At 70.1% G+C, this 57,096-nt stretch carries 51 protein-coding genes (2 of these 51 cut by a window edge); 23 read left to right on the top strand and 28 right to left on the bottom strand.

What is annotated here, in order from left to right; all coding sequences use genetic code 11:
• The 5 genes from J4H92_RS06080 to J4H92_RS06060 all read right to left on the bottom strand — a co-directional run.
• On the bottom strand, positions 1 to 1,775 hold the 5' portion of the coding sequence (locus J4H92_RS06080; RefSeq protein ID WP_208097163.1) for an ATP-binding cassette domain-containing protein. 727 nt of this gene lie to the left of the window's left edge; 1,775 of the gene's 2,502 nt are visible here — the first part of the coding sequence; its start codon is at positions 1,773 to 1,775; its stop codon lies beyond the left edge, outside the window.
• Between the two features lie 83 nt (positions 1,776 to 1,858).
• Positions 1,859 to 2,965, bottom strand: coding sequence for a substrate-binding domain-containing protein (locus tag J4H92_RS06075; protein ID WP_208097161.1), 1,107 nt, complete (start codon positions 2,963 to 2,965; stop codon positions 1,859 to 1,861).
• Positions 2,966 to 3,021: 56 nt separating this feature from the next.
• Positions 3,022 to 4,044 (bottom strand): ABC transporter permease, encoded by a 1,023-nt coding sequence (locus J4H92_RS06070; RefSeq protein WP_208097159.1) that lies wholly within the window; start codon positions 4,042 to 4,044, stop codon positions 3,022 to 3,024.
• 265 nt (positions 4,045 to 4,309) lie between these two features.
• Positions 4,310 to 5,374 (bottom strand): 2,3-butanediol dehydrogenase, encoded by a 1,065-nt coding sequence (locus J4H92_RS06065; protein ID WP_208097157.1) that lies wholly within the window; start codon positions 5,372 to 5,374, stop codon positions 4,310 to 4,312.
• An 81-nt stretch (positions 5,375 to 5,455) separates the two neighbouring features.
• Complete coding sequence (locus tag J4H92_RS06060) at positions 5,456 to 6,235, bottom strand: SDR family NAD(P)-dependent oxidoreductase (protein WP_208097155.1); 780 nt, start codon at positions 6,233 to 6,235, stop codon at positions 5,456 to 5,458.
• 225 nt (positions 6,236 to 6,460) lie between these two features.
• Between J4H92_RS06060 and J4H92_RS06055 the strand changes: the two genes are divergently transcribed.
• On the top strand, positions 6,461 to 6,907 hold the full coding sequence (locus J4H92_RS06055; RefSeq protein WP_208097153.1) for a VOC family protein: 447 nt from the start codon (positions 6,461 to 6,463) through the stop codon (positions 6,905 to 6,907).
• Positions 6,908 to 6,934: 27 nt separating this feature from the next.
• Here J4H92_RS06055 and J4H92_RS06050 read toward each other — a convergent pair whose 3' ends face one another.
• Positions 6,935 to 8,059, bottom strand: a complete 1,125-nt coding sequence (locus J4H92_RS06050) for a zinc-dependent alcohol dehydrogenase (protein WP_208097151.1) — start codon at positions 8,057 to 8,059, stop codon at positions 6,935 to 6,937.
• Positions 8,060 to 8,491: 432 nt separating this feature from the next.
• Here J4H92_RS06050 and J4H92_RS06045 point away from each other — a divergent pair, with 432 nt between their 5' ends.
• From J4H92_RS06045 to dcd, 6 genes are all read left to right on the top strand, one after another.
• On the top strand, positions 8,492 to 9,214 hold the full coding sequence (locus tag J4H92_RS06045; protein WP_208097149.1) for an SDR family NAD(P)-dependent oxidoreductase: 723 nt from the start codon (positions 8,492 to 8,494) through the stop codon (positions 9,212 to 9,214).
• A 78-nt stretch (positions 9,215 to 9,292) separates the two neighbouring features.
• A complete protein-coding gene (locus J4H92_RS06040; RefSeq protein ID WP_208097146.1) occupies positions 9,293 to 10,375 on the top strand; it encodes a 2-dehydropantoate 2-reductase in 1,083 nt (360 codons plus the stop codon).
• Positions 10,372 to 10,683: a Dabb family protein gene (locus tag J4H92_RS06035; protein WP_208097144.1), complete on the top strand. Its 312-nt coding sequence runs from the start codon at positions 10,372 to 10,374 to the stop codon at positions 10,681 to 10,683. The genes J4H92_RS06040 and J4H92_RS06035 overlap by 4 nt, the downstream gene beginning before the upstream one ends.
• Positions 10,680 to 11,738: a ketopantoate reductase family protein gene (locus J4H92_RS06030; RefSeq protein WP_208097142.1), complete on the top strand. Its 1,059-nt coding sequence runs from the start codon at positions 10,680 to 10,682 to the stop codon at positions 11,736 to 11,738. Before J4H92_RS06035 ends, J4H92_RS06030 begins: the two co-directional genes overlap by 4 nt.
• A gap of 45 nt (positions 11,739 to 11,783) precedes the next feature.
• Entirely contained in the window at positions 11,784 to 12,485 is a 702-nt protein-coding gene (locus tag J4H92_RS06025; protein ID WP_279550072.1) for a helix-turn-helix domain-containing protein, read from the top strand.
• An 86-nt stretch (positions 12,486 to 12,571) separates the two neighbouring features.
• Positions 12,572 to 13,177, top strand: coding sequence for a dCTP deaminase (dcd, locus tag J4H92_RS06020; RefSeq protein ID WP_208097139.1), 606 nt, complete (start codon positions 12,572 to 12,574; stop codon positions 13,175 to 13,177).
• Positions 13,178 to 13,220: 43 nt separating this feature from the next.
• Here the strand turns inward: dcd and J4H92_RS06015 are convergent, their stop codons facing one another.
• The 3 genes from J4H92_RS06015 to J4H92_RS06005 all read right to left on the bottom strand — a co-directional run bounded on the left by J4H92_RS06015 (position 13,221) and on the right by J4H92_RS06005 (position 17,691).
• Complete coding sequence (locus J4H92_RS06015) at positions 13,221 to 14,084, bottom strand: NAD(P)-dependent oxidoreductase (protein WP_208097137.1); 864 nt, start codon at positions 14,082 to 14,084, stop codon at positions 13,221 to 13,223.
• A gap of 113 nt (positions 14,085 to 14,197) precedes the next feature.
• The gene (locus J4H92_RS06010; RefSeq protein WP_208097135.1) at positions 14,198 to 15,502 is read right to left on the bottom strand and encodes a dihydrolipoamide acetyltransferase family protein; all 1,305 of its coding nucleotides are present in this window, start codon (positions 15,500 to 15,502) and stop codon (positions 14,198 to 14,200) included.
• Complete coding sequence (locus J4H92_RS06005; protein ID WP_208097133.1) at positions 15,502 to 17,691, bottom strand: alpha-ketoacid dehydrogenase subunit alpha/beta; 2,190 nt, start codon at positions 17,689 to 17,691, stop codon at positions 15,502 to 15,504. The genes J4H92_RS06010 and J4H92_RS06005 overlap by 1 nt, the downstream gene beginning before the upstream one ends.
• 246 nt (positions 17,692 to 17,937) lie before the next feature.
• On the opposite strand from J4H92_RS06005, the gene J4H92_RS06000 reads away from it, so the two are divergent.
• Together J4H92_RS06000 and J4H92_RS05995 are read left to right on the top strand one after the other, a co-directional pair.
• Positions 17,938 to 18,474, top strand: a complete 537-nt coding sequence (locus J4H92_RS06000; RefSeq protein WP_208097131.1) for a VOC family protein — start codon at positions 17,938 to 17,940, stop codon at positions 18,472 to 18,474.
• 29 nt (positions 18,475 to 18,503) lie between these two features.
• The gene (locus J4H92_RS05995) at positions 18,504 to 19,157 is read left to right on the top strand and encodes a GntR family transcriptional regulator (protein ID WP_341783013.1); all 654 of its coding nucleotides are present in this window, start codon (positions 18,504 to 18,506) and stop codon (positions 19,155 to 19,157) included.
• Between the two features lie 16 nt (positions 19,158 to 19,173).
• Here J4H92_RS05995 and J4H92_RS05990 read toward each other — a convergent pair whose 3' ends face one another.
• From J4H92_RS05990 to J4H92_RS05980, 3 genes are read right to left on the bottom strand one after another with little or no spacing between them, the layout of a single operon-like run.
• Positions 19,174 to 20,103: a 3-hydroxyacyl-CoA dehydrogenase gene (locus J4H92_RS05990; protein ID WP_208097128.1), complete on the bottom strand. Its 930-nt coding sequence runs from the start codon at positions 20,101 to 20,103 to the stop codon at positions 19,174 to 19,176.
• A gap of 2 nt (positions 20,104 to 20,105) precedes the next feature.
• On the bottom strand, positions 20,106 to 21,356 hold the full coding sequence (locus tag J4H92_RS05985; protein ID WP_208097126.1) for an iron-containing alcohol dehydrogenase: 1,251 nt from the start codon (positions 21,354 to 21,356) through the stop codon (positions 20,106 to 20,108).
• On the bottom strand, positions 21,353 to 22,831 hold the full coding sequence (locus J4H92_RS05980) for an NAD-dependent succinate-semialdehyde dehydrogenase (protein ID WP_208097124.1): 1,479 nt from the start codon (positions 22,829 to 22,831) through the stop codon (positions 21,353 to 21,355). Before J4H92_RS05980 ends, J4H92_RS05985 begins: the two co-directional genes overlap by 4 nt.
• A 170-nt stretch (positions 22,832 to 23,001) precedes the next feature.
• Here J4H92_RS05980 and J4H92_RS05975 point away from each other — a divergent pair, with 170 nt between their 5' ends.
• A complete protein-coding gene (locus tag J4H92_RS05975; RefSeq protein ID WP_208097122.1) occupies positions 23,002 to 24,753 on the top strand; it encodes a sigma-54-dependent Fis family transcriptional regulator in 1,752 nt (583 codons plus the stop codon).
• 77 nt (positions 24,754 to 24,830) lie between these two features.
• Here the strand turns inward: J4H92_RS05975 and J4H92_RS05970 are convergent, their stop codons facing one another.
• The 4 genes from J4H92_RS05970 to J4H92_RS05955 all read right to left on the bottom strand — a co-directional run bounded on the left by J4H92_RS05970 (position 24,831) and on the right by J4H92_RS05955 (position 30,360).
• Positions 24,831 to 25,841 (bottom strand): ABC transporter permease, encoded by a 1,011-nt coding sequence (locus J4H92_RS05970; protein ID WP_208097120.1) that lies wholly within the window; start codon positions 25,839 to 25,841, stop codon positions 24,831 to 24,833.
• Positions 25,838 to 28,393, bottom strand: coding sequence for an ATP-binding cassette domain-containing protein (locus J4H92_RS05965; RefSeq protein ID WP_208097119.1), 2,556 nt, complete (start codon positions 28,391 to 28,393; stop codon positions 25,838 to 25,840). The genes J4H92_RS05970 and J4H92_RS05965 overlap by 4 nt, the downstream gene beginning before the upstream one ends.
• Before the next feature lie 19 nt (positions 28,394 to 28,412).
• Positions 28,413 to 29,135 (bottom strand): SDR family NAD(P)-dependent oxidoreductase, encoded by a 723-nt coding sequence (locus J4H92_RS05960; protein ID WP_208097110.1) that lies wholly within the window; start codon positions 29,133 to 29,135, stop codon positions 28,413 to 28,415.
• 91 nt (positions 29,136 to 29,226) lie between these two features.
• Complete coding sequence (locus tag J4H92_RS05955) at positions 29,227 to 30,360, bottom strand: substrate-binding domain-containing protein (protein ID WP_208097108.1); 1,134 nt, start codon at positions 30,358 to 30,360, stop codon at positions 29,227 to 29,229.
• Between the two features lie 418 nt (positions 30,361 to 30,778).
• Between J4H92_RS05955 and J4H92_RS05950 the strand changes: the two genes are divergently transcribed.
• From J4H92_RS05950 to J4H92_RS05935, 4 genes are all read left to right on the top strand, one after another.
• Positions 30,779 to 31,684, top strand: coding sequence for an alpha/beta hydrolase (locus J4H92_RS05950; RefSeq protein ID WP_208097106.1), 906 nt, complete (start codon positions 30,779 to 30,781; stop codon positions 31,682 to 31,684).
• Between the two features lie 40 nt (positions 31,685 to 31,724).
• The gene (locus tag J4H92_RS05945) at positions 31,725 to 33,356 is read left to right on the top strand and encodes a flavin-containing monooxygenase (RefSeq protein ID WP_208097105.1); all 1,632 of its coding nucleotides are present in this window, start codon (positions 31,725 to 31,727) and stop codon (positions 33,354 to 33,356) included.
• A 39-nt stretch (positions 33,357 to 33,395) separates the two neighbouring features.
• Positions 33,396 to 34,166: an SDR family NAD(P)-dependent oxidoreductase gene (locus tag J4H92_RS05940; protein WP_208097103.1), complete on the top strand. Its 771-nt coding sequence runs from the start codon at positions 33,396 to 33,398 to the stop codon at positions 34,164 to 34,166.
• Between the two features lie 138 nt (positions 34,167 to 34,304).
• Positions 34,305 to 35,021, top strand: coding sequence for a GntR family transcriptional regulator (locus tag J4H92_RS05935; protein WP_208097101.1), 717 nt, complete (start codon positions 34,305 to 34,307; stop codon positions 35,019 to 35,021).
• 107 nt (positions 35,022 to 35,128) lie between these two features.
• Here J4H92_RS05935 and J4H92_RS05930 read toward each other — a convergent pair whose 3' ends face one another.
• The 6 genes from J4H92_RS05930 to J4H92_RS05905 form a co-directional block, all read right to left on the bottom strand.
• Positions 35,129 to 37,183 (bottom strand): cytochrome c oxidase assembly protein, encoded by a 2,055-nt coding sequence (locus tag J4H92_RS05930; RefSeq protein ID WP_208097100.1) that lies wholly within the window; start codon positions 37,181 to 37,183, stop codon positions 35,129 to 35,131.
• Between the two features lie 121 nt (positions 37,184 to 37,304).
• Positions 37,305 to 37,583 (bottom strand): HU family DNA-binding protein, encoded by a 279-nt coding sequence (locus tag J4H92_RS05925; RefSeq protein WP_208097098.1) that lies wholly within the window; start codon positions 37,581 to 37,583, stop codon positions 37,305 to 37,307.
• A gap of 393 nt (positions 37,584 to 37,976) precedes the next feature.
• A complete protein-coding gene (rpsN, locus tag J4H92_RS05920) occupies positions 37,977 to 38,282 on the bottom strand; it encodes a 30S ribosomal protein S14 (RefSeq protein WP_208097096.1) in 306 nt (101 codons plus the stop codon).
• 2 nt (positions 38,283 to 38,284) lie between these two features.
• On the bottom strand, positions 38,285 to 38,452 hold the full coding sequence (rpmG, locus tag J4H92_RS05915) for a 50S ribosomal protein L33 (RefSeq protein ID WP_208097094.1): 168 nt from the start codon (positions 38,450 to 38,452) through the stop codon (positions 38,285 to 38,287).
• Positions 38,452 to 38,688, bottom strand: coding sequence for a 50S ribosomal protein L28 (gene rpmB / locus J4H92_RS05910; RefSeq protein ID WP_208097092.1), 237 nt, complete (start codon positions 38,686 to 38,688; stop codon positions 38,452 to 38,454). Before rpmB ends, rpmG begins: the two co-directional genes overlap by 1 nt.
• A 193-nt stretch (positions 38,689 to 38,881) precedes the next feature.
• Entirely contained in the window at positions 38,882 to 41,011 is a 2,130-nt protein-coding gene (locus tag J4H92_RS05905) for a reprolysin-like metallopeptidase (protein ID WP_208097090.1), read from the bottom strand.
• 90 nt (positions 41,012 to 41,101) lie between these two features.
• Here J4H92_RS05905 and J4H92_RS05900 point away from each other — a divergent pair, with 90 nt between their 5' ends.
• Positions 41,102 to 41,881: an SGNH/GDSL hydrolase family protein gene (locus tag J4H92_RS05900; protein WP_341783012.1), complete on the top strand. Its 780-nt coding sequence runs from the start codon at positions 41,102 to 41,104 to the stop codon at positions 41,879 to 41,881.
• 41 nt (positions 41,882 to 41,922) lie between these two features.
• Here J4H92_RS05900 and J4H92_RS05895 read toward each other — a convergent pair whose 3' ends face one another.
• From J4H92_RS05895 to J4H92_RS05875, 5 genes are all read right to left on the bottom strand, one after another.
• Positions 41,923 to 42,330 carry a Fur family transcriptional regulator gene (locus tag J4H92_RS05895; protein WP_208097088.1) on the bottom strand — a complete coding sequence of 136 codons (408 nt, stop codon included), beginning with the start codon at positions 42,328 to 42,330 and terminating at the stop codon, positions 41,923 to 41,925.
• A gap of 101 nt (positions 42,331 to 42,431) precedes the next feature.
• On the bottom strand, positions 42,432 to 43,250 hold the full coding sequence (locus J4H92_RS05890) for a metal ABC transporter permease (protein ID WP_208097086.1): 819 nt from the start codon (positions 43,248 to 43,250) through the stop codon (positions 42,432 to 42,434).
• Positions 43,247 to 44,128, bottom strand: a complete 882-nt coding sequence (locus J4H92_RS05885; RefSeq protein ID WP_341783011.1) for a metal ABC transporter permease — start codon at positions 44,126 to 44,128, stop codon at positions 43,247 to 43,249. The genes J4H92_RS05890 and J4H92_RS05885 overlap by 4 nt, the downstream gene beginning before the upstream one ends.
• Before the next feature lie 8 nt (positions 44,129 to 44,136).
• A complete protein-coding gene (locus J4H92_RS05880; protein WP_341783010.1) occupies positions 44,137 to 44,988 on the bottom strand; it encodes a metal ABC transporter ATP-binding protein in 852 nt (283 codons plus the stop codon).
• Positions 44,985 to 46,088, bottom strand: a complete 1,104-nt coding sequence (locus J4H92_RS05875; protein WP_341783009.1) for a metal ABC transporter substrate-binding protein — start codon at positions 46,086 to 46,088, stop codon at positions 44,985 to 44,987. The genes J4H92_RS05880 and J4H92_RS05875 overlap by 4 nt, the downstream gene beginning before the upstream one ends.
• A gap of 101 nt (positions 46,089 to 46,189) precedes the next feature.
• On the opposite strand from J4H92_RS05875, the gene J4H92_RS05870 reads away from it, so the two are divergent.
• Positions 46,190 to 47,578, top strand: coding sequence for an amidase (locus J4H92_RS05870; RefSeq protein WP_341783008.1), 1,389 nt, complete (start codon positions 46,190 to 46,192; stop codon positions 47,576 to 47,578).
• Positions 47,579 to 47,647: 69 nt separating this feature from the next.
• Here J4H92_RS05870 and J4H92_RS05865 read toward each other — a convergent pair whose 3' ends face one another.
• Positions 47,648 to 48,907: a glycosyltransferase gene (locus J4H92_RS05865; protein ID WP_341783007.1), complete on the bottom strand. Its 1,260-nt coding sequence runs from the start codon at positions 48,905 to 48,907 to the stop codon at positions 47,648 to 47,650.
• Positions 48,908 to 49,005: 98 nt separating this feature from the next.
• Here J4H92_RS05865 and J4H92_RS05860 point away from each other — a divergent pair, with 98 nt between their 5' ends.
• The 7 genes from J4H92_RS05860 to J4H92_RS05830 form a co-directional block, all read left to right on the top strand.
• Positions 49,006 to 50,283 (top strand): MFS transporter, encoded by a 1,278-nt coding sequence (locus tag J4H92_RS05860; RefSeq protein WP_208097082.1) that lies wholly within the window; start codon positions 49,006 to 49,008, stop codon positions 50,281 to 50,283.
• A gap of 71 nt (positions 50,284 to 50,354) precedes the next feature.
• Complete coding sequence (locus tag J4H92_RS05855) at positions 50,355 to 50,567, top strand: heavy-metal-associated domain-containing protein (protein WP_208097080.1); 213 nt, start codon at positions 50,355 to 50,357, stop codon at positions 50,565 to 50,567.
• 37 nt (positions 50,568 to 50,604) lie between these two features.
• Positions 50,605 to 53,052, top strand: a complete 2,448-nt coding sequence (locus J4H92_RS05850; protein WP_208097079.1) for a heavy metal translocating P-type ATPase — start codon at positions 50,605 to 50,607, stop codon at positions 53,050 to 53,052.
• Positions 53,049 to 54,068: a cation diffusion facilitator family transporter gene (locus J4H92_RS05845; protein ID WP_208097077.1), complete on the top strand. Its 1,020-nt coding sequence runs from the start codon at positions 53,049 to 53,051 to the stop codon at positions 54,066 to 54,068. The genes J4H92_RS05850 and J4H92_RS05845 overlap by 4 nt, the downstream gene beginning before the upstream one ends.
• 65 nt (positions 54,069 to 54,133) lie before the next feature.
• Positions 54,134 to 54,631: a Fur family transcriptional regulator gene (locus J4H92_RS05840; RefSeq protein ID WP_208097075.1), complete on the top strand. Its 498-nt coding sequence runs from the start codon at positions 54,134 to 54,136 to the stop codon at positions 54,629 to 54,631.
• Complete coding sequence (katG, locus tag J4H92_RS05835) at positions 54,628 to 56,919, top strand: catalase/peroxidase HPI (protein WP_208097073.1); 2,292 nt, start codon at positions 54,628 to 54,630, stop codon at positions 56,917 to 56,919. The genes J4H92_RS05840 and katG overlap by 4 nt, the downstream gene beginning before the upstream one ends.
• Positions 56,920 to 57,079: 160 nt before the next feature.
• On the top strand, positions 57,080 to 57,096 hold the beginning of the coding sequence (locus tag J4H92_RS05830) for an HdeD family acid-resistance protein (protein ID WP_208097071.1). The gene runs 559 nt beyond the window's last position; the window shows 17 of its 576 coding nt (coding positions 1-17); the start codon lies at positions 57,080 to 57,082; its stop codon lies beyond the right edge, outside the window.

The raw sequence follows: 57,096 nt of genomic DNA, 5'->3' as shown, positions 1-57,096 counted from the left end.
GAGGCGATGACGACCAGCAGTCCCGCGAGCGGCCCCACCGACATGTCGATGCCGCCGAGCAGCAGCACCAGGGTCTGGCCGAGCGCGATGAAGCCCAGCGCGGCCGTCAGAGTCAGGATCGAGGAGACGTTGAAGGCGTTCAGGTATTTGTCGTTCTGGGCGAGGATGTAGGCCGCCAACCCGAGGATCACCGCGCCGAGCAGGACGACGGGCGCGTAGTCGCCCTGGAGGAAGCGCGACAGCCTGCTCGACCCGCTCCGCGTCTTCACGACGGTCCGGAGGCTCTCGGTTCTCGACGTGACCGCCGTGTGCACCATGCGCTCCTCCTGGATCTCGTCGCCGGTGAGTTCGACGACGAGCTGTCCTCGAGACAGCACGATGACCCGATCGCAGAGCCCCTCGAGTTCCTTCGCATCCGACGAGGCGACGATCACCGGGGTGCCCTGGGCCGATATCTCGCGGATGATGCGGTAGAGCTCGGCGCGCGCGCCGACGTCCACCCCCTGGGTCGGCTCGTGCGCCAGCACGAGCTTCGGCTCGCCGAGCACCGTGCGCGCCATCACCACCTTCTGCTGGTTGCCCCCGGAGAGCGAGGAGACGTCGGCGTCGAGGGAGGGAGCCTTGACCGCCAGGGCGCGAAGCTGGTCGGTGACGATCTCCACCTCCCGCCGCCGGCTGAGCAGCGGCCCCTTGCGGAAGCGCTTGAGCGCGGAGATCGCCGCGTTCTCCCGCACCGTGAGACGCATGATCAGACCCTCGTGGTGCCGGTCGGCGGGCATGTACTCGGAGGCTCGTAGGAGGTCACCCGAACTCATCTCGCGACCGCCGATGACGACCCTGCCGTCATGGGGGGCCAGGCCGGCCAGCGTGCGCATGAGCTCTTCCTGGCCGTTCCCCACGACGCCTGCGATCCCGATGATCTCGCCCGGCCGCGCCGAGAAGGAGATGCCCTGGATGCCGTTTCCGCTGAGGTTGTCCACCACGAGGTTGAACTCGTCCGAGCCGCCGCTGCGCTTGTCGGGGAATGCGGAGGCGAGCCGCCTGCCGACGATGAGCGCGAGCATGTCCTCGTCGGTGACGTCGGCGATGCTCGCGTCCGCACGGGCGACCTGACCGTCGCGCAGCACGGTCACCCGCTGGGCGAGCTGACGCACCTCAGCCATGCGATGGGTGATGTAGACGATCGCCGTCCCCTCCGACGTCCACTCGGCCACGAGGTCGAACAGCATCTCGACGGACTCGCTGCCGAGCGGAGCCGTGGGCTCGTCGAGCACCAGGATCTTCGGGTGCAGTGCGAGCGCCTTGGCGATCTCGAGCAGATGCTTCTGGGCGACGCTGAGGTTCTCCACGCGATCGGCGGGGTGCACGTCGAGCCGCACCCGGCCGAGCAGTTCATCGACGACCTGCCCGACCGGTCTTCCCGAGAACACCGACGGCGGCAGCGCCACGCGCAGGTTCTCGAGCACGGTCAGGTCCGGGAGCACCGCGGGGTGCTGGTGGACGATCGCGATCCCGAGCGCGGTGGCCTGCGTCGGGTCGAGCGCTTCGAAGACCTCGCCGTCGACGACGATCGAGCCGCCATCGGGCTTCAGCGACCCCGTTGCGACGTTCATGAGCGTCGACTTGCCCGCTCCGTTCTCGCCGAGAAGCGCGTGGACCTCGCCGGGATAGATGTTGAGAGACACGTCGGTGAGTGCCGGTACACCGGAGAAGCTCTTGTCGATCTCGTGGAGAGACATGACCGGCGTCTGCGGATTGGCGTCGCTCTGCTGCACGTTATGGTTCCCTATCGAAACGTAGTCGGGTATCTGGGTCGGGTCTGCGGAGGCGGCGGGGCCTCCGCAGACCCGGTCGGCCGTCAGCCGCCGATGAGCGCGGCCTGCTCCTCGCCGCTCAGCGCGGAGGAGAGGTAGATGTCGTCCGGCAGGTCCCGCTCGCACTGCACGGGCTTGTCCTCGGAGGTCGAGTCCTCGAACACGCCCCCGACGTACAGCGTCTCCGCCGGGATCTCGCCGCCGGTCGCGCGGGCGACCGCGTGCTGCACCGCGAGCCGGATGTTGTCGGTGCCGGTCTTGATGGTCATCATCTTGAAATCGGGGCTCGTCTCCTGGTGGTCCTCCCAGAAGCAGCCGAGCACGTTGCCGTCCGAAGCCGCCAGCGCCGGGATCGAACGACCGTTCTTCTCGAACTCGGGCAGCGCACCGACGAGCGAGGGGCCGAAGTCCGAGACGATCACGTCGATCTGGGGGTGCTTGGCGATCGCCGCGGTGAGCACCTGCTGCGTCTTCGCCGGATCCCACTCGGTGATCTCGAACGGCTGCTCTCCGATGAACTCGTACTTCTCGTCGCTCAGCACCTCGGTGAGGCCCTCGTGCTCGGCGATGCCCTGGCTGGTGCCCGCCGGGCCGCTCAGGAACAGGATCTTGGCTCCGTCCGGGAACTGCTCCTCGATCCAGCGCGCCCAGGTGCGCCCGTCCTCGACGTAGTCCGCCGCGACGTACTCGTCGTAGTCGGTACCGGCCTCGCCGCCGGGGCTGTCGCGGTAGGGCACCGTGACGATGCCGGCTTCGAATGCGGACCGCAGCGCGGGCAGGATGGCCTCGCCCGAGGCGGTGTGCACGACGATCGCATCCGCTCCGGTCGCGACGGCGCCGTTGATGTCGGAGATGGCCTTCTGCGTATCGCCCTGCCCGTCGATGAACTCGAAGTCGGTGATGCTCGGGCAGGTTCCGGCCTCCATCCGGCCGGTCTCGGCGGCGATCATGCGCCAGCCGTTGCCGCCGAAGCCGTCGAGGAAGGTCAGCGTGGCCTCATCGGGGCCGCACCATGCCGGCGTGTCGGCGTTATTGCCCGCTCCGTCGCCCGCGGCCTCCTCGGCGCCATCGCCGCTCGAGCATGCGGACAGGAGCAGTGCGCTCGTGGCGAGCGCAGCCGCTACCGCGAGCCTCTTCTTGTTGAACCTCATGATGTGTTTCCTTTCGTGTGCAGTCGCTTGTGGTGACGAGGGTCTGGTGGGTCCGATCACGCCGAGACCGGGCGGGCGGAGCGGTCTCCGCGGGACGCGATCCAGCGACGGACCGCGCCCCAGTTGACGGTGTAGATGGCGACGCCGATGACGAGCGCGGCCGCCTGCATGAGCGTCCGCGCCGCGTAGGGGACTCCCAGGGCGAGCGAGAACTGTTCGAGCTGCGTCAGGAACACCGCCGCGACGATGGTGGCCACGGGAAAGCCCCGGCCGCCGAGCAGCGAGGTGCCGCCCAGCACGACCACGGCAACGGAGGGGAGGAGGTAGTTGTTGCCGAGGTAGGCCGTCGGCTGCGCGACGACACCGCCGAGAATGATGCCCGCGAACGCGTAGAGCAGCTGCGCCCCCACGTAGGCGCCGACCTTGTGGGTGCGCACGCGAATGCCCATTGCTCTGGCCGCGGACGGGCTCGCGCCGACGCCCTCGAAGCGGCGCCCCGCGGGGGTCCTCTTCAGCAGGAGCGACACCAGGAGGAGGGTGAGAGCCAGCAGGATCACCGTGTTCGGGACGCCGAGGAGGCTGCCCGACATCACGTCGGCGAGCAGCGGGGTGGTCGTGCGCGGCACACCGCCCGAGATCGCGAGGATCGCGCCGAAGAGCAGCGCGTTGGTGCCGAGCGTCGTGATCACCGCGTTCAGGCCGAGGATGCCCACGAGGATGCCGTTGACGAGCCCGTTCACGACGGCGACGAGAATGCACAGGAGCACCGCGATGCCGAGCTTTCCGGAGTCGCCGTAGGGCACGTGGGTGATCAGCACCACCGCGATCGACACGGCTCCCGGGACCGAGAGGTCGATCCCCGCCTGCTGCACCACGAGCATCTGCCCGAGTCCCGCGACGGCGAGCACCACCGCGAAGGGGATCATGCCGAGCAGCACCCCGGGGGTGAGACTCGACGGTGCGACGAACACGCTGAGAGCGACCAGCGCGACCAGTGCTATGAGCATCGTGACGAATCCCTGCGACACCTGGATCCGCGAGCTCGAGAGCACTCGCCGGTCAGAGGCCTCTGACGTCATCGTTTCTCCTTTGAAAGATTCTGCGAGCGGCCGAAGCACCCGCACGCGTTGAGCAAAACTCTACGCCTGGCAACAAGAACATACATAAGTACAGAAGAACTAAACGCAACTTCGATGCGGGATCGTTACCCTAGTCGTCGATCTAGCTTTGATTTCAAGCGGTTTATGCCGATATTGAGAGCAATCCCTGCACCAGTGATCTCTGCAAGATGTTTAGCATATATTAACGATCTGTCCGCGGCTCGGCACCGGGGCGGCAGCTGCTTCAGCCGGGGGTGGCCTGGAGCAGCATCTTCACCTGATCCCCCGACGGATCCAGCAGCGTCTCGAACCCGCCGACCACCTCATCGATCGGGACCTGGGCGCTGACGGCCCGCTCCACGGGCAGCCGCCCCCGGCCGATGAGGTCGATGATCCTCGGCCAATCGGTCGTCGGGAAGCACCAGGTCCCGCCCAGGGTGATGTCGCGCTCGGAGAGCACCATCGGGTCGATCACGGCCGGTCGCGTGTGCAGACCGGTCTGCGAGATGTGCCCCGCGGCCCGGACGGCCGCGAGAGCCGTCTGCAGCGCACGCTCGTTGCCCGAGCACTCGACGACCGCGTCGACGCCCACGCCCTCGGTGCGGTCGCGGAGCTCGCCCGCGATGTCGACCACCGCTGCATCCAGCACCTCGCCCACGTCGAGGCTCCGCGCGAGCTCGAGCCGCTTCGGATTCACCTCGGAGATGAACACCTGGGCGCCCAGCGACGCGGCGTACAGCGAGGCCAGCACCCCGATCGGCCCGGCCCCGGTGATCAGCACGGCATCGCCGGGGCGGACTCCCGCACGATCCACTCCATAGGCCGCGACCGCGGTCGGTTCGACGAGCGCTCCCTGCAGGTCGGACATCGTCTCCGCGAGGGGAGTCACCTGCGAGGCGGCGACGACGCACTGCTCCGCGATGCCTCCCCACCGGTAGCTCAGTCCGACGCAGGCCATGGTGGCGCAGAGATGACCGCGGCCGCGGCGGCACTGGTAGCAGGTGCCGCAGAAGATGAGCGGCATGACCGATACCTTCTGCCCCACCCGCAGGCCGGTCACGGCGGAGCCGATCTCGAGCACCTCCGCCGAGAACTCATGACCGAGGATCTGCGGAGCCGACGCGGCGGTCAGCGGATGCGGCTCCTCGCTCGGGATCACGATGGGACCCTGGGCGTACTCGTGGAGATCGGTGCCGCAGATCCCGCACCAGATGGGCCGGAGGCGGACCTCGTGCGCCAGGACCCGGTCCGGTTCCGGCACGTCCTCGACACGGATATCGTGCGCCCCGTAGAAGACAGCGGCTTTCATCGACAATGCTCCTTCGTCGCTCTTCGATTCAAAGATCCCCGAGCTCGGTCCGTCCGGCCCGGTTCCCCGCTCGACGCCGATTCACACCAGGATCATCCCGCCCTCGATGGGGATGATCTGGCCGGTGATGTAATCCGAGTCCGGCGCAGCCAGGAAGACCGCGGTCGGGATCAGATCCTCGGGCGTCGCCGCCCGGCCGAGGAGAATGTCACCGGCCATGGAGGCGAAGCCGGAGTCGCCCTCGCCGATCGCCTCGAGATCGGCGTCGAGCTTGATCCACAGCGGAGTGTCGACCACTCCGGGCGCGATGCCGTTGACGGTGATGCGGTGCTCGGCGAGGGCGCGAGCCGCCGCCTGAGTCAGCGAGATGACCGCGGACTTCGCGGCGCTGTAGGGCGCGAAGTTGGGGAAGCCCGTGCGCCCGGCGATCGACGCGGTGTTGATCACCTTGCCGGGCGAGCCCTGCGCCAGGAACTGCTCGGCCGCCTCCTGGGTGCCGATCAGCACGCCGAGGGCGTTCACCCTCATGATGAGTTCGAAGTTGCTCTCGGTGATGTCGAGGAACTTGAGCGGTGCGTTCATGCCCGCGTTGTTGAAGTAGGCGTCGATGCGCCCGAACTCCTTCACCGCCTCTGCGATCGACGCCCGCACGCTCTCGCGGTCCGTCACGTCCGCCTGCACCCCGATGGCCGATCCGCCCGCATCGACGATCTGCCGGGCCACGGTCTGCGCGGACTCCCCGTTCAGATCCGAGACGACCAGGTTGGCCCCCTCCGCGGCCATGCCGCGGCTGATGCCCGCGCCGATGCCGGATCCGGCCCCCGTGACGACGATCGTACGGTTCTCGAGTCTTCCCGCCATATGCAAACTCCTTTGTTCTCCGCGCTCCCGGCGCATGGTGCGAACCGGCTTCAGCGTTCACTATAACTAAACTCAACGTTCTTGGCGAGCGTGTCCGGAATCTCCCAGTTTCTCGGATCGAATGACGTCTCCGCGGTGCGGCCGTGCCGCGCCGGGGATTGAACACCGGCGCGGAATCGTGTTCACTGGCAGTGTAGATCCAATCGTCACACAAAGGAGTTCACCGTGTCTTTCAGCGTCGAAGGCCTCCACCACGTCGGCATCACCGTACGCGATATGAAGCGATCGTTCGAGTGGTACAGCACGATGTTCGGGCTCGAGCACGGGCCCGTCAATCACAACGAGGGCGCCGAGCTCGAAGCCGGCGTCGAAGTGCCGGGAGCAGTGCTCGACTATTCGATGATCGAGGTCGGCTCCACCCGCATCGAGTTCCTCGAGTACACGGCGCCGGAGGGCGAGGACTTCTCGCTGCGCAACTGCGACGTCGGCGCCGCGCACCTCTGCTTCCAAGTGGACGACATGGAGGAGGCCTACCGCGCGCTCACCGAACGCGGCGCGGTGTTCAACGCGCCCCCGGTCACGCTTTCCGAGGGAGCACTCGCCGGCTCCCAGTGGGCGTATCTGCGAGACCCCGACGGCGTGCAGCTGGAACTCTGGCAGTGGCCTCGCTGAGCGCCCGGCCGAGGCGCTCGACGGTTCTCAGCCGGTCTCGCTGTCGCGGATCTCGGCGGCCGACGGATCGACGAGGATCTTGATCGCGCTGGCTCGGCCCTCGCTCATCGGCACGAGGGCATCCGAGACCAGCCTGTCGAGCGGCAGCACGCGCGGTGCCACGATGCTCCAGCGCCCTCGGCGTCGGGCGACCAGATCCACCGCGATGGGGAAGTCGACCTCCCGGACGAGGGCGTTCGAGCCGATGAGCGTCTTCTCCATCAGCGTGAGAGCCGCGAGATCGATCTCGACGGGCGCGTGCTGAATGCCGATGGCCACGATGCGCGCACCCTTCGGCGAGATCGCGAGCACGGTGTCGAGCACCGGGCGCACTCCGGTCGCCTCGAGGAAGAGGCGCACGTCCTCGCCCTCCACGGCCTGCCGGATGCGCGCCCGATCGTCCGCGCCGTCCACCAGCACGGTGCGATAGGCCCCGAGCTCCTCGGCTATGGCCAGACGGCGCTCATCGCGATCCACCACGATCGCCTTGGCGCCCAGCTGCGTGAGCACGTACGCCAGGAAGGCGCCGATCCCGCCCGCACCGGTGAGCAGAACGGTCTCGCCGTTCACGTCGCCGACGCGCCGCACGTTGTGCACGGCGATCGCCATCGGCTGGCAGAGGGCGGCCTCGTCCATCGAGAGCCCCAGCTCATCGACCGCGATGCAGGCCTCGACCGGGGTGCTCACGTATTCGCCGAGGGCGCCGTTGCGGTGGAGGCCGACACCGCTGTAGGTGGTGCAGAGGTTCGACTCCCCCCTCCGGCAAGGACCGCACTCGCCGCAGCACACCGAGCCGCATGAGGCGACGGTCTTGCCGACCCATTCGTCGCTCACCCCGTCGCCCACCGCGATGACGGTGCCCGAGAACTCGTGGCCCGGCACGATCGGGCCGAGATGGCCGGTGTGCGGATGGGCGACCTCGACGGGGTGCTGCAGGGGACCGTGGGCGAACTCGCCCAGATCGGAGCCGCAGACCCCCACGGTGCCGGTGCGGAGCAGCAGCTCCCCCGGCCCGGCGGAGGGCGCGGGCACCGTCTCGAAGCGGATATCGCGGTTGCCGTGATACACAGCTGCGCGCATCGTGTCGGGCACCGCGTCTGTGGTGATGGTCATCTCTCGGAGTTCCTATCGCTCGGGGGGTTCTCTGGGCACGTCGTCGAGCACTGCGCCCCGCGCAGAGCCGAGTCCTCCGCTCGCCTCCCGGACGCGCGAGAGGCGCCGGACGAGCATCCCGTCGGGGTGAGTTGGGAAGATGCCCTCATGACCTGACCTCGCATGCGTCAATCCAGATGTTGTATAGCAGTGACGTACGTGAATGTGCAGCACTGCAGCTCAACGAGTAACATAACACAATCATATTTCAATTTTGCGAACGATTGCATATCGGCCGCATACGCGCCTCTTTCTTGTTTTCTCGTGCGTTCTGCGCTTGTGAGCACTAGTATCGCGAGAGTCAGAGCCGACCCCCGCCGGCGTCGTCCACGCATGAACACCAACGCTTAACACTCGGATGGCCCGGCCAGCACCATTCACTGAGGAGGAACCATGAGACTCGCAGGAAAGATCGCACTCGTCACCGGCGCGGCCGGAGGCATCGGACGGGCGACCGCAGAGCGCTTCGCAGAGGAGGGAGCGATCGTCTACGCCGCCGACATCACGGCGACGGACCCCTATGCCGCCGACTCCATCGCCTTCGTCCGACTCGACGTGACCGACCCGTCCCAGTGGCGGAGCACCGTCGCCGACATCGTCCGAGAGCACGGACGCATCGACGTGCTCTTCAACAACGCCGGCATCGTCAAGGCCTACGAGGCCGTCGCCGAGATCGCGCTCGAGGACTGGAACCAGGTGGTGGACGTGAACCTGAACGGCGTCTTCTACGGCTGCCGGACCGTCATCCCGGTCATGCGGGAGCAGGGGAGCGGCTCGATCATCAACACGTCCTCCATCTGGGGCATCGCGGGAGCCGCCGGCGTGGCCGCCTACACCGCTTCGAAGGCCGCCGTCCGCTCGCTGAGCAAGAACGTCGCGCTCTCGTACATCTCCGACGGCATCCGGTGCAACTCGCTGCATCCGGGCCTCATCGACACCCCGCTGATCGCCGCACAGGATGCCGACATCACCGCGGGGGTGCTGGCGCAGACGCCGCTCGGACGTCTGGGCTCGCCGCGGGAGATCGCCAACGGAGCGCTGTTCCTCGCGAGCGACGAGTCGAGCTACATGACGGGCGCGGAACTGGTGCTCGACGGCGGCTACACGGCGCAATAGCCCTCCGATGGATCAGCCGTGTATGATCTTGTTTACTTTGAGTGAACGGCTCCGAGCACGGCGAGGTGGAGTGGACGAGTGAACGATCAGCGGATTGCGGTGCTCGGCACCGGCGCGAACGGGGCGTCGATCGGCGCGGATATGGTGCGTGCCGGACTCGATGTCACGTTCATCGATCAGTGGCCCGCCCATATCGAGGCGATGCGCGCGCACGGCCTGACCGTGCAGATGCCCGACCGCACCGAGGTCACCGAGGTGAACGCCTATCACCTCGCCCAGGTGGCGGAGCTGCGAGAGCCCTTCGACATCGTCTTCATCTCGACGAAGACCTACGACACCCGCTGGTCGGTCGAGCTCATCAAGCCGCTGTTGCACGAGGACTCCGTGATCGTCGGGCTGCAGAACGGCATGACGATCGACGTGGTGGCCGAGGTCGTCGGGTCCGAGCGCACGATCGGAGCGGTGCTCGGCATCGCTGCGAACGTGTTCGAACCCGGCACGGTGGTGAGGCAGGTGCCGCCGGAGGGCACGTGGTTCACCGTCGGCACGCTCGACGGTGAGCGCACGCCTCAACTCGAGGCAGTGGTCGCGGCGCTGAGCCACGCGGGCACGACCGAGGTGTCCGATGACATCCGCTCCTCGAAGTGGATGAAGCTCATCGCCAACATTCCCGAGATGCTGCCCTCCGCGATACTCGGAGTCCCCCTGCTCACCGCGGTCGGCGAGAAGGATATGCGAAAGGTCATGGATCTCGCGGCGCGCGAGGCCTACCAGCTCGCGATCGACGCGGGCATCACGATGCTGCCCATCTTCGGCAAGACCGCCGATGAGGTGCCGGACTCCGACCAGTACGCTCTCGATCTCCTCGACGCCGTGCTCGAGTCGTTCTCACTGCCCGACACCCGCGTGGCGGTGCTGCAGGACTGGCAGAAGGGGCGTCGCGCCGAACTCGACGGCTTCAACGGGTACATCGTCGAGCTGCGCGAGCGCCTGGGCGGGAAGGCGCCGGTGAACGAGGCGATCCTGCGGATCGGGGAACGCATCGAACGCGGCGAACTCGTTCCGAGCCTCGCGAACGCCGCACTCATGCGGGAGATCGTCAGAGAACCCGTGCTCGTGCCCGCTCGAGCACGGACCGCGAACCGGGGGGTCGGTCGATGATCCGGCATGTCGTCACGTTCCGCTTCCGTGCCCGGGACCCCGAGGGCCGGGCGGCGGCGGCTTCGGAGCTCCGCTCAGCCCTGGAGCCGCTCGCGGAGGTCGTCCCCGGGGTGCGCTCGCTCGAGATCGGCATCGATGACGGCGCGGTCCCCGGCCACTGGGATGCCGTGCTGATCTCGCTTCACGATTCCTTCGAGGCGCTCGCCGCCTATCAGGTCCACCCCGCTCATCAGGCGGCGTTGACGATCGTCGGGGCGCTGGTGACCGACAAGTCCGTCGTCGACTACGAAGCCGGAGCGCCGAGATGACCGCCTCCCCCCGCATCGCCGTCTTCGGAGCGGGTGCGAACGGCGGCGCCATCGCCGCCGCACTGGTCGAGGCCGGCGCCGACGTGACGGCGATCGATCCCTGGCCCGCGCAGGTCGAGGCCGTTCGGGAGCAGGGCCTCACCGTCCGCACCGCGGACGGTGCGCGCACGACGCGCCTCCCGATCCTGCACCTCTGCGAGCTCGCCGAGCCGGCACCGCAGTTCGACCTGATCGTGCTGGGCGTCAAGGCCTACGACACCCGATGGGCCTGCGAACTGCTGCGGCCGCACCTGGCCGCCGAGGGCGCCGTGGTCGCCGTCCAGAACGGGATGACGCTCGACACCGTCCGCGAGGTCTTCGGGGCCGATCGCGCCATCGGCTGCGTCATCGAGGTCGCAGCCAACATGTTCGACCCGGGCGACATCGAGCAGCAGGCACCGATGTGGCTGGCGCTCGGCGGAGAGACCCCCGCCTCCCAGGCCCGTGCGGAGCAGGCCGCCAGGGTGCTCTCCCCCGCTGCGAGCATCGTGATCGTGGACGACATCCGCTCGGCGAAGTGGATGAAGCTGGTGGCGAACTCCTGCGAGCTGGTTCCGTCGGCGATCCTGGATCTCCCCCTCGCCGAGGCGATCGCGCTCCCGGGCATGCACGACTTCATGCTGGAGGCGGGCCACGAGGCCCTCGACGCCGCACTCGCGGACGGCCGCAGCATCGTCCCCATATTCGACGGGGAGGTGCGCGCGGATCACCTGACGCGCGAGCGCTACGTCGAGTACCTCCTCGGCATCGTCCTCTCCGACTACACGCTCCCGGACACGCTGACCACGGTGCTGCAGGACTGGCGCAAGGGGCGGCGCGCGGAGATCGAGGAGATCAACGGCACCGTGCTCGACGTGCTCGACGCGGATCGGGCGCCGTCGAACACCCGGATCCTCGAGCTCGCGCGACGGATCGAGCGCGGGGAACGGCCGGCCGGCACCGAAAACCTCGGAATACTACTCGACAAGACGACGGACTTCCCGTCGGTACCGCGTCGGGGCGGGCTTCTGGAATAGACTGACACGAATACCACCGTCGTCGACGGTACGAAGGGAATCACGATGTCCGAAGACCTTGGACCGCGCCTGCGAGCAGCGCGCGAAGCCCAAGGGATGAGCCTCCGCTCGCTGGCTTCAGCAATCGGCGTATCCCCCAGCCTCCTCTCCCAGGTCGAGACCGGCAAGACCAAGCCCTCGGTCAGCACGCTCTACGCCCTGGTCTCGCACCTCGGCGTCTCGACCGACACCCTGCTGGGACGAGCCGATCCGGCCGCGGCGGCCGTCGAGACGCCCGCGGCGGCGCAGGCCGCGGTGGGCGGGCAGATCTACCAGCAGATCCATGCGGACGACCACCCGGTGCTCGAGATGGAGAACGGGGTGCGCTGGGAGAAGCTCGCGGTGCTCGACGCCGTCGACGTCGAGGCTCTGCGAGTGACCTACCAGCCGCGGGGATCGAGTTCGGTCGAGGGACGTCTCATGCGCCATCTCGGCGTCGAGCACATCTACATGCTGAGCGGCGAGCTGACCCTGCACCTCGGCTTCGAGACGCACATCATCCGTGCCGGCGACTCCGCGGCCCTCGAATCCCAACGCCCCCACATGTTCGTCAACCATGCGGATGAGCCGGCCGTCGGGATCTGGTACATCACCGGACGCAATTCCGCTCTGCAGCGAGCCTCCACCGGCGTCGAGGAGACGTCGAAGGAATCCGCGACGGGGGAGCTCAATTCGGCGGTCGACGTTCTGCGCGCCTTCCGCGGCTGAGGGTTCGCCCCCAGTTCCTCTCCTCGCATCGCTTCGAAGCGCCTCCGCCTCGAGCCGGTGCCCTTTCCGACCCGTAAGATGGATCTGTGCTGCTCTCAGACCGCGACATCAACGCCGAACTGTCCGCCGGCCGCATCACGCTCTCGCCGAGCGAAGCCGACATGGTGCAGCCGTCGAGCATCGACGTGCGGCTCGATCGCTACTTCCGCCTGTTCGACAACCACAAGTACGCGGTGATCGATCCGGCCGAGGATCAGCCCGAGCTGACCCGGCTGATCGAGGTCGATCCGGCCGAGGGCTTCATCCTGCATCCGGGAGAGTTCGTCCTCGGCTCGACCTTCGAGCAGATCGGGCTCCCGGACGACATCGCCGCCCGCCTCGAGGGCAAGAGCTCCCTCGGCAGGCTGGGCCTGCTCACCCACTCGACCGCCGGCTTCATAGATCCGGGGTTCGAGGGGCACGTCACCCTCGAGCTCTCGAATGTCGCGACGCTTCCCATCCGGCTCTGGCCGGGCATGAAGATCGGCCAGCTGTGCTTCTTCCGCCTCACCTCGCCGGCCGAGCGACCGTACGGCGCCGGGGCCACCTATTCGAGATACCTCGGACAGCGCGGCCCCACGGCGTCGCGATCCTTCCAGAACTTCCACCGCGCCGATGTCACCGGCACCGAGGCGGGGAGCACCGGCGCCTGAGGGGTGTTCGGGGGAGGTCGGAGGGCGGCGCTCCGCTCCATCCCTATCGCCGTCGGATCACCTCGGCGATGATCGACCAGTCGCCGTCCTTGAGCTTCTCGTCGGCGACCGCCGCCTCGAACAGCCCGCGCAGGGTGGGCGAGGACGGCAGCGCGGCCCCCACCTCGGCTGCCGCCGCCTCCGTGAGGGCGAGATCCTTGAGCCCCAGCGCCGTATCGAAGGCCGCGGGGAAGTAGGAGCGCTCGGCGATGATCTTGCCGTAGCCGGTGTAGGCCGAGCCGGTGAAGGCGGCGTCGGTGAGGATGTCGACGAACAGCTGCCCGTCGATGCCACCGCGTTCGACCATGTTGATCGACTCGCCCAGGGCGAGCAGAGCGTGGATCAGGTTGTAGTTGACGCCGATCTTCACGAGTGCGGCCGCGGCAGGGCTCTCGCCGATGTGCCAGGTCTTCTTCCCGAGCGCATCGAGCGCCGGCGCCGCGGCCTCGACGTCGGCTTCCTTCCCACCGACCACGATGTTCAACTGGCCGGCACGTGCCACGTGCGGCCGACCGAGCACCGGCGCGCCCAGGTAGCGCACGTCCGCCGCCGCGTGGCGCGCTTCGAGCTCGCGCGCCAGCTCGGTGCTGACGGAGGCCATGTTCACGTGCAGCGACCCCGAGGCTCCGGTGAGCAGCTGCTCGGAGAACACCGCGTCGACGGCCTGGTCGTTCGAGAGCATCGAGATCGTGACGTCGCGTTCGAACGCGTCCGCGGGACCGCCGAGACGCGTGGCACCGGCCTCGACGAGCGGGTCCGCCGCCGACGCCGTCCGATTCCAGACGGCGACGTCGAGGCCTGCTTCGAGCAGTCGCGCGACCATCGCCGCCCCCATAGTGCCGAGTCCGATGAAGCCGATGGTGGTCATGTGCGTCCCTTTCGAGCGGAGCGAAGGCGGTGCCTTCGGGTGGTGAGGAATGACGTCGCGCTGCGAACGGGGACCGTCCGCGGCGCAGGTTCGATGCGGGTGCGTTCCGAGACTCAGACCAGGATGGAGAACGGATGCTCGATCCGCGCCCTGAAGGCCTGCAGCCACTGGGCGGCGAGGGCCCCGTCGACCACCCGATGATCCGCGGAGAGGGTGACGGTCATGACGGTGCCGACGGCCAGTTCGCCATCCGTCACGATCGGCCGCTGACTCGCGGCGCCGACGGCCAGGATACCGGACTGCGGCGGATTCAGGATGGCGCTGAACTCGTCGACCCCGTACATGCCGAGGTTGGAGATCGAGAAACTGCCTCCTTCGAGCTCGCTCTGCGTGAGCCGTCCGGCCCGGGCGCGCTCGGCCAGATCCGCGATCGTCGCGCTCACTGCGGTCAGGCTGAGCGCGTTGATGTCGCGGACGACCGGGGTCAGGAGTCCCCCTTCCGTGGAGACCGCGACCGCGATGTCGACGGTCTCGAAGCGGCGGATGTGGTCTCCGCCCCAGATCGCGTTCGCTTCGGGCACGTCGGCCAGGGCCTGCGCCGCGGCCTTGACGACGAAGTCGTTCACCGAGATCTTGCGCGAGGCGCTCTCGTTGACGGTCTTGCGCAGCGCGAACAGCTCGTCGACGCGGCAGTCCGCGGTGAGATAGAAGTGCGGGACGGTGGACTTGCTCTCGGTGAGCCGTCGGGCGATGGCCTTGCGCATGCCCGTGAGGGGGACCGCCTCCCCCGGCTGGTCCCCGGTCGGGGGCGCCGATCCGCTCGGTGCCGGTTCGGCGGCGGGGGCCGCGGCCCGAGCGGGCGCGGGGACGAACGCGTCGAGGTCGCGACGCACGATGCGGCCGCCGGGACCGGTGCCGGTCACGCGGGCGAGCTCGATGCCGCGCTCGCGCGCCAGACGGCGCACGATGGGGCTGCTGAACAGCCGCTCGCCCGACTCGCCCGACTCGCGGGGCGCCTCCTCGGTCGGGGCCTGGGCTGCTTCATCGAGATCCCTCGGGGCCGGCTCCGGCGCGGAATCGGGTGCGGCCCCGGCGGGCGGTGCGGGCTCCTCCGGCGTCGCGGCGGCGTTCGAGGCGCCGCCGCTCGGGCGCACCGCGTCGACGTCCGCGTCGCTGTCGCCTTCCTGACGCAGGATCGCGATGGGCTCGCCGACCGCGATGGTCTCGCCGGTCGGGGCGAGCAGCTCGGCGACGACGCCCGCGTTCTCCCCGGCGAACTCGATCATCGCCTTCTCCGTCTCGATCTCGGCGAGCGGTGTGTCGGCTGCGACGGTGTCGCCCTCGGCCACCAGCCAGGACTGGATCGCGGCCTCGGTGACGTTCGCGAGCACCTCGGGCATCCGGATGAGAACGGCCATCAGTTGCTCCCCATGTTCGTCTTGAGCGTCTCGAGACCGGCGACGACCTCTTCGGTGCGGGCGATGGCCGCCCGCTCGAGCACCTTCGAGATGCTGGGCGATGCCTCGCCTCCGGTGACGCGCTGCACGGGCTGATCGAGCCAGTCGAAGAATCGGCGCTGGATCTCGTCGCTCAGCCACGCGCCGTACGAGGTGCCGCGCGCGCCCTGCTCGACGATCACGACCGCATTGGTCTTCTTGATGCTCCGTTCGATGGTGTCCCAGTCGATCGAGGCGCGGTCGAGCCACCGCAGATCGATCAGATCCGCGTCGAGACCGGTCTCGTCGAGTGCTTCACCGGCGTGGTGGACCATCGAGAGGTAGCTGATGACGGTGGCGTCCTCGCCCTCGCGCCGCAGGGCGGCGGTGCCGGGCGCGATCACGTAGTCCAGGTCGCCGTCGGGCACGCGGTCGGCGCGCTGGTAGAGGTCGACGTGCTCGATCACCAGCACCGGGTCCTCGAGCGCGAGCGCCGCGTTCATCAGCCCGACGTAGTCCGCTGCCGTCGACGGGGCCACGATGCGCCAGCCCGGTGCGGTGGCGAAGATGCCGGCGGGATCCATCAGGTGCTGGGAGCCGTAGCCGGAGCCCATGGCCACCTTCGTGCGGAGGACGAGCGGCAGGGTGTTGTTGTCGCCGAACATGTGCCTCGCCTTCCCCACCTGGTTGAACACCTGGTCCGCGGCGACCCACATGAAGTCGGGGTACATGAACTCCACGATCGGGCGGATGCGGCCGTCGAGGGCGGCGCCGCCGGCGAAGCCGAAGAAGGCGTTCTCGCTGATCGGCGTGCCGATGACCCGGGTCGGGCCGAACCGCTTGGCGAGGCCCTTGGTGGCGCCGTTGGTGCCCCCGCCGAGCTGGTGCACGTCCTCGCCCAGCACCACGATCCGCTCGTCGAGCTCCATGCGGCGCTCCATGGTCTGCGCCACCGCGTCGACGAACTTGATGTCGCGCCAGCCGCCCCCGAGATCCAGCGGCTCCGCCGCGGTCAGCGCCGCGAGCTCGCTCGCGTCTCCGCGGATGCCGGTGTCGACCACGGCGGGATCGGGCCACGACTCCGGGCGGATCCTGCGCTTGCCCTCGTTCTCGGGATCGTCCTCGAGCAGGGCGGCAACGGCTTCGGCCATGGCCTGCTTGGCCTGATCGCGCACCGAGGCGACCTGCTGCTCGGTGATGAGATCGCGCTTCAGCATCTCGCGGGCGACGCGCTCGAGCGGATCGCGTCCCTTCCACTCGGCTTCTTCCGCCTTGCTGCGGTAGCCGAAGGCGCTGCCGGGATAGGGCCCGTTCTGGTGGAAGAAACGATAGACCTGGGCCTCGATGATGGCGGGGCCCTCCCCGGACCGCATCCGTTCGAGCGCCTCCTGCGTGGCGAGGTGGACGGCGAGGGGATCCATCCCGTCCACGCGCCAGGCGGGGATGCCGAAGCCCTGGCCGCGGACCGAGAAGCGCGGATCGGCCGTCGCCTCGCTCGCGTGGGTCGCCACCGCGTAGAGGTTGTTCTCGATGAAGAACATGACCGGGGTCTTCCAGGTCGCCGCGAGGTTCATCGATTCGAGCACGGAGCCGATCTGGCTCGAGCCGTCGCCGAAGTAGTTGATCGAGACGTCGTCCGTTCCCGCGTACTTCTGCGCCCAGGCGTTGCCCCCGGCGAGCGGCGCCCCTCCGCCGACGATGGCGTTGGTGCCCAGCGCGCCGGCCTCGAGCCACTGCAGGTGCATCGAGCCGCCGCGGCCTCCCGAGAAGCCCTGCGCGAGTCCGAGGATCTCCGCGAGGGTCCGCTGCAGCATGGCCTGCATGTCCGCACCGACCAGCGCGTCCAGGTCGAGCTCGCCGTCCGAGACGTGGGTGATGGCCTTCGCGAGGAACTGGTGGTGCCCCCGGTGGGATCCGTTGACCCCGTCGCTCGAGCGCAGCGACACGATCGAGCCGACGGCTCCGCCCTCCTGTCCGATGCTCGAGTGGGCCGGACCGTGGACGAGGCCCTGGCCCGCGAGATCCAGCACCGTCTCCTCGAAGGAGCGGATGAGCTGGATCTGGCCGAGCATCGACGCGAGAAGCCGAGGGTCGGCCTTCTTCCAGTCGGCCGCGGTCGTCGAGAGCTCGATCCAGGGCACCCCGGTCTCCAGCTTGCTGTGCTTGGACATGTAGGTCTCTCCGTTGATTCCGTGATCGTGTTGGCTGCGGTGCGCGCTCCTCACCCGAGATGCGGGCGGAATGCGCTGGCGATACTCCAGGGTAAACGAGGATTGGATACATTTTCAAGCTCATCCCGCGGATATTCTGGGAACTCGTTGGCTAATGACCTCATAAATGTATACGATTATCGAGAACGAAGGAGACTGCGCACCGCAGGAGCCACGTACGGATACGCATAAGATGGAGGGATGGGCATGTCGGAATCTCGCGGGCTGCCGGGCCTCAGGGGCGCCGAGCACATCGGCTTCACGGTGCCGGATCTGGATGAGGCGGAGCGCTTCCTCGTCGACGTGATCGGCTGCGAGCGCGTGTACTCGCTCGGGCCGTTCGCGCGGGAGGACGACTGGATGGAGACCCGCCTCGGCGTGCACCCGCGGACGGTGATGCGCGAGCTGCGCTTCTATCGCTGCCGCTTCGGCCCCAACTTCGAGGTGTTCCAGTACGAACCCGCGGACGGCCAGCTTCCGGCGCCCCGGAACAGCGATATCGGCGGCCATCACGTCGCCTTCTACGTCGACGACTTCGAGGCCGCGCTCGATCATCTCAAGGCGCACGGGGTCGACATCATGGGCGAGCCCACCCAGAGCCAGAGCCACAGCCTCGGCCAGACCTGGGTCTACTTCAGAGCACCCTGGGGGATGCAGTTCGAACTCGTCAGCTTCCCGAACGGCAAGGCCTACGAGGCCGAGAGCCCGGTCAAGCTCTGGCACCCGGCGCACCCCGCGGCATGACCGGGCACGAGGACCGTTCGCCTACGACGGTGGAGAAGACCGCCGGGTCGGCCGGGCGCATCGCCGACGCCCTGCGCGCCGACATCCTCTCCGGCGCCTTCGCGCCGGGAGAACGCATCCGCCAGGAGGTGCTCGCCGAACGCTACGGTGCGAGCCGCCTGCCGGTGCGCGACGCGCTCCGCGCGCTCGAGGCCGAGGGCCTGGTGATCATGGTGCCGAACACCGGCGCCTGGGTCGCCAAGCTGAGCCTGGAGGAGTGCCAAGAGGTCTACCAGGTGCGCGAGCGAGTGGAGCCCCTGCTGCTGCGCATGAGCATGCCCGGGCTCGACGCGGAGACCCGAGATCGGCTGCTGCCCCTCGTCGAGGCCATGCGGCAGGAGCCGCAGGTGGAGGAGTTCCTGAGGCTCGACCGGGAGTTCCACATGCTCACCTACTCGGGCGCGGAATCGACGATACTCGGCGATCTCGTCGAACGACTGTGGAACACGACTCAGCACTACCGACGCGCCTTCACCCTGCTCGGCACCGAGCGGACGAGCCGGACCGTGCATCTCGAGCACGAGATGCTCGCGCTCGCCATCCTCCGCGACGACCCCGACGGCGCGGAGCGCGTGCTGCTCGGACACATCAGCTCGACCCGGCTCGAGCTGAGCCGTCATCCCGAGGTCTTCCACCGGCTCTGAGCCCGTGCGGCGTCGATCACGCCGGCCCGTCGAACGCCTTCCGGAACCGCAGCAGCTGTTCATCGCGCCACGCGACTCGCCGTTCCCACTCGTCGAGGGGCAGGCTCTCCCGACGTCGCGCCGCCACCTCCGCCACCAGCTCCGGACTCCAGGGGTCGTGCTGGCCCCGCTCGGCGCCCATCCGCTCGTAGGCGGGGCCCATCTTCGCCGCGTGCGATGCGATGCCGCCGCGGGTGTTCAGATCAGCGGTCTCGAAGGGCCCGATGAAGGCCCAGCGCCGGCCGAGGCCCCGCCGCATCACGGTGTCGACATCCTCGACGCTCGCTACGCCGTCGCGCACGAGGCAGTAGGCCTCTCGCAGCACCGCGCCTTGCAGACGATTGAAGATGAAGCCCTCCGCCTCCTGCCGCACGAGCACCGGAGAGAGCCCGGCGTCACGATACACCGCCATCGCCGCGGCGACGATATCCGCTCGCGAGGCGGGCGAGGGAACGACCTCGATCACGGGAAGCAGATACGGCGGATTCCCCGGATGACCCACCACGATCTGTGCCGCGCGATCGGATCCCGCGGCGATGCTGGAGGGCACGATCGCCGAACTGGAACTGGCCAGCACCGTGTCGTCGTCGACTCCGGCCGCTACCCGCGCGAACAGTTCCCGTTTCACCTCCGCGCGCTCCGGAGCGCACTCCTGCACGAGGCTCGCACCGGCGACCGCCTCCACGGCCTCCTCGGAGAACGAGATCCGTTCGAGCGCCCGCTCCGGGGGCTCGTCCAGAAGACCATTCGCGTGCAGCAGCCCGAGGCGGGTCCGCACGTCGGACAGCGCCCGCTCGCGAGCCTCGGTCAGGGGATCCCAGATCCGCACCGTCGCCCCGGCGGCGGCGAACAGCACCGCGAAAGCGGTTCCGATCGATCCGGCGCCCAGCACCGCGATCTTGCGCACGGTCACTCCGCAGCCCAATACGAGCGATCACCCGCGTAGGCGCGGCGCAGCACGGCCAGCGCATCGTCCCGGTTCATCGGGCGCGGGTTGTTCGCGAGCAGCCGGGTCGACAGCATGGTCTGCTCGGCGATCGTGCCGAGGTCCTTCTCCGCGACCCCGAGCGCGGCGAGGTCAGCCGGCACGCCGAGCGCGGCGAGCAACCCGTCGATGCGCTCGATGCCGGCCTTCGCCTGCTCCAGCTCGCCCGCGACAGGATCGGCGACGCCCAGCAGACGGCCCAGTTCCGAGAAAACGGAGATTCTGACCGGCAGGTTGAATCTCATCACGTAGGGCAGCAGCGCACCCACGCCGAAACCGTGCGGCGTACGGGTGAGCCCGCCGATCGGGCTCTGCAGCGCGTGCGCGGCGGCCGTGCCCGCCGTGTTCAGCGCCATGCCGCCGCAGTAGGCGGCGAGCATGGTATCCGTGCGGGCCGCGAGATCGAAGGGGTCCGCCACGAGGCGCTCCAGCGAGCTGTTCAGCAATCTCAGGCCGTGCCGACAGTAGAGGTCCGAGAGCAGGTTCTTTCCGATGTAGAGATGGTTCTGCATCTCTTCGGGAGACGGGTTCTTCGCGATATCCGTGAACGACTCGACCAGGTGCGAGAGGGCGTCTGCCCCGGTGGCTGCCGTCAGGCCGGCCGGTGCGGTCAGCGTGAACTCCGGGTCGATCACCGTGGCCACGGGCTCGAGCCGAGCACTGGCGACGCCGACTTTGACGCCGCGCTCGGTGTCGAAGACCACCCCGATGCACGAGACCTCCGCCCCCGTGCCGGCGGTCGTGGGCACGGTGATGATCGGCAGCACCGGGCCATCAACCAGATTCTCGCCGTAGTAGTCGCGGATGTCCCCACCGCGAGCCAGGATGAGGGCCGTGACCTTCGCCATGTCCAGGCAGCTGCCTCCGCCCAGCCCGATCACCGCATCGATGCCGGCCGACCCGAAACGATCCGCCGCGCGCTGGATGTTTTCCCGCGGCAGTTCCGGGTCGACGTCGCCGTAGACGTGAGCGTCGAGTCCGGCTCGGGCGAAATCCGCTACGAGTTCAGCGAACTCGGGGGTCGTCGTCATCCGCGCGTCGGTCACGATGAGCACGCGCGAGCCGTGCTCCGCGGCGAGGCGAGGCAGATGAGCGCGCTGACCGGGGCCAAAGATCACCGTGCCCGGTTGCCGCAGGAGACCGAGACGCGACTCGTTATCGTTCTCCGCGCTCATGCGCATGCACCTTCCTCATCGACGGTGAGCGCCAGGTAATGGGGCTCCAGGAACTCATAGATGCCGCCCTGACCGGCTTCTCGTCCGAGCCCGGATGCCTTGACGCCACCGAAGGGGGCCGCCGGATCCGCCATGATCCCCCGGTTGATGCCCACCATGCCGCACTCGATTCGTTCGCCGATGGCGATGGCACGCGAGATGTCCCGGGTGAACAGGTACGCGGAGAGGCCGTAAGGCGTATCGTTCGCGAACTCCAGCGCCTCCGGTACCGAATCGACCGTGTAGAGCGCGGCGACCGGGGCGAACAGCTCCTCGTTGCAGAAGTCGTGGCGCTCACCCCCGACCCTGAGCACGGTCGGCTCGAAGAAGTACCCGGGTCCGTCGACCGGCCGGCCGCCGAGCAGCACGTCGGCTCCTGCCTCCGTGAAGCGCCGCAGCAGGTCCGTCACCCGGCGACGCTGGCGCTCCGAGATGACCGGCCCGACATCCGTGCCCGCCCTGAAACCATCGCCGACGGTCAGCCGGCCGGCTGCCGCCACGAATTTCCCGGTGAACTCCTCGGCGATGTCACGATGCAGGATGATGCGGTTGGCCGCGACACAGGCCTGTCCCGCATTGCGGAACTTGCACGCGATCGCCTCGCGCACGGCGAGATCGATATCCGCGTCTTCGAGCACGACGAAGGGGCCGTCGCCCCCGAGCTCCATCGAGGAGTTGACGATACCGGGCGCCGCCTGCGCCAGCAGCTGGGCGCCGACAGCCGTCGAACCGGTGAAGCTGACCTTGCGCAGCCTCGGGTCGGCCATGACAGCCGCCGAGACCTCGCCGCTCTCAGCCGTGTGGATCAGGTTGACGACTCCCGCGGGGAAGCCGGCGTCGTGCAGCACCCCGGCGAAGAGGGCCTGCGTGAGCGGCGTATCCCGAGCCGTCTTCATGACGACCGTGCAGCCGGCGCCGAGCGCGGCCCCGGCCTTGCGCGCCGACATCAGAAGCGGAAAATTCCAAGGGGTGACGAGATAGCTCGGACCGACCGGCCGATGCCCGACGACGATGCGGTAGCCGCCGCCCGACCCTCCGGCGTAGCTGCCGTGCAGATGAGCGACCTGCTCGGCGAACCAGAGGAAGAACGCCGCCGAAAGCGCGAATTCGCCCCTCGCCTCGGCGAGAGGCTTGCCGCTCTCGAGCGTCATGGTCTCGACGATCGCGTCCTCCCGTTCGAGCAGCAGCCGATGGGCCCGGTGCATCAGATCCGCTCGAGCGCGCGGAGCCCAGTCGGCCCACTCCGCCTGGGCCGACTGAGCCGCGTCGAGCGCGCGCACCGCGTGCGCGACTCCGCCGCTCGTCGGCTCCGCGATGACTGCGCCATCGGCGGGGTTGGTCACCGCGTAGCGGCCGTCGCCGGTGACCCACTCGCCGCCGATGAGGAGGTCGAGCGGGATCCGGTGCCCGCGAAGGGTCGCGCTGCGAGTTGGCATCTGTTCTCCTTTGACTGCGAGATGGGCTTTCACGTTGATCGTAACACTGTAATATCGTAATACCGTATCATTATGATATCGAAGCTTTTCCGCGGTTCCGTCCCGGGTCATCGGCGTTATGCTTTTCGTCGAGCACTCGGCAACGACGGCCGAGCCCTCCTGGAGGAACAATGACGTCACCTCGACCCCGACCGGCGCAGATCGAGCGCGCGAAGGAATCCGTGCTCACCGAGGCCGAGGCCTCCGGCTGCCAGCCGCCCTCGACCGCGGACCGACTCATCGTGGACAGCTGGCTCCGCTCCAAGTCCGCGCTCGGCATGCCCGAGCGCATCACCGAGGTCCCCGTGGTCGCCGAGGAGGAACTGGACGATTCGCTTCTGGACATGCTGCACACACCCATGAGCAGTTTCGCCCGCTCCCTCGAAGGGTCGGGCGTGGGTCTCCTCCTCGCCGACACCCGGGGCCGGATCCTCGATCGCTGGGCCGGCACCTCGTACGGTCTCGAGCACCTCGACCGAGTCGGCACGGTGCGCGGCGCGGTGCTCTCCGAGGATGTGGTCGGCACCAACGGCGTCGGCACCGTCATCGCGACCCGACGCCTCACCCAGGTGGTCACGAACGAGCACTATTCCGAGTTCTACAGCACGGCCGTCTGCACGGGTGCCCCGCTCTTCCACCCCATCTCCGGGGAACTGCTCGGCGCGGTCACCCTCTCCTGCGACGCGAAGCCCCAGACGGAACTCCTGCAGGCGCTGATCCGCACGCTGACCGCGAACCTCGAGCAGCACATGATGACGATGGAGCAACCCGGGACCCGGCAGATGCTGGACGAGTTCCTCCGCCTGACCCGTCGGGGCGATGTACCGGTGATCGGCTTCGGCGCCCAGGGGCTGCTCGTTCAGAACACCTCCGCCGGGCAGTTCAGGCCGCTCGACTTCCAGCTGATCCGCCAGGCTGCCGCCGAGGCGGACTCCCGCGGGCGGGCGAGCGGCGTCACCTCGATCGGCAAAGTGGATCTCAGGATCGAGCGCTTCCCGGGCTCCGGTAACGTACTGGTCCGCGTCACGCCCGCCGCGCCCCAGCGCACCGGCGCGACCGACGTTCATCAGCTCCGCCACGCGCCACCCCTCGTCGGCAAGTCGAACGAGTGGCGCGACACCCTCACCCGGGTCTCCCGGGCTCGCACCACGTCGCGACCGCTGCTCATCGCCGGGGAACCCGGCAGCGGAAAGACCTCGCTCGCTCTGGGATGGGCCTACCAGGCCTCCCGGCGAGTACCGGACACTGCGGTGATGGACGCGGGCACGATCCCGTTGATCGGCATGAGACGTTGGTTCGAACGGCTCGAGCAGCACGTCGAGGAGGGGCAGCGGGTCGTGATCCGCGGCGTCGGCTCCGAGCAGCGCACCGTCGACGGCCTCCGATCCTTCATCGAGACGGCACCGCAGCCGAGCCGGATCACCCTGACGGCATCCGTCGGCGAAGGGCGCGAGGGACAGGCGCTCGCGCTGAGCCTCGGCGCGCACCTCGTCATCGCACCGCCGCTGCGCGACCACCCGCACGACATCGCTGCGCTCTGGACGCGATTCGCGGAGCAGGAGCTCCCCGGCGCCGCGCTCTCGCCGAGTCCGGAGGCGTTGCGCGCCCTGCAGCGCTACAACTGGCCGGGCAACCTGCGCGAGCTGCACACCCTCGTCGCCGACGTGCTGAGCCGACGCCGCTCCGGGACCGTCTCGGTCGAGGAACTCCCCGAGGGGATCCGGAGTCCTCGCACGACCGGACTCATCGAGCGGGCCGAGGAGGAGGCGATCCGCCGGGCACTGCTCGAAGCCGGCGGCAACCGGGTGCGCGCCGCCGAGATCCTCGGCGTCTCCCGGGCGACCGTCTACCGCAAGATGAAGAGCTACCGGTTGACGATGTGACCCCCCGCTCCCCGGGGCGGACAAGGCCCGACGGCGCATCGCCGCACGGACCGCCGTCGAAGCCACGACCCCCGACCCTAAGCCGCGACGACAGCCGGACGCCGGCGTGCCCGGATCGCACCAGCCGCCCGAGGCACGAGCTCTCGCAGCAGCACGACGAGCAGGAGCACTGCGGCCTGGGCCACGAGCTGCCAGGAGTCGGGCCAGCCGAGCGCCCGGAACAGCTGCCCGAGCTGGGTCAGGAAGAGCGCGGCGACCCCCGTGCTGACCATGCTCGCCAGGCCGCCGGAGAGTGCCGTGCCTCCGAGAACGACCGCCGCGACGGTGGGCAGCAGATAGGCGTCGCCGAGGAAGAGCGGCGGCGTCTTCGTGTAGGCCGCGAGCAACGCGCCCGCGGCGCCGTAGAATCCGGCCGCGACCCCGTAGGCGAGCACCTGGTAGCTGACCACCGGAGCGCCGACCGCTCGGGCGGCGGGCTCGCTCACCCCGACGGCCGTCAACCGTCGACCGACGATCGTGCGCGAGCCGATGAACCCGGCGCCGAGGATGACGACGACCGCGATGAGCAGCGAGTTCGGAAAGCCGAGCGTGCGGTCGAGCGCGAACTGGTTGAGCGCGTTCGGCGCGCTCGCCGGTGTGCCCCCGGACACCATGAACACGATTCCGAGCAGCACACTGTTCATGCCCAGTGTGACGACGAGCGGCATCACCCGGAAGAGCACGATGATGACGCCGTTGAGCAGCCCGAACAACAGCGGCACCGCGAGGCCGACGAGCACGGCGGGCACGACCTCCCAGCCGTAGGACTGCGGTAGCTTGGTGACCAGTACCGCACCGAGCGCGATCATGCCCGGCACCGAGAGATCCAAACCGCGCTGCTGGACGACGAGCGTCTGACCCGCTGCCGCGATCGCGAGCACCGCCGCAAACGGCAGCATGCTGAGCAGCGGAGCGGCGCCGAGACTTCCCGGCGCGACGAGGGGGCTCACGGCGAAAAGCACCGCGGTTGCGACCCAGATCGATGCGTAGCGGCCTGACAGCGCCCGGCTCCAGAACGGCGGCGGCGCCTCGTGGGTCTGCGTGTTCATGTTCGACTCCTTGCTCGACGCAGTTGCGCGTAGAAGACGGCGGCCGCGATCGTGATGACGCCGGGAAGCACGTACGCCCACTCCTGGGTGAGTCCCAGGAACGGCATCGCGTTGACGACCTGCTGCACGAGGACCGCCGCGGCGATGATCCCGATGAACGACCCCCGGCCGCCGAAGATGCTTGCGCCGGCGAGCACGACGACGGTGACCGAGGAGAGCGTATAGGCGACGCTGGGTCTACCGTCTCCGATCCCGACCTGCGCCATCATGATGAGCGCGGCCGGCAGCACGAGCAGGGCCGCGAGCAGGTAGGAGAGCAGTTGCGTGCGCCGCGTCCGAATGCCCAGTCGCTCCGCCGCGTCGGGCCGCGAGCCGAAAGCGCGCAGTTCCAGGCCCCAACGAGTATTGCGCAACCCCCACTCCAACGCGATGGCCACCCCGACCGCGACGACGAAAGCCACGGGGATCACGCCGATCTTGAGATTGATCACCTGTGTCACCGACGCGGCGAAGAGCCCGCCCGGCGTCGGTCTCAAGGCGAGGAAGATGCCCTGCAGCGCCATGAAGGTGGCGAGGGTCACCACAACCGGGCTGAGTCCGAATCTCGAGGTGAGGAAGCCGTTGACCAGGCCGACCGCCGCCGCCGCGGCGATCACGAGGAGCAGACCGAACCAGACGCTGCCGCCGTCGACGATCCAGAAGGAGCCCACAACGACCAGGAAACCCATCAGCGGGCCCACAGAAAGATCGAAGCCGGCGCCGAGCACCACTACCAGCTGAGCCGATCCCACCAGGATGAGCGGTGCGACCAGGAGCAGCAGATTCGCGATGTTGAAGGCCGAGAGATAGCTGCTGCTCATCGCCGAGACGGCGACGGCGAGCCCGAGGACGATCGTGCCGAGCACAGCGGCGGGGGAGTGATCCCCGCGCAGCCAGGTTCGCAGCCGCCGACGGCGGGCCGAGTCGACGGCGCGACCGACCGTCCGCAGACGCTCGGTTGTCGCGGTGAGCGCGGCGCGGGCGATACCCGCCTCGCTCACCGTCTCGCCGACCAGCTCTTCGACGACCTGGCCGCGCGACATGATGAGCACCCGGTCGCAAAGGCCCTCGAGCTCCACGCCGTCGGAGGAGAGGATGACTACGGCCGCTCCCTGATCCGCCGCTTCCCGCAGGATCCGATAGATCTCCACCCGGGCTCCGGCGTCGACGCCCTGGGTGGGTTCCTCGGCGAGGATCACCCGGGGTGTCGCGAGCAGCGTCCGGGCGAGCACGGCCTTCTGCTGGTTGCCGCCGGAGAGGGACCGGATCGGCGTCCGAGCGGACGGGGTCTTGATCCCGAGCCTCGCGATCTGCTCGCGCGCCGTTCTGGCGATCAGCGATTCGCGCACCACCCCTGCGGTGGAGACCTCGCCGAGCGTGTGGGCGACGATGTTCGCCCCCACAGAGAGTGGAAGGAAGACTCCCTCGCCATGGCGGTCGGCGGGGATATAGGCGATCCCGGCCCGAGCCGCCTGCACGTTGCTGCCCCGTCGCACCGGACGGCCAGCGACGGTCACCTCGCCGTGGGACGGGCCGAGACCGGCCAGGGCTCGGATCAACTCCGTCTGACCGTTGCCCTGCACACCCGCGAGCCCCACGATCTCGCCCGACTTCACCGCGAACGAGACCTCGTGGAAGGCGCCGGAGCCGAGACGTTCGACCACGAGACGGTCCCGTTCGCCGATCGTGCCGGCGAGGCTGCCCTTCACCGGGAAGACCGCGTCCAGCTCGCGGCCGATCACGAGTTCGACGATCTTCTCCTCGGTCACGTCGTCAGCGTCGAACGTGCCGCGGACCTGGCCGTCGCGCAGCACCGTGAGTCGAGCGGAGATCCGCTTCACCTCGGGAATGCGGTGCGAGATGTAGACGACGGCCGCTCCGGCCTCCACCGTCTCCCGCACGCGGGCGAAGAACCGTTCGACGAGTTCGGAGCTCAGATGCTCGGTCGGCTCATCGAGGATGAGCACCTTCGGCTCCAGCGCGAGCGCCTTGGCAATCTCCACGATGAAGCGCTGCTCGAGCGGGATGTCGGAGACGCGCGCCGCAGGATCGATCTCCATGCCCCAGGGCTCCAGGCGCTCGCGCACCCACTCGGATGCGCGAGCGATTCCGCCGACGCGGTCGACGCCCACGCCGATGACCATGTTCTCCGCCACCGTGAGGTCGGGAAGCAGTGCGGGATCCTGCCGCACGATGCCGAGACCCAGGGAGCGCGCCTCCTCGGGGTCCGCGCTCTCGAGAGGTGCCCCGCCGATGTGCACCGTTCCCTCGTCGGGCGCGAGGGCGCCGGAGGCCACCGCCATCAGGGTGGACTTGCCCGCGCCGTTCTCGCCGACGAGCGCATGAACCTCACCTGCCCGGACCCTGAGATCGACATGCTTCAGGGCATGGACGCCGGGGAAGCGCTGCTCGATGCCGCGCAGATCGAGCAGGACCGCGCCTTCCTCCGCTGGATCATCGGTGTCGGTGGGGGCGCTCGTTCCGGGAGCTGACAACCGCGTGTTCTCGGTCATGTGATCTGGACTCTCCTCGTCACTGGGCCAGGTAGCCGCCGTCGATCACGAGTTCGGCTCCCGTCATGAAGCTGGACTCGTCGCTCGCCAGGAAGACCGCGCCATGAGCGATCTCCTCCGGCGTACCCGCGCGTCCCATCGGGGTCTGACCGATCACGAACTCGTTCACCTCAGGGGCCTGCTGCTGCGTGAGCGGCGTCCAGATGAAGCCGGGGTGCAGCGAGTTGACGCGGACCCCGGACGCCGCGTAGGTGATCGCGGCGTTCTTCGACATGTTGCGCACCGCTCCCTTCGTGGCGTGGTAGGCATGGGCCCCTCCGACCGCCGCGTTGCCCCAGATCGACGACACGTTGACGATGGATCCGGTGCCGCGCGCGATCATGTGCGGGATCGCCTCCCGCATGCCGAGCCAGGTTCCGGTCTGGTTCACCGCCACGACTCGGTTCCAGTCGTCGAGGCTCAGCTGATCTATCGGGTCGTACTCGATGATTCCGGCGTTGTTCACGAGCGCATCGAGACGATCGTGCTCGCCGACGACCTCTTCGACCAGCGCCTTCCAGCCCGCCTCGCCGGAGACGTCCTGCGAGCGATAGCGGACTCCGGGATGCTCGAACTCCTGTCGCTGCGAGCGCGCTGTCGCGTAGACGACGGCTCCCTCCCGGGCGAACGCCTCGGCTATCGCCCGGCCGATGCCTCTGCCGGCCCCGGTGACGATCGCGATCTTGTCGGTCAATCGGTTCATGTGCTGCGGCTCCTTTGCCTCCGTGCCGTTCCCCGGAGGGTGCTCGGCACACCATTCGGTCCGAGCACCCTCCCGGGGAGAACGACTCTGCTTAGTTGAACAGTTCCTGCATGCTCTCGACGCTCAGCCCCGAAGAGAGGATCGCGTCGGCGGGGAGGCTCGGCTCGCAGGTCGGCTGGAGGGCCGGATCGGTCGAGTCCTCGATGATCTCCAGGTTGAAGGTCGAGGGATCGGTGTTCACGATCCCGTTGTGCGCGGCAAGACCTTTGTTGAGCGCGGCCCGGATCACCCAGTTGCGCGACGACATGGTCGCGATCTGATACTTCGAATCCTCGGAACCGTACTCATCCCAGAGGCAGGCGAACTCGTTGGAGTCGTTCGCCGACCACACGGGGATGTCCTTCTCCGCGGCGAGGAAGGCGCGGATGCCGCCGACCGACCCCCCTCCGTAATCTGAGACGATGCCGTCGATCTGGCCGTGGGCGGTGATGAGACCGGCGACCACCTGCTGGATCTTGCCCGGCTCCCAGTCGGTCACGACGAAGCCGTCCTCATTGAGCAGCGTCACGTCCGGGTAGTCCTCCAGGGCGCGGAGGACGCCTTCGTAGACGTTCTGCGAGTAGGAGTTCCCCGCGCCACCGCCGAGCATGACGAGATTGCCGGTGCCGCCCATCTGCTCCAGCGTCCAGCGAGCGAGGCCTTCGCCATAGGTGACGATGTCCTCCGAGACGAAGTCGACGTAGTCGACTCCGGGCTCGCCTCCGGGCGAGCCGACCAGCGGAACGAAGCTGACCCCCTGCTGCGTGGCCTGACGCACCGTGGGGAGCAGCGCCTCCCCGCCGTCGACGAAGCTGACGATGACGTCGACGCCTTGCGAGACCAGCGAGTTGATGTCGGAGATCGCCTTCTGGGTGTCCCCCTGGGCGTCGGTGTAGATGACGTCGGTGATGTTGTCGCACTTCGCGGCCCACTCCTCGAAGATGGCTCGCGTGATCGCACGCCAGGCGTTGTTTCCGGCGCCGTCCGCATAGGCGACCTTCACGGGCTCGTCGCCGCAGTACTCGGTGATGTCGGCGATGTCGGCTTCGACGCCGACGATGCCCAGCTCCTGCCCGTCCGGAATGACGGAGCCGCCGCCGGGTGCGCTGTCGCCGGCGCATCCGGTGAGCAGGAGCCCCGTCGCCGCGGCGAGCGCGGCGAACTGCGTGGCCTTCTTGGGAGTCATCTTCTTCTCTTCTCTCTTCGAGTCGCGTCGAACCCGGTCGGCTCCGTCTGGGGCGCCGCCCGCCCGCATCGTCGCGGTGCGCTGCATTCAGGGATCGGTGCGCCGTCGCACCGCGCCGCATCTCGCGGAGCGGCGCTCTCCTGCGCCGAGGCGACCGGGGGAAGCCGTCCTCGTCTCCGAAAGCGGACACCCTCAGCCGTCTCAGCAGCGATGCTAGAACCGGCCCGCGGCCGTCGTACCGCTCTGCATCATCCTGAGACGGCGGTGTCGCATTTTGAGACCCTCGTCTCCTCGGCGCCTTCGCCGGGTCGAAGCTGGTTCCGCACGTTCGCCGCGAGCGACCTCCCCGGCGCGCATCAGCGGGCACGTCGGCCCCGGGCCGAACGGAACATCACCAGGAGTTCGAAGGAGAGCAAAGATGCCTGTACCACGCCCCAACGACCGTCTCGGAGAGGTCTACGCCGAGTGGGCCGTCGAGATGGGCCGCTATCCGGACATGTCGATCGAGTTGTTGCGCATCGTCTTCGACGATTGGCAGCGCGTCACGGCCGAGCCGGAAGGAGTCACCTATCGCGAAACCGAGTTCGGCGGCGTGCCCGGCATTCTGGTGTCCCCGCTCGAGAGCGATCCGCATCAGGTGCTCGTTCTGCTGCACGGCGGCGGCTTCGCGCTCGGCTCGTCGCGCAGCCACCGCAAGCTCGCCGGACATCTGGCCCGGGCCACCGGCGCGACGGCATTCGTCGCGGACTTCCGACTCGCACCGGAGCACAAGTTCCCCGCCGCCGTCGAGGACGGCGTCGCCGTCGTACGGGCGCTGCGTGAGGCCGGCCATCCCGTCGACGACGTGACCCTGGTCGGCGACAGCGCCGGCGGCAACCTCGCGATCGCGACCGTGTTGAAACTGCGCGAACTGGGCGAACCGCTGCCGACACAGGTGATCACCCTGTCGCCATGGCTCGACATGGAGAATTCCGGTTCGACCATCGAGACCAACGACGCCACCGACTTCCTGATCGCCCGCGAGGGATTGCAGGCGAACATCGACCGCTATATCGAGGGGGTGACCTCTCCGACCGATCCGCTCGCCAACCCGCTCTACGCCGATTTCACCGGCTTCCCCAGGCTGTACATCGCGGCGGCCGATACCGAGTCGCTCTATGCGGACAGTGTGCGGCTGTATGAGCGGGCGACCGCCGCCGGCGTCGACGTCACCCTCTCCGTCGGCCACGGCATGCAGCACGTCTTCCCCTTCCTCGCCGGACGGCATCCGCGCGCCGATGAAGAAGTCCGGCTCATCGCCGACTGGTACCGAGCGGGGCGCTGAGACCCGCCGCAACCCGAACCCGAACGAAAAGAGATCCGCAATGTCAACACCCACCCACTCCGACTACGACGCCCTGGTCATCGGCGCCGGCTTCTCCGGCCTGGCGATCCTGCACCACCTGCGCGAGGCGGGCTTCAACACCCACGTCGTGGACGGCGCCGACGGCATCGGCGGCACCTGGTGGATCAACCGCTACCCCGGCGTGCGCACCGACAGCGAGTACAGCTACTATTCGTTCTCCTTCTCGAAGGAGGTTCGCGAGGAGTGGGTCTGGAAGGAGCGCTACCCGTCCGGCGAGGAGGTTCTGGCCTACCTCGAATTCGTCGCCGACCGTCTCGATCTGCGACGCGACATCGAGCTGAACACCTTTGTCGAGCGCGCCGTCTACCGAGAGGAGGCGAACCTCTGGGAGATCTCCTACCGTGACGGCCGCACGGTGACCGCGCGCTATCTCGTCAGCGGCATGGGAGTGCTCTCACAGCCGGTGCTCCCGGCGATCCCCGGTATCGAGACGTTCCGGGGCGCGACGTATCACGCGGCGCGCTGGCCGCGCGAGGGCGTCGATTTCACCGGCAAGCGCGTCGGCATCATCGGGCTCGGCGCCTCCGGCATCCAGATCGTTCCCGTGGTGGGCCGCGAGGCGAAGGACTTCTTCGTCTTCCAGCGCACGCCGAACTATGTCGTCGAGACGACCAACGAGGCCGTCACCGATGAACAGATGCGATACCTGCGCGAGAACTACGACGCGATCTTCGAGAAGGCGGCTCGTCACCCCTTCGGCGTAGCGATGGAGCCGGCGACGCACAGCGCGCTGGACGTGAGCCCCGAGGAGCGAGAGCGGATCTTCAACGGCAAGTGGAACGAGGGCGGCTTCCACTTCGCCAACGAGTGCTTCACCGACCTCGCCACGGACCCCGAGGCGAGCGAGCTCGCCGCCGAGTTCATCCGGGGCAAGATCCGCGAGATCGTCCGGGACCCCGGGACCGCCGAGCTGCTCTGCCCGAAGAACTACTCCTTCAACGGCAAGCGCGTGCCCACCGGCCACGACTACTACGCCACGTTCAACCGCGAGAACGTGCACCTGGTGGACACCAAGTCGAGCCCGATCACAGCCGTCACGGAGCGGGGCCTCGTCGTCGGCGACACCGAGTACGAACTCGACGTGCTGATCTTCGCGACCGGATTCGACGCGATGACCGGCACGCTCACCGCCATCGACATCGTGGGACGCGACGGCCGCACCCTCGCGGAGAAGTGGAGCGAGGAGGGGCTCCGGTCGAACCTCGGCATCTCGATCAGCGGCTATCCGAACTTCTTCATGTCCCTCGGCGTGCAGACCCCCTATTCGAACCTGGTCGTACCGATCCAGTTGGGGGCCCAATGGCTGCAGCGTCTCCTGGTCTGGGCGAGGGAGCACGGCGTCGACCGGATCGAATCGACCCCGGAGGCGGACGAGGCGTGGCGGAGGGAGACCGAGCGCGCGGCGAAGGCGACCGTCATGTATGAGGAGGGCAAGAAGGCCGGTGCCTGGTTCATCGGCGACAACATCCCGGGGAAACCCGAGGAGATCAACGTCTACATGGGCGGCCACGGCGTCTATCAGGACTTCTGCAGGCGCGAGGAGGAGGCCGGCTACCCGACCTTCCTCGCCGCGGTGCCGGCTGCGTCCTGACCCGCACGCGAGGAACGGACGGAGACGAGGATCGAGGAGATGGCAAGACTCGCCGGCAAGACCGCTCTGATCACCGGCGCGGCGATGGGAATGGGGCGGGCCACCGCCGAGCTGTTCGCCGCGGAGGGCGCCCGGGTGGCGGTCACGGATTTCAATGAGACGGCCGGTCGTGAGACCGGCGAAGCGATCGCCGCCGCGGGCGGGGAGGCCGTCTTCCATGCGCTGGACGTGACCGACGAGGCCCGGGTGGCCGAGGTGATCGCCCGGGTGGTCGAGCAGTGGGGGGCCATAGATGTGCTGGTGAACTGCGCCGGGGTGATCGGCCCCGACAAGCAGACGCACGAGGTCAGCGAAGAGGAGTGGGACGCCCTGTTCGCCGTCGACGTGAAGGGGGTGTTCTTCACCACCAAGCACGCGGTGCCGCACATGATCGCGCAGCAGAACGGCAGCATCGTCAACTTCTCGTCGATCTACGGCCTCATCGGCAACGACGAGTTCACCCCCTATCACGTCGCGAAGGGCGCAGTGGCGATGCTCACCAAGCAGGACGCGGCAAGCTACGGGCGGCACGGTATCCGGGTCAACTCGGTGCACCCGAGCACGGTGCTGACCCCGCTCGTGGAGGGTATCGCGCACGCGTACGAGGGAGGCCTCCCGGCCTACGAGCGGATGATGACCTCGAACCAGTCGATCCGTCGGCTCGGCACGCCCCTCGATGTCGCCTACGCCGTGCTCTTCCTCGCCTCCGACGAGTCGACGTGGATCACCGGCGTGAACCTTCCCGTCGACGGCGGCTACACCGCGAGGTAGCATCGAGAGCTGCCACCCGGTCACGGTCCGCTCCCGGAGTCCTTAGAATCGAAGGAGCACGAGCCCCGGCGCGAACGCCGGGGCTCGTACGCTCGGCTGCCGATGCCGGGCGTCCATCGCGCACCGAAAGTCGAGACAATGCCAACCACTGCGGTCAAGCGCCAGGCGGCCCCGCTGCGTGAACAAGTTGTGCAGGCGATGAGATCCGAGATCATCGACGGCACTCTGGTCCCGGGGGAGCGGCTGCTGGAGAAGGCGCTGTGCGAGCGCTACGGGGTGTCGCGAACCGTGATCCGAGAGGTCCTCCGGCAGCTCGAGTCGGAGAGCCTCGTATCGGTGCGTCCGGGGCACGGACCGGCGGTCGCCCGTCTCTCCCCGGGAGAGATCGCCGGGCTCTACGAGGTGCGACGCGAGCTGGAGGGCCTCGCCGCGGAGCTGTTCGCCCGGCGCGCAGACGGCGCGCAGGCGGCGGCTCTGCTGGCCCTCGCGGATCGATTGGAAACCGACTACCTGGAGGGCGACACGGAGTCCCGAGGAGAGAGCAAGAACGAGTTCTACCGTCTGCTGCTCGACGGGGCGGGAAACCCGGCCCTCGCGACCGTGCTCGACGGCATACACGCGCGCATCGGGATCTTCCGGCACTTCTCCTTCATCGATCAGGAGCGGGTCAAGCTCTCGTACGTGGAGATCCTCTCCATCATCGAGGCCGCAGCCCGGGACCGCGACCCCGCGGCGGCCCGAGCCTCGTCCGAGCACCACATCGAGTTGGCTGGGAAGCTCGCGGTGCTGGAGTACACGAAGCGCTATTCGAGCGACCCCGGGGAGACCATCGCTGCGCTCCGACGGATCAACTGACCCGCAGCTCGTGCCGATCCCCCATCAGGACGCCGCGGCCGGACTCGGCACCGGCCGCATCCCCGTCCGTCTCGTCGATGGAAGATGATCCGGCCCTCCGGCCCGCATCACCGCCCGGCCCGCGCATCCCGCTTCGCCTGCGCCGCCAGCATCGCGTTGTACTCCGCCAGCTCCGCCTCGCCGGAGCGGTCGGCCGCGCGATCCCTCCGCTTCTGCTCCTTGTCGTCGCTGCGAGACCACTGGACCGCCACGATGAGCGCCAATGCGAGCGTCGGCAGTTCGCCGATGCCCCACGCGATGCCGCCGCCCAGGTTCTGATCCTCCAGCGGCGTGCCCCCCCAGGTGCGCCCCATCGCGCCGAACCAGTCGGCGAGCATCAGCCCGTCCCCCGTCATCATCGTGACCCCGAAGAAGGCGTGCGACGCCATCGTGGCGAACAGCGTCACCAGGCGCAGGGGGTAGGGGAAGCGATACGGCACCGGGTCGACGCCGATCATCGAGAGCGCGAAGAGATACCCCGAGATGAGGAAGTGGACGATCATCCACTGGTGGCCGAGATGCTCCTCCATCGCCCAGCGGAAGATCGGCGAGAAGTAGAACACCCAGAGCGACCCGGCGAACACGACGGCGGCGACCGCCGGATGCGTGATGAACCTGGAGTAGGGGGTCTGCACCGCCCAGAGCACCCACTCGCGGCCGCCCCACGATCCATCGCTCCGCTTCTCCGTCGCGCGCAGCAGCAGCGTCACCGGGGCTCCCAGCACCAGCATCATCGGGATGAGCATGGTGAGCATCATGTGGCCGAGCATGTGCTGGCTGAACAGATACTGCTCGTAGGCGTTGAACGGGCCGTTCGTCGTATAGAAGAGCAGCAGCAGCCCGAGCGCCCAGGCGACGGTGCGGCCGATCGCCCACCGGTCCCCGCGCCGTCGCAGGCGGATGGCTCCGGCGAGGTAGAGCACGAGCCCGAAGAGACAGACGAGCGTCCAGGCGAGGTCGAACTTCCAGGCGGTCAGATAGCTGAGCGGAGTCAGCTCGGGGGGCAGCGGATCGCCCGTGAGCCATTCCGCCGGCGAGATGCCCTCGCCCCCGGTCTCGCGCGCGGGATCGAGCGCCACGGGGGTCGCCGTGCGTCCGAGCGCGGCGGCGAAGCCGCTCGCCGCGCCCATCACGGCGAGCTCCGCGAGCACCAGCCACAGGAACACCCGGCCGCCCCTCGGCCCGCCGATGCGCGGGATCGCCAGCCTCCGCCACACCGCGCCGAACACGCCGAGCAGCACGAGGGCACCGGTCTTGAGCAGCACGAGGCGCCCGTAGCCGGTGCCGAGGAGCGCGTCGGGCGAGCCGATCCTCAGCCAGGCGCTGACGGCCCCTGAGGCGGCCACGGCCACGAAGGCCGGCAGCGCGAGCGTGGAGTACCTGGAGACCAGCGTCGCCAGGCGAGCGCGATCCGTCGGCGCACCGGCGCCTCGGCCGCCGCCCGGGCCGCGGCCTTCGCCGGCAGAGGCGCGACGGCCGGCCGTCGCGACGTAGACGAGCGCCACGAGGCCGCCCAGCCACACCGAGGCACCGACGAGGTGCACGAGCAGGGAGTTGACCGCCTGCGCGTGCCCCGAGGCCCCGGCCGCATGACCCTGCTGGGCGAGGGGGAGCGCACCCGCCAGCGCGACGATCAGGACGAGGAGCACCCACCTCCGGTCGCGCACCGCGAAGCAGAGCACGGTGGTGATCGCCGCGAGCAGGACCTGGATCAGCCACAGCCGCCCCAGCTCGACATCGGTGACGAACTGCGCGAGACCGGCACCGAAGTCCGCGTCCCCGGAGAAGGACACCGCGGCGATGTCGAGGTAGGTGAAGATGAGGAACGCCGCACTCGCGACGGTCAGGACCGCGGCCGAGGCGGCCGCGAGATCGAGCGTGAGACGCCATTCGGGGCGTTCGGGGCTCAGCGCGAACACCGCCAGCACCAGGGATCCGATGACCACGCCCAGCGAGATGTTGACGAGCATGCGCGCCGTCGGCAGCCCGTAGCGCACGACCGCACCGGGATCGAGCAGCGTGCGCTCGGCCGCCGCACCGCCGATGACGAGCCCGGCCAGGAGCGCGACGAGGGCCGCTGCCAGGAGCGCGGCTGGGGCGATGAGGCGGAGCGAACGTGGCACCCCCCAAGCCTACGCCCCGCGGGGGCAGGCGCGGGGGCATCGGCCCGTCGTGCCCGCGACCCTCAGACGACGCGACCCCCGGCCCATCCGGGCCGGGGGTCGCGTCGAGGTCGGGACGGGACTACTTCACCGCCGCCTTCAGCTTGCTGCCGACCGACACCTTCACGCGCTTGCCGGCCGGGATGTCGATGGTCTCACCGGTGCGGGGGTTGCGCCCGGTGCGGGCCGCGGTGGTCGCGGTCTCGAAGGAGAGCCAGCCCGGGATCGACACCTTGCCGCCGCCGGCCACGGTCTCGGAGACGGCGGAGAAGAGGCCGTCGAGCACTGCCGACACGGCAGCCTGGCTCTGGCCGGTCTCAGCGGCGACCTTCGCGACGAGTTCAGTCTTGTTCAGCGACATGTTTGGTCCTTTCAAAGGCCGGGCCCTTCAGAGCCGTGCCCGTGATGTATGGCGTCCCTTCCGGGACTCGATCGGTTGATCGCGTATGAATCTACCTCAGATTCGCCGCGCATCGGCGGAATCACGCGGATTCTGACAATATTTCTCGCCAGTTTCCAGGCTCCGCCCGGCCACGGGCCCCCCGGAACGCGAGAACGGGCCCGATCCGGGTGGATCGGGCCCGTTCTCGGGCACACGGCCGCCATGCGCCGCGCCGGTCGAGCGGTCACCGAGACGACTGCCCGCTCACGCCGACGTTCGCACTCGGCGGTGCCGGTCCGGTCGAGCGGTTACCAGCTCGCCTGCCCGCTCACGCGGACAGGCGCACTCGGCAGTGCTTATCCAGTCGAGCTGTTACCAGCTCGACTTCGTGATACCGGGGAGCTCGCCGCGGTGCGCCATCTCGCGGAAGCGCACACGGCTGATGCCGTACTTCGTCAGCACGCCGCGAGGGCGTCCGTCGATGGCGTCGCGGCTGCGCACGCGCACGGGCGAGGCGTCGCGGGGCAGCTTCTGGAGGCCGACGCGGGCCGCCTCACGGCTCTCGTCGGTGCCGTTGGGGTCGATCAGCGCCTTCTTCAGCTCGGCGCGCTTCTCGGCGTAGCGCGCGACGATCTCCTGGCGCTGCTTGTTCTTGGCGATCATGCTCTTCTTGGCCATGCTTATCGCTCCTCTCGAAACTCGACGTGCTTGCGGACCACGGGATCGTACTTCTTCAGCACGAGGCGGTCGGGGGTGTTGCGGCGGTTCTTCTTGGTCACATAGGTGAACCCGGTGCCGGCCGTGGAACGGAGCTTGATGATGGGACGGACGTCCTGCTGCTTCGCCATTAGATCTTCACCCCGCGCTTCTGCAGATCAGCGACCACGGACTCGATGCCGCGGGCGTCGATCACCTTGATGCCCTTGGCGGACAGGGTGAGGGTCACCTTGCGGCCGAGCGAGGGCACGTAGTAGGTCTTCTTCTGGATGTTCGGATCGAACCGCCGCTTGGTGCGACGGTGCGAGTGCGAGATGTTGTGACCGAACCCGGGAACGGCTCCGGTCACCTGGCACACTGCGGCCATGGTGGTTCCTCTCAGTACCGTGAGGCCGGACGGCCCCACCCAAGATCTCTTGTCTGCAGGAGCGTCCGGACTCTCATCCGGCTGGCTCGCCCCCGCGGTCCGCGCGATCGGATTTCGCACGGCCAAGGATCGACTCTAGCGCAGTCGGCGTCTCTGCCGCAAGCGGCGGGCCCGCGGTGCCTTGAGGCCGGGATCAGCGGCGCACGCGCTTCACGGCCGAGACCTTCGCCGCCGCGGCGTAGCCCGGTTTCTTGCCGGTGACGCGCACGGTCAGCTTGCGGCCGCGATCCGCCGCTTTCACGCGGTAGCTCGACGTGGTGGCGCCGACGATCCGCTTGCCGTCGCGGTACCAGCGATAGCTCAGCTTCACCCCCGCGGGTTTCCAGGCGCCGGCTCGCGCCCGCAGCCGCTTGCCGGCCTTCGCCGTGCCCGAGATCCTCGGTTTCACCGAGCGCAGCACTCCCGCGGCGACCGGTCTGCTCGCGGTCGACGCCCTCACGCCGCTCGGGTATCCCGTCTTCGTGCCGGTGACCCGCACCGAGATCCGCTTGCCGCGATCCGCGGCCTTCAGGGTGTAGCTCGATCTCGTCGCGCCGGGGATCCTGGCAGTGCCCCGATACCACTGATACTTCAGCGCCACCGGCGCCGGCTGCCAGCTGCCGGGCCGCGCCTGCAGTGTCCGGCCGACCCGAGGCGTCCCGCTGACCGTCGGCGTCTGCGGCACGAGCACCTTCGCGAAATCGATCCGGATGGTCGCCGCATGCTCGGCGACGTCCTGCACCGTGACCGTCGCGGCGGAGCCCTCCGGAGTGATCGAGTCGCCCGCGGTCAGCGTCTCCTGGCGATGACCGCCGACGAGGCGGGTGAGCACCGTGGACTCCTCGCCCAGCACGCCGGATCCGGAAACGCCCTTCAGCACCTTCACCCCGATGCCCGCCCGGAACTGGTAGCCGCCCCGGGTGAGCACGAACGCCTGCCCCCCGGACTGAGGAGTGCCACCGTCCTGACCCGCGCCGTTGCGGTACTCCACGGTGAAGGGCTCGCCCGCCGGCGGCTCGATCAGGAGGCCGCGGGGATCCTCGCCCGAGGTGAGCGCGTTCACCGTGAGCGTCTGGCCGGCGCCGCCCTCCGCGGATACCGTCCGCAGCATGCCGGGGGAAGCCGCCCCCAGATAGGATCGCTGGTTGACGGAGAGCGCCGCGGGGACGCCGCCGTAGCCCAGGATCCCGATGCCCATGACGTTCCACAGGTCGGCGTACTGCACGTCTTCGCACGGCGAGTTCGCGAGACCGCTCGATGCGGTTCCGGCATCGACGGTGCTCCCGGTGCAGCCGCGGGCGTTGGCGTGACCGAGGCCGAGGTTGTGCCCGATCTCGTGGGCGAGCACCTGCGTCCCCTCCGTCACGTCCTCGTCCGCGAGATTCACCCAGCTCAGTCCGCCGCTCAACTTCGGCCCCACGGTGCCCAGGCCGACGTTCGCGCACGCCGGATCGCGCACCAGCACGATGAGATGGCGGCTCCCCGAGGGGTAGGGGTCGGACCCCTGCAGCCCGGAGTAGCCGAGGGATCTGGCTGCGGAATCCCAGGCGACGAAGTTGTCGGCCTCGCACGCATTCGTGTCGGAGAGCGCGATCCGCGTCACCGCGTCGTCGACGATGCCGCCGATCACCCCGCCGCTCTGCTCGGCCCAGTAGTCGGAGACGCCCTCCAGCAGCGCGAGCATCTCCGCGTCGCCCGGCGCGGCGACCTGGCCCGTCGCGCGCGAGGCGAACACCACGTCGGCCGGCCGCACGGCCCCTGAGTCCGCCGCGGCCGAGATCGGCACGATCTCGGCCGCCAGCACGGGCAGTTCCACGTCCACCCCGCCGGCGGTCTCCGCGACGAGTTCGCGCAGTTCGGCCTGCGCGAACCGCGCGGACTCGGCCGGCAACTCGTCGGCCACCTCCTGCGGCACGCCGACGGTGCCGGTGAACCCGGCTCCGGAGACCGGCTCCCGCCCGGGGAACGAGGCCGCGAGCGTCTGCTCGTCGAGCGGGATCGGCGTTCCGTCGTCGACGACCAGCCAGGCCCCGCCTCCGACGGTCCGGCCGTCCCGCGGATCGCCGGCCGGCTCCTCCGGAAGCACCATCACGGTCCCGCTGACCTCGAGCGTATCGGCGATGCCCGCCTCCGCCCGGGCAGGCGCCGCGGCGAGGCTGAGCACGAGCGCCCCCGCGCCGACCAGGGCCACGAGCGCGGATCCCCGGTCCCGATGCGGAGGCGCCGAGCGCGGATCGATCGGCGGACGGTCGCCCCGCCGCGCGTCTCCCCCTGCGCCCCTCACGCTCGTCACTGTAGCGGATTCGAGGGCCGGCGGACAGGTCCGGACCGGACATCGCAGCGATGTGCCCCGCGCGACCTCTAAGCTGAACGGGTGGCGAACGAGCAGACGCGGGCGGCGATCCGCTACGTCGCGATCGGCGACAGCTTCACCGAGGGCGTCGGAGACGAGCTGCCCGATGGCTCGGTGCGCGGCTGGGCGGACCTCGTCGCCCAGGGACTGGCGGACGCGATCGGCGAACCGATCCAGTACGCGAACCTCGCCATCCGCGGCCGCCTGCTCGGACCCATCGTCGCCGAACAGCTCGAACCGGCGCTCGCGCTGGAGCCGACCCTGCTCAGCTTCAACGGCGGCGGCAACGACATGCTCCGGCCGGGCACCGACATCCCCTCGATCGTCGCCCGGACCGAGAGCGTGCTGCGCCGCGTGCTCGACGCCGGCACGGAGCCGATACTGCTCGCGGGAGCCGACCCGACGGCGGGCCTGCCCCGCGGCGCACGGGTGCGGGCGAAGGGGGACGCGCTCACCGCCGCGGCTGGAGCGCTCACCGAGAGGCTCGGCGTCCGCTTCTGCGACAACTGGAACGACCCCGTGCTCCGTCGGCGCGAGTACTGGTCCGAGGATCGCCTGCACCTGGGGCCCGTCGGACACCATCGCGTCGCCTGGAACGTGCTGCGCTCGCTCGGGCGCCCCGCCCCGGCCGACTGGTCGATCGACGCGGATCCGCGACCGGCGCCCACCCGGTCGGAGCAGCTGCGCTATGCGCGCGAGCACGTGCTGCCCTGGCTCGGCCGCCGTCTGACGGGCCGTTCGAGCGGGGACGGACGCACCGCGAAGCACCCTCGCTGGGAGTGGATCGAGCCCCGCGGCTGAGACTCGGGCCGCCTCGGCTCAGCGCCCCGCGGCGAGGCCGCTCAGCCCCGGGCCTGGCACTCCGGGCAGAGGCCGAACAGGTCGACGACGTGGCTGATCTCCGAGTAGCCGTGCTCGGCGCCCACCCTCGCCGCCCACTCCTCCACCACTCGCGCCTCCAGCTCCCGCGCCGCGCCGCACCGCCGGCAGATCAGGTGGTGGTGGTGGTGGGAGGTCACGCAGGAGCGGAACAGGTTCTCGCCCTCCGGCGACTGCAGCGAATCGGCCTCACCCGTCTCGGCGAGCGCCGCGAGCGAGCGGTACACGGTGGCGAGGCCCACGGTCGACCCCTGCGCGCGGAGCGTCTCGTGCAATCGCTGCGCGCTCACGAAGCCGCCGGCCTCGTCCAGGGCGGCGCGGACCTCCGCCCGCTGCCTGGTGTTCCGCTTGGGCCCGGTGGTGGTGCTCATCCTCGCCACCCCTCTCGCTCGCTCCTGCCCGATCTTCCGGATATCCTCTCAGGCTACCCTGGCCGTCGGCAATGAGGCGCGAGCGGGGGCTTCGGCACGATTCACGCCCCCATCCGCGCCTTCTTGCGACGGGAGTCGGGGCCCAGGGCCCCGACCAGCAGCACGAGCACGAACATCGCCGTCATCGCCAGGCCGACGGATCCCCCGGCGGCCACGTCCCAGGCGCGCGAGGCCCAGAGGCCGAGCAGCCCCGCGAGGACGCCGAGGACGGCCGCGAGCGGCGGGATCCACTCGATGCGCGGCGCGATGAGCCGCGCGGCAGCGGCGGGAGCGATCAGCACCGCGACGCCGAGGATCGCGCCCACGGCGGGCATGGCCACCACCACCCCGGCCGCGATCATCGCGGTGACGAGCAGCTCGACCGGCCAGGCCCGGAAACCCATCGCGGCGTAGCCGGCCGGGTCGAAGGTGTGCAGGAGGATGCGGCGGCCGGCGAGACCGCTCGCCACGAGGGAGAGGAGGAGCACCGCGGCCGTCGCCGCGACGTCGCCGGTCGTCACCGACAGCGGCGAGCCCACGAGCAGCGCCTCGACGGGCACGCCCAGTCCGGGGTTGAGGCCGGCGAGCAGCGCGCCGAGCGCGAAGCCGAAGGAGAGCACGATGCCGCTCGCCACCTGCCGCCCCTGGCCGGGAACTCGGGAGAGCCCGGTCATCAGGAGCACGAGCAGTGCCGCGAAGAGCGCCTGCCCGACGAGCAGGCTCCACCCCGCGAGCGCGAAGATCACCCCGCCCGGGAACGTCGCATGGCTCAGCGCGACCGCGAAGAACGACCGGCGCCGCAGCACGATCAGCGTGCCGACCACCCCGCTGAGCAGCCCCAGCAGCACCAGTTCGAGCGCGGCGAGCGCGAAGTAGCTCATCCGTGCCCCCGGCCGGCTCGCGAGCGCAGCTGCCAGGCGCGCGCGGCGACGCGCGCGACCACCGCGAGCGCGTAGACCGCGACCAGGAGCAGCACGACGACGGCGCCCGGCGGAACGGAGGCCCCGGATCCGACGGACCACTCGAAGGACCACCACAGGCCCAGCGCGCCGCTGAGCAGCGGCACCGCGATCGCGACGGGGACGAGGAGACCGAGGCGCCGCGTGACCAGACGCGCCACGGCCATCGGCACCGTCAGCAGCGCCAGCACCATCAGCACGCCGAGCGCCTGGGCCCCCGCGACCACGAGCAGCGCGATCGCGATCGTGAGGACGAGGTCCGCCGCGCGCGGGCGGAAGCCCGCCGCCTCGAACCCTGCCGGGTCGAAGGCGCGGAAGAGCTGAGCGCGCAGCGTGGCGAGCATGAGGATCGCCGCGATCGCCGACACGGCCACGATCTGCCAGAACTGGGCCTCGGTGACGGTGAGGAGGTGCCCGAAGAGCATCCCCTGCATCTCGGAGACATAGCCGTCCTGACGCGATACGAGGACCACTCCGAGGCTGAACAGGCCGGTGAGCACGACGGCGATCGTCGCATCGCCCCCGGGCCCGCCGCGGCCCCGGTCGAGCGCCGTGAACAGGCCGGCCGCCGCGAGCGCGGCCACCGCGGCCCCGGGCAGCACGCCTGCGGCGCCGCCCAGTGCGGCCCCGATCACCAGGCCCGGGAACACCGCGTGCACGAGCGCGTCGCTCACGAACTCGAGCTCCCGGAAGCTGATGCCGATGCCGACGACGCCCGCGGCCACGGCGAGCACGGCGAGCGTCGCCAGTGCCCGCCCCATGAACGGCAGGGAGAAGACCTCGAGCAGCGTCGCATCCACGGCTCGGGCTACTCCGCCTCGCCCGGCGCGCAGCTCGCGGTGGTGACGGTGTGCTCGTCGAGCTCGACCGTCGTGTCCTGGAAGGCGTGCTCCACCGCCTCGAGCGTCAGCGCCCGATCGACCGGGCCGAAGCTCGTCGGGTGCCCGAAGCGCTCCACCTCGGCGTGCTCGGCGTTCCGGCCCCCGGCGCCCTCGGCGCCGTCCTCGGCGTGCCCCGAGGCGAGGAGCAGGACGTGGGTGCAGGCCCGCTGGGCGATCTCCAGGTCGTGGGTGCTCACCACGATCGTCCGGCCCTCGCCGCTCAGCTCGCGGACCAGCTCGAGGAGGGCGTCGCGGTTCTCCCGGTCGAGCCCGTTGAAGGGCTCGTCGAGCAGGAGCAGCTCGGGATCGGCGACGAGCGCCCGGGCGAGGATCCCGCGCTGCTGCTGCCCGCCCGAGAGCTCGCCGAAACGCGTTCCCGAACGCTCCGCGAGTCCGACCCGTTCGATCGCCGAGCGCACCCGCGCGCGACCCGATCGTCCGAACGGCGCGAATGGGCCGAGCTCCCGGTAGAGTCCCATCGCCACGACCTGCCGCAGGGAGAGCGGCAGGTCGACGTCGCGGGAATCGGACTGGGGGAGGGAGCCGGTGCGGCGGCGAGCGCGCGCGGGATCGCCGCCGAGCACCTCGACGGAGCCGGCGGTGAGATCGGCGAGGCCGAGGAGGCCGCGCAGCAGCGTGGACTTCCCCGAGCCGTTCGGCCCGATCAGCGCCACCGCGCTGCCCGCCTCGATGTCGAGGGTCAGACCCGCGACGCGCGTGCGGCCGGCGTAGCCGAACGCGGCCCCGCGCAGGCTGACGGCAGGACGGGCTGGGGTCACACGCTCTCCAATTCGGCGGGCACGGGGTCGGGGGTCACCCCCCAGGCTTCAAGAATAACCCTCGTGTTGTGCACCGTCGCCGCGATATAGGTCTCGGCGCCGCTCCCCTCCGCGCCCAGGGAGTCGACGAAGAGCGTCTCGGCGTCGACCACCCGGACGCCGGCCTCCTTCGCCACGGTCTCCGCGAGCTTCGGGCTGATCGACGATTCGACGAAGATCGCCTTGACGCCGTGCTCCTCGATCTCGTGGACCAGTTCGTCGATCTCGGCCGCGCTGGGCTCGGCGTTGTCCTCGAAGCTGGGGAGGATCGATCCGGCGAACTCGATGTCGTAGTCGTGCAGGAAGTAGCGCATCGAGTCGTGACCGCTCACGAGCACGCGATCCGCTTCGGGGACCCGCTCGAACTGCGCCGCGGCCCACTCGTCGAGCAGCCCCAGCTTCGCCTGATACTCCTCGGCCCGCTGCGCGAAGTCGCTCGCGCGATCCGGCTCCGCCTCGGAGAGCCCGCGCGCGATCTCGCCGACCATGCCCTGGGCCAGGCGGGGCGAGCTCCACAGGTGGGGGTTGAGGTCGCCGTGATCGTGGTCGTGCTCGTCCTCGGCGTGCTCGTCCGCCTCTTCCGCGTGATCCTCGTCCGCGTGATCGTGGTCCTCGCCCTCGGCGTGGTCCTCGTCCTCCGCGTGATCCTCGTGGTCGTGGTCCTCGTCCTCGCCCTCGAGAGTGATCTCGCGGGCCTCGTCGAGATCGACGCCGTCGCTCGCGTCGATCACGAGCCCGTCGAAGCCCGACGACTCGACGGCGTCGTCCACGAAGGTCTCGAGGCCCGCGCCGTTGACGATGAGCACGTCCGCCTCTCCGAGCGCGAGCAGATCGGCCGGGCTCGGATCGAAGTGGTGCGCCGAGCCGCCGGGGGCGAGCAGGCCCGTGAGCTCGATGTCGTCTCCGCCGACCTCGCCGGCGAAGTCGACGAGCTGCGTGGTCGTCGCGACGACGTTCAGCGAGGGCGCCGGCTCCTCGCCGGGGTCGGCCGCCCCGGAGCAGCCCGCGAGCGCGAGCGCCCCCGCGGCGGCGAGTGCGAGGGCCGAGAGTCGAGTGTGCACGTGAGGTCCTTCCGGTGCGCGAGCGCACATCGTTGATAACGAATCTCACTATACTACCTGACGCCGAGACGGACCTGCGCGCGAACGGATACGCTGGCGGGGTGGAGCAGCGGACGGCACTCGAACTGCGCCGCGCGCTGCGGCGCGGCGAGACCTCGTCCCGGGAACTCGTGGCCCGGGCGCTCGAGCTCGTCTCCGAGCACCGCGACTCGGGCGCGTTCGTCAGCGCGGACGCGGAGATCGCGCTCGCGGAGGCCGACGCCGTCGACGCCCGCCTCTCGGACACCCCGCCCGAGGCGCGACGCGCGCTGCCGCCGTTGCTGGGCCTGCCGACCGCTCACAAGGACCTGATCGACCAGCGAGGCCACGTCACGACGCACGGGTCGGCGGCGATCCCGCACCTCGTGGCGGCGGCCGACGATCCCGTCGCGGCGGCCGTGCGCGAGGCGGGGGCGGTGTCGATCGGCAAGACCCAGGTGCCCGAGTTCGGGATCGCCGCCTACAGCGAGAACGAGATCGCCCCGCCGGCGCGCAATCCCTTCGATCCCGCGCTGACCGCGGGCGGATCCAGCGGCGGCACCGCCGCCGCCGTCGCGCTCGGCCTGATTCCGGCGGCCATCGCGAGCGACGCCGGCGGGTCCATCCGGATCCCGGCGGCGGCCTGCGGACTGGTCGGCCTCAAGCCCGGCCGGGGCGCCGTACCGGCCGATCGGAGAGCAGCGGAGAGCGGGCCCGGATGGGGCGTCTCGGGACCGATCGCGCGCACCCCGGCCGACGCGGCCCTGCTCTTCGACGCCCTCCGCGGCGCTCGCGACGAGGCGGCACTGCGGGGCGTGGAGCGAGCCTCCGAGCTGCGCGGGCTGCGGGTGGGAATCAGCCTGGCCTCGCCCTTCGAGGAACGGGTCGAGATCCGCTTCGGCGCCGACGCGCTCGCGGCTCTCGACGCCGCGGCGGCAGCGCTCGACACCGCCGGGCACACGGTCGAGGAGGCCCGGATCCGCTACGACGCGGGCTACCCCGAGGCCTTCACCGCCGTCTGGACCTCGGCGCTGACCCGCATCGCGCTCGCCCCCGGCGCGGAGGATCGCCTCGGCGCACTCGCCTCCTGGTTCCTCGATCGCGCGCGCATCACCGCGCCGGAGCGGCTCGAGGAGGCTGCGGAGGCGCTGCGGGGGTTCGCCGCGAAGGCCCGGCGCGATTGGGGCGCCTACGATGCCGTGCTCACCCCCGCCCTCGCGTTCCCCCCTCCCCCGATCGGCGAGTTCCGCGGGAGAGGGCCCGAGGGCGACTACCGCCTCCAGTGCGAATGGGCGCCGCAGACCTCGATGGTCAACGTCGCGGGAGCGCCCGCGATCACCGTGCCGCTCGGCCGCGCGCCCGCGAGCGCCGGAGCGAGCGGGCTGCCGGTCGGCGTGCAGCTCATCGGACCGGCGGGCGGCGAGGCGAGGCTGCTGCAGCTGGCCGAGCAGATCGTGCAGCTGACGCGCTGACGCGCGGGCCCCCGCCCCGCGCCGAAGCCTCCCTCCCGCAGCCCGGCGACGCGGAGCGCGGAGCGATCCTCAGCGACGCAGCAGTTCCCGGTAGACCGCGACGAGGGTGTCGGTCGAGACCCGCCAGCTCCGCTCGAGGGCTCGGCGCCGCCCCTCGCGCCCCATGCGCTCGGCGAGCGCGGGATCGCCCAGCAGGCGTTCGATCGCCGCGGCCCAGTCCGCCGGGTCCTCGCCGTCGAGGAGCAGGCCCGTCGCGCCGTCGTCGACCGCCTCGCACAGTCCCCCGGTCGCCCGCGCGACGACGGGAACCCCCGAGGCCGCGGCCTCGAGCGCGACGAGCCCGAACGTCTCGGAGTGCGAGGGGATCAGCACGAGCGCGGCGCGGCGCAGGCGCTCCGCGAGTTCGGAGCGGCGCAGCGCCCCGTCGAAGGAGGTGGTGCCGAGCATGCCGGCCGCGGCCACGGCATCGTGCAGCAGGCTCGCATAGTCGTCGCCGTCCGGCGGGGAGTCGCCGACGATGCGCAGCGCCGGACGGCGCTCGTCCGGCAGCTCGGCCAGCGCGGCGATGGCGAGGTCGAAGCCCTTGAGCGGGTGGAGGCGACCCGCGACGAGCACCTCGGGCAGACCCCCGCGCGCGATCCGGGCCGCGCGATCCTGCCGCTCGCCCTCGGTGCACGGCCGGAACACGCGGGTGTCCACTCCGGGCGGCACTACGCGGACCCGATCCGGATCACCGCCGAGCCGCTGCAGCACGGTGGACTTCTCCGCCTCGCTGACGGTGACGACGAGATCGGCCTCGTGCGCGAGCCGGCGCTCCCCGGCGAGGCGGCCGGGGGCCTCGGGGCGCTCGCCCGCCTCGAGCGGCGTGTCGTCCCCCGCCGCGATGCTGTGATAGCTCTGCACCAGGGGGACGCCGAGCGAGCGAGCCGCGGGGAGCGCCGCGAGACCGGAGTACCAGTGCTCGGCATGGATGAGATCGGCGGGATCCTCGCCGAGCTGCTCGCGCAGGGCCGCGCCGAAGGATCCGATCAGCGCCTCGTGCTCGCCCTTGGCGAGCAGCCGCGCCGGCCCGGCATCGAGATGCCGCACGACCACCCCCGGCGTCCATTCGTGCTCCGCCTGCTGCGCGGCGTGGGTGCGCCTGGTGATGATCCGGACCCGATGCCCGAGCGCCGCGAGCTGCTCGGCCTGCGCGCGCACGACGACGTTCATCCCGCCCGCGTCCTTGGTGCCGGGTTCGTCGAGCGGCGAGGTGTGCAGCACCACGAACGCGAGGTCGAGCTTCGCCTCGGCTGCGCCGCGCTCCTCGGTCGATCCTGCCTCGTCCACATCGTCACCCTACCGTCTCCGGCGGAGCCGGCCTCGCTCCGGCATCGCGCCCGTCCCCGCAGTGGCGCTCCCCATACGGGAGGGGGTATGGTGCTACGGTGCCGTCTCATACCCCCGCTCCAGCGCTCAGGCGCGTCCAGCGCCGGACCCTCCTGCTCCTCTCCCTCGCCCAGGTCTTCAGCGGCATCGGCGCCGGGGCAGTCGTCTCGACCGGCTCGCTGATCGCCGTCGAGCTGTCCGGCTCCGAGGCGTGGGCCGGGTCGGTGACGACGACGATGACGCTCGGGGCCGCGATCGCATCCGCCGCGCTGATGCGCCTGGCCCTCGCGACCGGTCGGCGCACCGCGCTGTCCTCGGGGCTGCTCGTCGGGGCGATCGGCGCCGCGGGCGTCGTGCTCGCGGCGGTGACCGGTGCGTTCTGGGTGCTCGTCGTGTCGGGGATCCTGATCGGCTTCGGCAGCGCGGTGAACCTGCAGACGCGCTTCGCGGCGACGGATCTCAGCGAGCACGCCAAGCGGGGCCGGGACCTCTCGCTGGTCGTGTGGATGAGCACGATCGGCGCGGTGGCCGGGCCCAACCTCCTCGGTGTCGGGGAGGGGATCGCGGGACGCCTGGGCCTGCCGGCGCTCTCGGGACTCTTCGTGATCGCGGCCGCCGGCATGCTCGCGGGCATGCTCGTCATCTGGATCGGCCTGCGCCCGGATCCCTACCTCGTGCTGTCCGGCCGGGAGGCCGTTCGCGGCGCGCCGACGGGGACGGACGCCGGAGCCGAGGCCCCGCTCCCCGCGCCGAGCCGGGGACTGCGGGCGGGCATGGCGGCGCTCCGGGCGCATCCGGCATCCCGTGCGGGCATCGCCGGCATCCTCGCGGCTCACGCCGTGATGGTGGCCGTCATGTCGATGACCCCGGTGCACCTCGCCGGGCACGGGGCCTCGGTCACGGTCATCGGCATCACCGTCAGCCTGCACATCGCCGGCATGTACGCCCTCGCACCGGTCATGGGCCTGCTCACCGATCGCTTCGGCGGAGCCGCGGTCTCCGCGGCGGGCATGGTGACGCTGGCCGCATCGGTGCTGCTGTCGGGCTTCAGCGGGGAGTCCCACTGGGTCACCACGCTCGGCCTGGTCCTGCTCGGCCTCGGCTGGTCCGCGGCCACGGTGGCGGGCTCCGCGATGATCGTCCAGTCCACGCCGGTCCCCGAGCGCGTGGCGGCGCAGGGGACGGCCGACACCCTCATGAGCCTCTCCGGCGCCGCGGGCGGACTGCTCGCCGGCGTCGCGCTCGCGGCGATCGGCTACCAGGGCCTCGGCGTCGGCGGCGCGCTGCTCGCGCTCGCGGTCGTGCCGGCTCTGGTCAGCGTCGCGCGTCGGGTGTAAGGTGGAGACGAGGAGCAGATACCCCTCTGGGGTATGATTCTCCCGCACGCACGCCGACGATCGGAGGATCCATGACCACCGCCGAGTACACCGTCGCCGGAATGACCTGCGCGAACTGCGAGCGGCACGTCCGCGAAGAGGTCGCGGAGATCCCGGGCGTCACGAGCGCGGTCGCCGATCGCGCCACGGGCCGCCTGACGGTGACCGGGGACGGCACGGCGATCCCGGATCGCGCGGTGATCGCCGCCGTCGCCGAGGCCGGCTACACCGCGGCGCGGGCCTGATCCGGCCGCCGTCGCCGAATCCGGAGGTACAGGAGACATGCCAGCACCCGCGGCCGGGCTCGAGCCCGACGTCATCGAACTCGCGATCGGGGGAATGACCTGCGCGTCCTGCGCCGCGCGCGTCGAGAAGCGACTGAATCGCCTCGACGGCGTCGATGCGAGCGTCAACTACGCGACCGAGAAGGCGCGGGTGTCGGTTCCGGTCGGCTACGACCCGGAACGGCTCGTCTCAGAGGTCGAGCGGACCGGCTACACGGCCGAACTGCCGCCCCCGCCCGCCCGCGCCGCCCGCGCCGCGGAGCCCGCGGCGGGCGGCGAGGACGCCGAGCTGCGGGCGCTGCGGCAGCGGCTGATCGCCTCGATCTGGCTCTCGGCTCCGGTCATCGCGATGGCGATGGTCCCGGCGCTCCAGTTCACCAACTGGCAGTGGCTCTCGCTCGCCCTCGCCGCCCCCGTCGTCGTCTGGGGCGCCTGGCCCTTCCACCGGGCGGCCTGGATCAATCTGCGGCACGGCGCCGCGACGATGGACACACTCGTCTCGGTCGGCACCGGAGCCGCCTTCCTCTGGTCGCTCTACGCCCTGTTCTTCGGCCACGCCGGGATGCCCGGCATGACCCACGGCTTCGAGATCACCGCGCAGGCCGGCGACGGCGCCGGCAACATCTACCTCGAGGTCGCGGCGGGCGTGACCACGTTCCTCCTCGCCGGGCGCTACTTCGAGAAACGCTCGAAACGGCAGGCGGGCGCCGCCCTGCGCGCGCTGCTGGAGCTGGGGGCGAAGGAGGTGGAGGTCCTGCGACCGGGGTCGACCCCGGCCGCTGCGGCCGAGACGGCCGCAGGACGAACCGACGGCAGGCCAGAGACGGCCTTTCCGAATACCGGGGTTCTCGTGCCGATCGAGGATCTCGCCGTCGGCGACCACTTCTCGGTTCGTCCAGGGGCGAAGATCGCGACCGACGGCGTGATCGTCGACGGGCGCAGCGCCGTCGACGCGTCGATGCTCACCGGCGAGTCGGTGCCCGTGGAGGCGGCCCCGGGCGACGCGGTGACCGGCGGCACCGTCGCGACCGACGGGCGCCTCGTGGTGCGCGCGACCAGGGTCGGCGTCGACACCCGGCTGGCGCAGATGGCGAGGATGGTCGAGGAGGCGCAGTCCGGCAAGGCCGAGGTGCAGCGGCTCGCGGATCGCGTCTCGGGGGTCTTCGTCCCGATCGTCATCGTCATCGCCGCCCTCACCCTGCTGATCTGGCTGCTGCTGGGCCACCCCGCGGCGAGCGCGTTCACCGCCGCCGTGGCGGTGCTCATCATCGCCTGCCCCTGCGCGCTCGGCCTGGCCACGCCGACGGCCCTGCTCGTCGGCACCGGCCGGGGCGCGCAGCTGGGGATCCTCATCAAGGGCCCCGAGGTCCTGGAGTCCACGCGCCGGGTGGACACGATCGCGCTCGACAAGACCGGAACCGTGACCTCGGGACGGATGGAGCTCACCGACGTGGTGCCCGCGCCGGGCCAGGACCGGATCGAGCTGCTGCGAGCGGTCGGCGCCGTCGAGGGCGCCTCCGAGCATCCGATCGCGCAGGCCATCGCGCGCGGCTGCGCCGCGGAACTGGCCGCGGCGGAGTTGCGTGCCGGCGAGTCCGGAGGCGGCGCGCAGAGCCCGGCGGAGCTGGAGTCGTTCCGCAACGCGGCGGGCGAGGGCGTCACCGGCGTCGTCGACGGAACCGCGCTCGTCGTGGGACGGGCCTCCCTGCTCGAGGACCGGTCGATCCCCGTCGACCCGACGATGCTGGCGGTCAAGGAGCGACTGGAGCACGAGGGTCGAACAGCGGTGCTCGCGGCCTGGAAGGGCCGGGTGCGCGGCGTGCTCGCCGTGGCAGACACGGTGAAGCCGACGAGCGCCGAGGCGATCCGGCAGTTGCGGCGGCTCGGGCTCGAACCCGTCCTGCTCACCGGCGACAGCCGCGCCGTCGCGGAGCGGATCGCCGAGGAGGTCGGCATCGGGATCGGCGGAGAGCACGGCGGCGGAGTCGGCGGAGTCGGCCGCGTGGTGGCGGAGGTGCTGCCCGGCGAGAAGGTCGCGGCGATCCGTGCGATGCAGGCCGAGGGGCGCGTGGTGGCGATGGTGGGGGACGGCGTGAACGACGCGCCCGCCCTGGCCCGGGCCGATCTCGGACTGGCGATGGGCTCCGGCACCGACGCCGCCATCGAAGCGGCCGACATCACCCTGATCCGTGGGGATCTGCGCAGCGCCGCCGACGCGATCCGGCTCTCGCGCCGCACGCTGCGCACGATCAAGGGCAACCTCTTCTGGGCGTTCGCCTACAACGTGGCGGCGATCCCGCTCGCGGCCCTGGGGCTCCTCAACCCCATGATCGCGGGCGCCGCGATGGCCTGTTCGAGCGTCTTCGTCCTCGGCAACAGCCTGCTCCTGCGCAGGTTCCGCAGCGGCGCGGGGCCCGCCCCCGCCCCCGTGGGGCGCACGTCGTGAGCGAGCCGGAAGACGCGGGCGCCGGGCGCTGCGAGCCGGGCTTCAGCCGGGGGCACCCGGCGGCGCCGGCCGGCGCGCCGGGCACGGCCGAGGGGCACTCCCACGACCACGGACTCGGCGGCTCGGCGACGGCCACGGCCCGGCACCGCGGTCGCCTGATCGCCGTGCTCGCGATCACGCTCAGCGTGGTGGTCGTGCAGCTGATCGGCGCCTTCGTCTCGGGGTCGCTGTCGCTGCTCGCCGACTCCGGGCACATGCTCACCGACGCCACCGGGGTCGCCATCGCGCTCATCGCGAGCCTCATCGCCGGACTTCCCGCGAGTTCGAGGCGCAGCTACGGCTATCTCAGGGTCGAGATCCTCGCGGCGCTCGCGAACGGCGTCGTGCTCGGGGTCATCGCCGTCGTCATCTTCGTCGAGGCGATCCGACGGCTCGGCGACGAGGTGGAGATCGCCTCGGTCCCGATGATCGCGGCGGCCGTGATCGGCGGTCTCGCCAATCTGGTCTCGCTGCTCATCCTGCGCTCGGGGCAGCGGGAGAGCCTCAACGTGCGCGGCGCCTACCTGGAGGTGCTCGGCGATCTGCTCGGTTCGGTCGCGGTGATCGCCGCGGGCCTCGTGATCCTCTTCACCGGCTGGAACTGGGTGGACCAGGCGGCATCGATCCTCATCGCGCTCATCATCCTCCCCCGCGCCTACAGCCTCCTGCGCGAGGTCATCGACGTGCTGCTCGAGGCCTCGCCCCGCGGCTTCGACGCCGACGCCGCCCGCGCGCACATGCTCGCCGTCCCCGGGGTCTCCGAGGTGCACGATGTGCACGCCTGGACGATCACCTCGGGAGTCCCCGCCTTCTCCGCGCACGTGACGGTGAGCGACGAGGCCTGGCGGGAGCAGAGCGCCCACGCGATCCTCGACGAGCTGAAGGCCTGCCTGCGCACGCACTTCGAGATCGATCACACCACGCTGCAGCTCGAGCCCGAGGGCCACCGGAGACCGGGCCCCCACCGGCACGCGTGAGCGCGCGGAGCGAGCACTTCATCAGACCTTATTTTGTATAAGTCAAAATAAGGTAGACTCGCAGTATGCGCGAGACCGAGACCTCCTCCCAGCCCTGGGCTGACGAGTTGCGCACGCACGGCCTCCGTGTCACCGCGGGCCGGATCGCGGCCCTCGGACACATCGAGGCGCACCCGCACTGCAGCGCGGCGGAGATCCACTCCGCGCTGGTCGGCGGGCTGCCCTCGCTCTCGCAGCAGTCGGTGCACAACATCGTCGGGGATCTGACCGAGTGCGGCATCCTGCGCCGCATCGACCTGCCCGACGCCGGCAGCGCGCTCTACGAGACCCGCACCCGCGACAACCACCACCACGTGCAGTGCGTGAGCTGCCACCGCGTGGAGGACGTCGACTGCGCCGTCGGGGCCGCGCCGTGCCTGAACCCGGACCACTCCCACGGCATGCGGATCCTCGAGGCCTCGGTGACCTTCCGCGGGATCTGCGCCGACTGCGAGGCGGCGGAAGCCGCCGGTGCGAGCCGCGAAGCCGCATCCGCCGCCGAACCCTCGGCGCACCGCGCATGATCCCCTCCCATCCCGAAGAACACTCACCCCTCCCACCTCCGACGAAAGGAAACAGCCAGGTGTCCGAAGAGAGCACATGCCCGGTCGACCACAGGACCGACGCACCTCACCCCACCGAGGGATCCGCGAAGCCCTCTGCCGGGCCCACCACCAACCAGGACTGGTGGCCCGACCGCCTCAACCTCAAGATCCTGGCGAAGAACCCCGAGGTGGCCAACCCGTACGGAGGCGACTTCGACTACCGCGCGGCGTTCGAGGCGCTGGACCTCGCCGCGGTGAAGGCCGACATCGCCCACGTGCTCACCGACTCGCAGCCCTGGTGGCCCGCCGACTTCGGCAACTACGGACCGCTCATGATCCGCATGGCCTGGCACTCGGCGGGCACCTACCGCGTGTTCGACGGCCGCGGCGGCGGCGGCACCGGGCAGCAGCGCTTCGCCCCGCTGAACAGCTGGCCCGACAACGTCGGACTCGACAAGGCCCGCCGCCTGCTGTGGCCGGTGAAGAAGAAGTACGGCCGGTCCCTCTCCTGGGGCGATCTCATGATCCTCGCCGGCAACGTCGCCCACGAGCAGATGGGCATGCCGACCTTCGGCTTCGCCGGCGGCCGCCCCGACGTGTGGGAGCCGGACGACGACGTCTACTGGGGCAGCGAGACGACCTGGCTCGGCGACGAGAACCGCCTCGGGGAGCAGGGCGACCGCGAGCTCAGCAAGCCGCTCGGCGCGACCATGATGGGCCTCATCTACGTCAACCCCGAGGGCCCGCGCGCCAGCGGCGACCCGATCGCCGCCGCGCAGCAGATCCGGGAGACCTTCGGACGCATGGCCATGGACGACGAGGAGACGGTCGCGCTGATCGCCGGCGGCCACACCTTCGGCAAGACCCACGGCGCCGCGCCCGAGGGCGACCACGTCGCCGCCGAGCCCGAGGCCGCGCCCATCGAGCAGCAGGGACTCGGCTGGAAGAGCGACTACGGCACGGGCGCGGGCCGCGACGCCATCGGATCCGGCCTCGAGGTCACCTGGACCTATCACCCGACGCGGTGGGACAACGAGTTCTTCCACATCCTCTTCTCCTACGAGTGGGAGCGCGTGACCGGCCCCGGCGGTCACGACCACTGGCGCCCGAAGCACGGCGGGGGCAGCGACCTCGTGCCCGAGGCCGACGGCCGGGGGCACCGCGAGCCCCGCATGCTCACGACCGATCTCTCGCTGCGCGAGGATCCGGTCTACCGGGAGATCTCGCTGCGCTTCAAAGAGGATCAGGAGGCCTTCACCGACGCCTACGCCCGCGCGTGGTTCAAGCTGACCCACCGCGACCTCGGGCCCAAATCGCGCTACCTCGGCCCCGAGGTGCCCGCGGAGGATCTGCTCTGGCAGGATCCGATCCCGGCGCGCGACTACGAGCTGATCGACGCCGCAGACGTCGCGGCGCTCGAGCAGCGGATCGAGGACGCCGGTCTCAGCGTGAGCGAGCTCGTGTCGACGGCGTGGGCCGCGGCGGCGACCTTCCGCGGGAGCGACAAGCGCGGCGGAGCGAACGGCGGCCGGATCCGCCTCGAGCCGCAGCGCAGCTGGGAGGTCAACCGGCCCGAGCAGCTCGCCCGCGTGCTGGGCGTGCTCGAGGGCATCCGGGCCGAGTTCAACGCGGCAGCAGGCGAGAAGCAGGTCTCGATCGCCGACCTGGTGATCCTCGCGGGCAACGTCGGCGTGAAGCGGGCCGCCGCGGCCGCCGGGCACGCGGTGTCCGTGCCCTTCACGCCGGGACGCACCGACGCCTCGCAGGAGCAGACCGACGTGGAGTCGTTCGAGTACCTGAACCCCCCGGCCGACGGCTTCCGCAACTACGAGAGCGCGCGCGCCCTCGGCCGGCCCGCGGAGCACCTGCTGATCGACCGCGCCAATCTGCTCACCCTGTCGGCCCCCGAGCTGACGGTGCTGCTGGGCGGGCTGCGCGTGCTCGACACCAACTGGGACGGCTCGCAGCACGGCGTGCTCACCGACCGGCCGGGCGCGCTCACGAACGACTTCTTCGTGAACCTGCTCGATCTGAACACCACCTGGAAGCCGATCGACGCCGAGTCGCGCACCTTCCAGGCCACCGACGATGCGACGGGCGAGCAGACCTGGACCGGCACCAGGGCCGATCTGGTGTTCGGCTCGAACAGCGAGCTGCGCGCCGTGGCCGAGGTGTATGCGAGCGACGACGCGGGAGAGCAGTTCGTCGCCGACTTCGTCGAGGCGTGGGTCAAGGTCACCGACCTGGACCGCTTCGACGCACGCTGAGCCGACTCGCGTCCAAGCTCATCGGGGGCCGTCTCCGGGGATCCGGGGCGGCCCCCGTGTCGTTTTATGGCGAGGTGCTGGGCAATCCCTCTCCGGTGGGGCAAGCTATACGGTGAAGCGGCCGCCCGGAAGGCGGCCCCGAACGCAAAGGACCCCGGTCATGTCTGAACAGAATCT

Source organism: Leucobacter weissii, from assembly GCF_017565745.1.
GTDB lineage: Bacteria > Actinomycetota > Actinomycetes > Actinomycetales > Microbacteriaceae > Leucobacter > Leucobacter weissii.
The sequence above is the reverse complement of the archived record's forward strand: the minus strand, read 5'-3'. Positions and strand labels throughout refer to the sequence as shown.

What these genes read in the sequence shown, in the direction of transcription:
- J4H92_RS05940 (WP_208097103.1), top strand. Translation starts at nt 33,396, where the DNA reads ATGGCAAGACTCGCCGGCAAGACCGCTCTGATCACCGGCGCGGCGATG.
- J4H92_RS06050 (WP_208097151.1), bottom strand. Translation starts at nt 8,059, where the DNA reads ATGACCATCACCACAGACGCGGTGCCCGACACGATGCGCGCAGCTGTG.
- rpmG (WP_208097094.1), bottom strand. Translation starts at nt 38,452, where the DNA reads ATGGCGAAGCAGCAGGACGTCCGTCCCATCATCAAGCTCCGTTCCACG.
- J4H92_RS05950 (WP_208097106.1), top strand. Translation starts at nt 30,779, where the DNA reads ATGCCTGTACCACGCCCCAACGACCGTCTCGGAGAGGTCTACGCCGAG.
- J4H92_RS05980 (WP_208097124.1), bottom strand. Translation starts at nt 22,831, where the DNA reads ATGCCAACTCGCAGCGCGACCCTTCGCGGGCACCGGATCCCGCTCGAC.
- J4H92_RS05955 (WP_208097108.1), bottom strand. Translation starts at nt 30,360, where the DNA reads ATGACTCCCAAGAAGGCCACGCAGTTCGCCGCGCTCGCCGCGGCGACG.
- katG (WP_208097073.1), top strand. Translation starts at nt 54,628, where the DNA reads ATGATCCCCTCCCATCCCGAAGAACACTCACCCCTCCCACCTCCGACG.
- J4H92_RS06060 (WP_208097155.1), bottom strand. Translation starts at nt 6,235, where the DNA reads ATGGCGGGAAGACTCGAGAACCGTACGATCGTCGTCACGGGGGCCGGA.
- J4H92_RS05970 (WP_208097120.1), bottom strand. Translation starts at nt 25,841, where the DNA reads ATGAACACGCAGACCCACGAGGCGCCGCCGCCGTTCTGGAGCCGGGCG.
- J4H92_RS06065 (WP_208097157.1), bottom strand. Translation starts at nt 5,374, where the DNA reads ATGAAAGCCGCTGTCTTCTACGGGGCGCACGATATCCGTGTCGAGGAC.
- J4H92_RS06000 (WP_208097131.1), top strand. Translation starts at nt 17,938, where the DNA reads ATGTCGGAATCTCGCGGGCTGCCGGGCCTCAGGGGCGCCGAGCACATC.
- rpsN (WP_208097096.1), bottom strand. Translation starts at nt 38,282, where the DNA reads ATGGCCAAGAAGAGCATGATCGCCAAGAACAAGCAGCGCCAGGAGATC.
- J4H92_RS06075 (WP_208097161.1), bottom strand. Translation starts at nt 2,965, where the DNA reads ATGAGGTTCAACAAGAAGAGGCTCGCGGTAGCGGCTGCGCTCGCCACG.
- J4H92_RS05960 (WP_208097110.1), bottom strand. Translation starts at nt 29,135, where the DNA reads ATGAACCGATTGACCGACAAGATCGCGATCGTCACCGGGGCCGGCAGA.
- J4H92_RS05935 (WP_208097101.1), top strand. Translation starts at nt 34,305, where the DNA reads ATGCCAACCACTGCGGTCAAGCGCCAGGCGGCCCCGCTGCGTGAACAA.
- J4H92_RS06030 (WP_208097142.1), top strand. Translation starts at nt 10,680, where the DNA reads ATGACCGCCTCCCCCCGCATCGCCGTCTTCGGAGCGGGTGCGAACGGC.
- J4H92_RS05840 (WP_208097075.1), top strand. Translation starts at nt 54,134, where the DNA reads ATGCGCGAGACCGAGACCTCCTCCCAGCCCTGGGCTGACGAGTTGCGC.
- J4H92_RS05965 (WP_208097119.1), bottom strand. Translation starts at nt 28,393, where the DNA reads ATGACCGAGAACACGCGGTTGTCAGCTCCCGGAACGAGCGCCCCCACC.
- J4H92_RS06035 (WP_208097144.1), top strand. Translation starts at nt 10,372, where the DNA reads ATGATCCGGCATGTCGTCACGTTCCGCTTCCGTGCCCGGGACCCCGAG.
- rpmB (WP_208097092.1), bottom strand. Translation starts at nt 38,688, where the DNA reads ATGGCCGCAGTGTGCCAGGTGACCGGAGCCGTTCCCGGGTTCGGTCAC.
- J4H92_RS05985 (WP_208097126.1), bottom strand. Translation starts at nt 21,356, where the DNA reads ATGAGCGCGGAGAACGATAACGAGTCGCGTCTCGGTCTCCTGCGGCAA.
- J4H92_RS05925 (WP_208097098.1), bottom strand. Translation starts at nt 37,583, where the DNA reads ATGTCGCTGAACAAGACTGAACTCGTCGCGAAGGTCGCCGCTGAGACC.
- J4H92_RS06015 (WP_208097137.1), bottom strand. Translation starts at nt 14,084, where the DNA reads ATGACCACCATCGGCTTCATCGGACTCGGCACTATGGGGGCGGCGATG.
- J4H92_RS06010 (WP_208097135.1), bottom strand. Translation starts at nt 15,502, where the DNA reads ATGGCCGTTCTCATCCGGATGCCCGAGGTGCTCGCGAACGTCACCGAG.
- J4H92_RS06070 (WP_208097159.1), bottom strand. Translation starts at nt 4,044, where the DNA reads ATGACGTCAGAGGCCTCTGACCGGCGAGTGCTCTCGAGCTCGCGGATC.
- J4H92_RS05945 (WP_208097105.1), top strand. Translation starts at nt 31,725, where the DNA reads ATGTCAACACCCACCCACTCCGACTACGACGCCCTGGTCATCGGCGCC.
- J4H92_RS05855 (WP_208097080.1), top strand. Translation starts at nt 50,355, where the DNA reads ATGACCACCGCCGAGTACACCGTCGCCGGAATGACCTGCGCGAACTGC.
- J4H92_RS06025 (WP_279550072.1), top strand. Translation starts at nt 11,784, where the DNA reads ATGTCCGAAGACCTTGGACCGCGCCTGCGAGCAGCGCGCGAAGCCCAA.
- J4H92_RS05975 (WP_208097122.1), top strand. Translation starts at nt 23,002, where the DNA reads ATGACGTCACCTCGACCCCGACCGGCGCAGATCGAGCGCGCGAAGGAA.
- J4H92_RS05890 (WP_208097086.1), bottom strand. Translation starts at nt 43,250, where the DNA reads ATGAGCTACTTCGCGCTCGCCGCGCTCGAACTGGTGCTGCTGGGGCTG.
- J4H92_RS06045 (WP_208097149.1), top strand. Translation starts at nt 8,492, where the DNA reads ATGAGACTCGCAGGAAAGATCGCACTCGTCACCGGCGCGGCCGGAGGC.
- J4H92_RS06005 (WP_208097133.1), bottom strand. Translation starts at nt 17,691, where the DNA reads ATGTCCAAGCACAGCAAGCTGGAGACCGGGGTGCCCTGGATCGAGCTC.
- J4H92_RS05895 (WP_208097088.1), bottom strand. Translation starts at nt 42,330, where the DNA reads ATGAGCACCACCACCGGGCCCAAGCGGAACACCAGGCAGCGGGCGGAG.
- J4H92_RS05850 (WP_208097079.1), top strand. Translation starts at nt 50,605, where the DNA reads ATGCCAGCACCCGCGGCCGGGCTCGAGCCCGACGTCATCGAACTCGCG.